This is a genomic window from Chengkuizengella marina (assembly GCF_009910845.1).
GTDB classification, from domain to species: domain Bacteria; phylum Bacillota; class Bacilli; order Paenibacillales; family KCTC-33759; genus Chengkuizengella; species Chengkuizengella marina.
The window spans coordinates 1-57,671 of sequence record NZ_SIJB01000015.1 but is presented as its reverse complement, the minus strand read 5'-3'; the positions used below and the strand labels follow the sequence as shown (position 1 = coordinate 57,671).

At 34.5% G+C, this 57,671-nt stretch carries 44 protein-coding genes and 1 riboswitch (1 of these 45 running past the window's edge); of the genes, 14 read left to right on the top strand and 30 right to left on the bottom strand.

Annotated elements, in window-relative coordinates:
- The 4 genes from ERL59_RS06220 to ERL59_RS06210 all read left to right on the top strand — a co-directional run.
- Positions 1 to 176: the 3' portion of an O-methyltransferase gene (locus tag ERL59_RS06220; RefSeq protein WP_160645325.1), read on the top strand. 496 nt of this gene lie to the left of the window's left edge; only the last 176 of its 672 coding nucleotides appear in the window; its start codon lies beyond the left edge, outside the window; the stop codon is at positions 174 to 176.
- Between the two features lie 195 nt (positions 177 to 371).
- On the top strand, positions 372 to 1,373 hold the full coding sequence (locus ERL59_RS06215; RefSeq protein ID WP_160645324.1) for a MerR family transcriptional regulator: 1,002 nt from the start codon (positions 372 to 374) through the stop codon (positions 1,371 to 1,373).
- Between the two features lie 162 nt (positions 1,374 to 1,535).
- The gene (locus ERL59_RS21590) at positions 1,536 to 1,619 is read left to right on the top strand and encodes a putative holin-like toxin (protein ID WP_407925687.1); all 84 of its coding nucleotides are present in this window, start codon (positions 1,536 to 1,538) and stop codon (positions 1,617 to 1,619) included.
- A 485-nt stretch (positions 1,620 to 2,104) separates the two neighbouring features.
- Positions 2,105 to 3,478, top strand: coding sequence for an esterase/lipase family protein (locus ERL59_RS06210; protein WP_201763489.1), 1,374 nt, complete (start codon positions 2,105 to 2,107; stop codon positions 3,476 to 3,478).
- A gap of 267 nt (positions 3,479 to 3,745) precedes the next feature.
- Here the strand turns inward: ERL59_RS06210 and ERL59_RS06205 are convergent, their stop codons facing one another.
- Both ERL59_RS06205 and ERL59_RS06200 read right to left on the bottom strand, forming a co-directional pair.
- Complete coding sequence (locus ERL59_RS06205; protein WP_160645323.1) at positions 3,746 to 4,195, bottom strand: GNAT family N-acetyltransferase; 450 nt, start codon at positions 4,193 to 4,195, stop codon at positions 3,746 to 3,748.
- A gap of 360 nt (positions 4,196 to 4,555) precedes the next feature.
- On the bottom strand, positions 4,556 to 5,818 hold the full coding sequence (locus ERL59_RS06200) for an Ig-like domain-containing protein (RefSeq protein WP_160645322.1): 1,263 nt from the start codon (positions 5,816 to 5,818) through the stop codon (positions 4,556 to 4,558).
- Positions 5,819 to 6,057: 239 nt separating this feature from the next.
- On the opposite strand from ERL59_RS06200, the gene ERL59_RS06195 reads away from it, so the two are divergent.
- Together ERL59_RS06195 and ERL59_RS06190 are read left to right on the top strand one after the other, a co-directional pair.
- Positions 6,058 to 7,713: a CoA-disulfide reductase gene (locus tag ERL59_RS06195; RefSeq protein ID WP_160645321.1), complete on the top strand. Its 1,656-nt coding sequence runs from the start codon at positions 6,058 to 6,060 to the stop codon at positions 7,711 to 7,713.
- 90 nt (positions 7,714 to 7,803) lie between these two features.
- Positions 7,804 to 8,967, top strand: coding sequence for an iron-containing alcohol dehydrogenase (locus ERL59_RS06190; RefSeq protein ID WP_160645320.1), 1,164 nt, complete (start codon positions 7,804 to 7,806; stop codon positions 8,965 to 8,967).
- A 106-nt stretch (positions 8,968 to 9,073) separates the two neighbouring features.
- Here ERL59_RS06190 and ERL59_RS06185 read toward each other — a convergent pair whose 3' ends face one another.
- From ERL59_RS06185 to ERL59_RS06130, 12 genes are all read right to left on the bottom strand, one after another.
- On the bottom strand, positions 9,074 to 13,912 hold the full coding sequence (locus ERL59_RS06185; RefSeq protein ID WP_160645319.1) for a fibronectin type III domain-containing protein: 4,839 nt from the start codon (positions 13,910 to 13,912) through the stop codon (positions 9,074 to 9,076).
- Positions 13,913 to 14,074: 162 nt separating this feature from the next.
- Positions 14,075 to 18,364 carry a glycosyl hydrolase gene (locus ERL59_RS21025; RefSeq protein WP_160645318.1) on the bottom strand — a complete coding sequence of 1,430 codons (4,290 nt, stop codon included), beginning with the start codon at positions 18,362 to 18,364 and terminating at the stop codon, positions 14,075 to 14,077.
- Positions 18,365 to 18,603: 239 nt separating this feature from the next.
- The gene (locus ERL59_RS06175; RefSeq protein ID WP_160645317.1) at positions 18,604 to 19,317 is read right to left on the bottom strand and encodes an alpha/beta hydrolase family protein; all 714 of its coding nucleotides are present in this window, start codon (positions 19,315 to 19,317) and stop codon (positions 18,604 to 18,606) included.
- Between the two features lie 55 nt (positions 19,318 to 19,372).
- Complete coding sequence (gene bioF / locus ERL59_RS06170; protein ID WP_235929809.1) at positions 19,373 to 20,578, bottom strand: 8-amino-7-oxononanoate synthase; 1,206 nt, start codon at positions 20,576 to 20,578, stop codon at positions 19,373 to 19,375.
- Positions 20,578 to 21,570 carry a biotin synthase BioB gene (bioB, locus tag ERL59_RS06165; protein WP_160645316.1) on the bottom strand — a complete coding sequence of 331 codons (993 nt, stop codon included), beginning with the start codon at positions 21,568 to 21,570 and terminating at the stop codon, positions 20,578 to 20,580. Before bioB ends, bioF begins: the two co-directional genes overlap by 1 nt.
- A 115-nt stretch (positions 21,571 to 21,685) precedes the next feature.
- Complete coding sequence (gene bioD, locus ERL59_RS06160) at positions 21,686 to 22,408, bottom strand: dethiobiotin synthase (RefSeq protein ID WP_160645315.1); 723 nt, start codon at positions 22,406 to 22,408, stop codon at positions 21,686 to 21,688.
- Between the two features lie 293 nt (positions 22,409 to 22,701).
- A complete protein-coding gene (locus tag ERL59_RS06155) occupies positions 22,702 to 27,225 on the bottom strand; it encodes a glycosyl hydrolase (RefSeq protein ID WP_160645314.1) in 4,524 nt (1,507 codons plus the stop codon).
- A 727-nt stretch (positions 27,226 to 27,952) separates the two neighbouring features.
- Positions 27,953 to 28,870 (bottom strand): oligopeptide ABC transporter permease, encoded by a 918-nt coding sequence (gene opp4C / locus ERL59_RS06150; protein ID WP_160645313.1) that lies wholly within the window; start codon positions 28,868 to 28,870, stop codon positions 27,953 to 27,955.
- Between the two features lie 14 nt (positions 28,871 to 28,884).
- Positions 28,885 to 29,835 (bottom strand): ABC transporter permease, encoded by a 951-nt coding sequence (locus ERL59_RS06145; protein ID WP_160645312.1) that lies wholly within the window; start codon positions 29,833 to 29,835, stop codon positions 28,885 to 28,887.
- Between the two features lie 126 nt (positions 29,836 to 29,961).
- Positions 29,962 to 31,641: a peptide-binding protein gene (locus ERL59_RS06140; protein WP_160645311.1), complete on the bottom strand. Its 1,680-nt coding sequence runs from the start codon at positions 31,639 to 31,641 to the stop codon at positions 29,962 to 29,964.
- Positions 31,642 to 31,752: 111 nt separating this feature from the next.
- Complete coding sequence (locus ERL59_RS06135; RefSeq protein WP_160645310.1) at positions 31,753 to 32,772, bottom strand: ABC transporter ATP-binding protein; 1,020 nt, start codon at positions 32,770 to 32,772, stop codon at positions 31,753 to 31,755.
- A complete protein-coding gene (locus tag ERL59_RS06130; protein WP_160645309.1) occupies positions 32,769 to 33,749 on the bottom strand; it encodes an ABC transporter ATP-binding protein in 981 nt (326 codons plus the stop codon). The genes ERL59_RS06135 and ERL59_RS06130 overlap by 4 nt, the downstream gene beginning before the upstream one ends.
- 363 nt (positions 33,750 to 34,112) lie before the next feature.
- Here ERL59_RS06130 and ERL59_RS06125 point away from each other — a divergent pair, with 363 nt between their 5' ends.
- The gene (locus ERL59_RS06125) at positions 34,113 to 34,664 is read left to right on the top strand and encodes a tetratricopeptide repeat protein (protein WP_160645308.1); all 552 of its coding nucleotides are present in this window, start codon (positions 34,113 to 34,115) and stop codon (positions 34,662 to 34,664) included.
- A gap of 85 nt (positions 34,665 to 34,749) precedes the next feature.
- Here the strand turns inward: ERL59_RS06125 and ERL59_RS06120 are convergent, their stop codons facing one another.
- A complete protein-coding gene (locus ERL59_RS06120; RefSeq protein WP_160645307.1) occupies positions 34,750 to 35,271 on the bottom strand; it encodes a TlpA family protein disulfide reductase in 522 nt (173 codons plus the stop codon).
- 133 nt (positions 35,272 to 35,404) lie between these two features.
- Between ERL59_RS06120 and ERL59_RS06115 the strand changes: the two genes are divergently transcribed.
- Positions 35,405 to 35,767 (top strand): DUF6176 family protein, encoded by a 363-nt coding sequence (locus ERL59_RS06115; protein ID WP_160645306.1) that lies wholly within the window; start codon positions 35,405 to 35,407, stop codon positions 35,765 to 35,767.
- Between the two features lie 105 nt (positions 35,768 to 35,872).
- Here ERL59_RS06115 and ERL59_RS06110 read toward each other — a convergent pair whose 3' ends face one another.
- The 7 genes from ERL59_RS06110 to ERL59_RS06080 form a co-directional block, all read right to left on the bottom strand.
- Complete coding sequence (locus ERL59_RS06110; protein WP_407925686.1) at positions 35,873 to 36,793, bottom strand: MBL fold metallo-hydrolase; 921 nt, start codon at positions 36,791 to 36,793, stop codon at positions 35,873 to 35,875.
- Between the two features lie 166 nt (positions 36,794 to 36,959).
- Positions 36,960 to 37,319, bottom strand: coding sequence for a hypothetical protein (locus tag ERL59_RS06105; RefSeq protein ID WP_201763488.1), 360 nt, complete (start codon positions 37,317 to 37,319; stop codon positions 36,960 to 36,962).
- 162 nt (positions 37,320 to 37,481) lie between these two features.
- The gene (locus ERL59_RS06100) at positions 37,482 to 37,655 is read right to left on the bottom strand and encodes a XapX domain-containing protein (protein WP_160645304.1); all 174 of its coding nucleotides are present in this window, start codon (positions 37,653 to 37,655) and stop codon (positions 37,482 to 37,484) included.
- Positions 37,656 to 37,675: 20 nt separating this feature from the next.
- Positions 37,676 to 38,347 carry a deoxyribose-phosphate aldolase gene (gene deoC, locus ERL59_RS06095; RefSeq protein ID WP_160645303.1) on the bottom strand — a complete coding sequence of 224 codons (672 nt, stop codon included), beginning with the start codon at positions 38,345 to 38,347 and terminating at the stop codon, positions 37,676 to 37,678.
- A 41-nt stretch (positions 38,348 to 38,388) separates the two neighbouring features.
- Positions 38,389 to 39,693, bottom strand: coding sequence for a pyrimidine-nucleoside phosphorylase (locus tag ERL59_RS06090; protein ID WP_160645302.1), 1,305 nt, complete (start codon positions 39,691 to 39,693; stop codon positions 38,389 to 38,391).
- Positions 39,694 to 39,728: 35 nt separating this feature from the next.
- Positions 39,729 to 40,943 carry a NupC/NupG family nucleoside CNT transporter gene (locus ERL59_RS06085; protein ID WP_160645301.1) on the bottom strand — a complete coding sequence of 405 codons (1,215 nt, stop codon included), beginning with the start codon at positions 40,941 to 40,943 and terminating at the stop codon, positions 39,729 to 39,731.
- A 242-nt stretch (positions 40,944 to 41,185) separates the two neighbouring features.
- Positions 41,186 to 42,127, bottom strand: coding sequence for a sugar-binding transcriptional regulator (locus tag ERL59_RS06080; RefSeq protein ID WP_160645300.1), 942 nt, complete (start codon positions 42,125 to 42,127; stop codon positions 41,186 to 41,188).
- Positions 42,128 to 42,291: 164 nt separating this feature from the next.
- On the opposite strand from ERL59_RS06080, the gene ERL59_RS06075 reads away from it, so the two are divergent.
- Complete coding sequence (locus tag ERL59_RS06075) at positions 42,292 to 43,122, top strand: hypothetical protein (protein WP_201763487.1); 831 nt, start codon at positions 42,292 to 42,294, stop codon at positions 43,120 to 43,122.
- Between the two features lie 8 nt (positions 43,123 to 43,130).
- Here the strand turns inward: ERL59_RS06075 and ERL59_RS06070 are convergent, their stop codons facing one another.
- From ERL59_RS06070 to ERL59_RS06050, 5 genes are all read right to left on the bottom strand, one after another.
- Positions 43,131 to 43,931, bottom strand: coding sequence for an energy-coupling factor transporter transmembrane component T family protein (locus ERL59_RS06070; protein WP_160645299.1), 801 nt, complete (start codon positions 43,929 to 43,931; stop codon positions 43,131 to 43,133).
- 12 nt (positions 43,932 to 43,943) lie between these two features.
- On the bottom strand, positions 43,944 to 45,413 hold the full coding sequence (locus tag ERL59_RS06065) for an ABC transporter ATP-binding protein (RefSeq protein WP_160645298.1): 1,470 nt from the start codon (positions 45,411 to 45,413) through the stop codon (positions 43,944 to 43,946).
- A gap of 14 nt (positions 45,414 to 45,427) precedes the next feature.
- Positions 45,428 to 46,012 carry an ECF transporter S component gene (locus ERL59_RS06060; RefSeq protein WP_160645297.1) on the bottom strand — a complete coding sequence of 195 codons (585 nt, stop codon included), beginning with the start codon at positions 46,010 to 46,012 and terminating at the stop codon, positions 45,428 to 45,430.
- Positions 46,013 to 46,090: 78 nt separating this feature from the next.
- Positions 46,091 to 46,765, bottom strand: a complete 675-nt coding sequence (gene tenA, locus ERL59_RS06055; protein ID WP_160645356.1) for a thiaminase II — start codon at positions 46,763 to 46,765, stop codon at positions 46,091 to 46,093.
- A gap of 273 nt (positions 46,766 to 47,038) precedes the next feature.
- Positions 47,039 to 47,147: riboswitch (TPP riboswitch) on the bottom strand.
- Between the two features lie 126 nt (positions 47,148 to 47,273).
- Positions 47,274 to 47,834 (bottom strand): hypothetical protein, encoded by a 561-nt coding sequence (locus ERL59_RS06050; RefSeq protein WP_160645296.1) that lies wholly within the window; start codon positions 47,832 to 47,834, stop codon positions 47,274 to 47,276.
- A 231-nt stretch (positions 47,835 to 48,065) separates the two neighbouring features.
- Here ERL59_RS06050 and ERL59_RS06045 point away from each other — a divergent pair, with 231 nt between their 5' ends.
- Both ERL59_RS06045 and ERL59_RS20695 read left to right on the top strand, forming a co-directional pair.
- Complete coding sequence (locus tag ERL59_RS06045; RefSeq protein WP_160645295.1) at positions 48,066 to 49,823, top strand: ABC transporter substrate-binding protein; 1,758 nt, start codon at positions 48,066 to 48,068, stop codon at positions 49,821 to 49,823.
- Between the two features lie 191 nt (positions 49,824 to 50,014).
- Positions 50,015 to 50,137 carry a class III lanthipeptide gene (locus ERL59_RS20695; RefSeq protein WP_201763486.1) on the top strand — a complete coding sequence of 41 codons (123 nt, stop codon included), beginning with the start codon at positions 50,015 to 50,017 and terminating at the stop codon, positions 50,135 to 50,137.
- A gap of 403 nt (positions 50,138 to 50,540) precedes the next feature.
- Here the strand turns inward: ERL59_RS20695 and ERL59_RS06040 are convergent, their stop codons facing one another.
- The 3 genes from ERL59_RS06040 to ERL59_RS06030 form a co-directional block, all read right to left on the bottom strand.
- Positions 50,541 to 51,386, bottom strand: coding sequence for a hypothetical protein (locus ERL59_RS06040; protein WP_160645294.1), 846 nt, complete (start codon positions 51,384 to 51,386; stop codon positions 50,541 to 50,543).
- Between the two features lie 193 nt (positions 51,387 to 51,579).
- Positions 51,580 to 53,034, bottom strand: coding sequence for an aspartate aminotransferase family protein (locus tag ERL59_RS06035; RefSeq protein ID WP_160645293.1), 1,455 nt, complete (start codon positions 53,032 to 53,034; stop codon positions 51,580 to 51,582).
- Between the two features lie 20 nt (positions 53,035 to 53,054).
- Positions 53,055 to 53,654, bottom strand: coding sequence for a TetR/AcrR family transcriptional regulator (locus ERL59_RS06030; protein ID WP_160645292.1), 600 nt, complete (start codon positions 53,652 to 53,654; stop codon positions 53,055 to 53,057).
- A 475-nt stretch (positions 53,655 to 54,129) separates the two neighbouring features.
- On the opposite strand from ERL59_RS06030, the gene ERL59_RS06025 reads away from it, so the two are divergent.
- From ERL59_RS06025 to ERL59_RS06015, 3 genes are read left to right on the top strand one after another with little or no spacing between them, the layout of a single operon-like run.
- Complete coding sequence (locus ERL59_RS06025) at positions 54,130 to 55,656, top strand: xylulokinase (protein ID WP_160645291.1); 1,527 nt, start codon at positions 54,130 to 54,132, stop codon at positions 55,654 to 55,656.
- Between the two features lie 17 nt (positions 55,657 to 55,673).
- Positions 55,674 to 56,921, top strand: a complete 1,248-nt coding sequence (locus tag ERL59_RS06020) for an MFS transporter (RefSeq protein ID WP_160645290.1) — start codon at positions 55,674 to 55,676, stop codon at positions 56,919 to 56,921.
- A 26-nt stretch (positions 56,922 to 56,947) separates the two neighbouring features.
- Complete coding sequence (locus ERL59_RS06015) at positions 56,948 to 57,601, top strand: class II aldolase/adducin family protein (RefSeq protein ID WP_201763485.1); 654 nt, start codon at positions 56,948 to 56,950, stop codon at positions 57,599 to 57,601.
- Positions 57,602 to 57,671: the final 70 nt, after the last annotated feature.

The window sequence follows — 57,671 nt, the reverse complement described above, 5'->3', positions numbered from 1 at the left end:
ATAATGTGGTACGTAGTGGAAAAATCATAGATAGTGAGAGTGAAGATTTAGGTGTGCAAGGTACTCGTCAATTATTTGATTTACTATCAAATGAGTCTCGTATAGATTCCACAGCGATTCAAACTGTAGGAACAAAAGGGTATGATGGTTTTGTTTTCGGGATAGTAAAAGAATAGAACCAATTAAAAAAAAATGTACATATTGGACTTCTTTATGGAAGCTTAGATGATTTGAACATCACTATGATGTGATGTTCATTTTTTGTTCAAAAGTAAAACCTTTAATAACTTTACCTTCTCGTTACGTTAACGTATATAATATGATAAAAAGAAAAAGTTATATAAAAAAGAAAGTTAATAAGGATGAAAGCTATGAAGATAAACGAAGTAGCTAAGAAGTTAAATATTTCCACTAGAGCAATCCGTTTCTATGAAGAAAAAGGTCTCATCTCACCTGAAAAGCAAAGCGAGAATTCCTATCGCACTTTTAATGAAAAAGATATATGGCGGTTGCAAACAATAATTTCATTGAGAGAAATTGGAATTCCAATAGAAGAGATAAAAAAAGTACTATTAAAAATAGAAAAAGAAGATAAAAAAGAAGTGGAATACTATTTAAATTTACAACGTGCAAGTATGTATTCTCGGTGGGTAGAATTAAAACTACAACTTGATACGATTGATCAAATGATAGATAAATTAAAAGTTAGAGAAACATTAAATTTAGAAGATATTTTTGAACTTGCTAATGGTTCAAAAAGATTAAATGCAATTCGTAAACAATGGAGTGACCAATGGGGGTTTGATAAATTAGCACCTTCTTTTGATCAAAAATTATTAGAGATCTTTCCTGAGTTACAATACGTTGAAGATTATGAACTTTCATTAAATGCAGCGGTTGAATGTATTTCTCCAAAAAAAGAAGAGATTGGATTAGATATAGGAGTTGGTACAGGTAACTTTGCAGTTAAATTTATCTCAAAAGGGGTTCAAATGAAAGGGATAGATCAGTCTAAGGAGATGTTAAAACAATGTCATATAAAATATCCGGAGATTGATACCAAACTTGGAAATTTTCTTGCCATCCCCTTTTCAAATCATGAATTTGATTTTGTTATATCTAGTTTTACGTACAATCACCTAATAGATGAACAGAAAGTGTTGGCTTTAGATGAAATAAACCGTGTATTAAAACCTCACGGGCGTATATGTATTGTAGATTTTATGACTAAAAATGAAGTGAGGCAACATACAGGTAAACAATATACAAATCGTTTTGAATTAATAAAACAATTAAATCACATGGGGTTCATCACCATTTTTCAGCAAATCAATGAGTATATTCATATTGTTTATGGGATAAGAAAGTTATAATTTTATGATATTACAGATTATTAAAAAATGACTATAATGATATGATAAGCTGTGTAATAAAATATTCATTTATAACTCTATCTGGAATTTCGTGGTATAATAGAAACAATACAATCGTGGCAGGGCGGTAGGCAAATCCTCCATACGAAGGGGGGTGATGCCATGACAGTTTATCAAGCTATATCTTTAATGTTAACCTTTGGGTTATTAATAATAGCTTTAAAATCTGTTAGAAACAAAAAATAGACCGCCCAATTGCCAAAGGGATAATGGTCTATTTTCTATAGAACTCTATGCTTACCGTTTAAAACGGCTATTGTATGAAACCGTATGGTGTTACCGCACCTGCGGTTTCTTTTATAGTATATGATTTGATTAACTATATTATACACTATAATTGTATTTTTTGCATATTTAATAAACATTTTATTAATTTTATTTATAAATATTTAACCACTCTATCAAATCTTTCACCATACTTGGTGTAATGACATGATTTGTATTTTCATAAATAAACAAATCAACATTCTTCTTTTTTAAATTTCAGTTAGATATAAATATTCTTGAATTAAAAAATCCGTTGGAATAAAATCTAACGGATTTTTGTTTATTGTATCTTAGTTTAACAAAAATTTTTATTGTGTAAAGTAAAATTGAAATTGGAAAAATAAATTGACTAAATTTTACATAAATGATAGATTAAAGAAAATAATAATGATAGAGGTGTATCTATGAAATTTATGAAATTTTCTAAGATGTTTTATTTAGGTTTGATTGTGATTGTTTGTTTTGTAAGCCCTTTCAATTTTTTTGTAAGCCCTTACAATGTATCTGCACAAGAAGGTCTATCATTATACAACAGTAACTCAAATAATAACTTAAATTTGATGGATCAGTTAAGCGATCAAGCACCAATATCTCAAAACTTACTTGTTGATAGTATTGAACGTGTAAATGATCATCCAATCATATTAGTCCATGGTTTAGTAGGTTGGGGACGTGATGAGTTTCTAGGCTTTAGATATTGGGGTGGCCTTGTTGATATTGAAGAGGATTTGAAAAACTATGGATATGAAACATATACTGCAGCTGTTGGACCGTTTTCTAGCAACTGGGATAGAGCTTGTGAATTGTACGCTCAAATAAAGGGAGGTACCGTTGATTACGGTGAGGCTCATTCTAAAGAGCACGGTCATGAACAGTACGGAAGGACATATTCAGGTTTTCTACCAGAATGGGGAGAAATCAATCCTGATACAGGTATACAAAACAAAGTTCATTTAGTAGGTCATAGTTTAGGTGGACAAACCATTCGTGTGTTAACACAACTTTTAGAACAAGGGAACGAGCAAGAGCGGGAGTTAACCGATCCTGATCAATTATCTCCGCTATTTAATAACGAACAAACTTCCTGGGTAAGTAGCGTATTAACAATCTCATCTCCACATGACGGATCAACAACCACAAGGTTTATCGATGGGTTTTTTCCAATGACAAAAGATATTATTGCCTTAGCTGCTAGTCTGTCAGGAAAAAAAACAGACAATAACTTTTATGATTTTAAGCTCGATCAATGGGGATTAAAGAGAGAACCCGGAGAATCTTGGGAAAATTACGCTGAACGAGTGTACAACAGTTCGATTTGGAGTGATACAAAAGATACAGCTGAATGGGATGTTAGTCCAGAGGGTGCAAGTGAATTAAATAGTTGGGTTTTAGCTCAACCTGATACCTATTATTTTTCAGTATCATCAGAGCAGACTTACCCTTCAATTTGGACAGGGTATCATAAACCTGAATTATTTATGAATCCAATATTTTATTTAACAGGTGGTTTTCTTGGAAAATATACAGAAAGTGGAGAATACGATATTGATAGGGACTGGTGGAAGAATGATGGTGTTGTTAATACAAACTCCATGGATGGTCCAACATTAGATTCCCCAGACGAAATTATAAACTATAAGGGAGTAGCTGAAATAGGTAAATGGAATTATTTAGGCGAATTTTCTTCAACAGACCATATAGATATCATCGGAATTGGTCTTTATGAAGTTCGTGATTGGTATCGTTCTATAGCAGACTTACTTGGTTCATTACAATAGTAAATAAGAAAATATTGGTTGTATTAGATAATAGCGACAAAAAATTATAGAGAAAATAGATAAATTTAGTGTAAACGTATAAAAGTACAAAAGGAAAAATCCTTTTGTACTTTCTTATTTAACAGCTTAAATATCATTTTAATTAAGAACTTTCTTTTTATCAAATAAGTAACTTAACACAACCATTGAACTTTAATTCGTGTTTAAATATCCAACTTCAATTACTTCTTCATTTTTAAAAGCATGTATGATCAATATAAATGATTCCTAAAACTCTTTCACCACAGCCATTTCCTTACCAAATCGATCACCTTTGTCAACAAAACCAAAACTGGCATAAAGTTGATGTGCCCCTAAATTTTCTGGATGGTAACCTACAATGATTTTATTTGAATTCGGTAATTTTGATATTTCGTCTATCATAAGCTGAGTAGCTTTTTTACCAATTCCTTTTCCTTGAAAGTTCTTATCAACCATAATCCGATATACCCAGTAGCCATCCAGTTCTTCTTTCACCGTATTGAACATAAGGAACCCAACTGTTTTACCTTCATATTGAATAGCGTAAGGTTTTAATGTTGGTTCAAATTTAGATTGAGCTATGGATACGGCATTTGATTCTATAAACTTTATTTGATCATCTGAAACTTTTAACGTACAACATTCATACCAATTGTCAGCATTTAATTCTACAAGTGTTACTTTTTCGTTATTCATATTTTCTCCTCGTCGTGGTGTTTCAAAAAGGCTGCGAAATCCACCTTTCAATCTAATCAAATTATTAACTAGGATTGGAAAGCCATTATTCCTCTGCAGTGATATTGACTGTTTTGAAACACATATTTAATTATTAATTTGTTTTTATAGACATTTTATCTATTGATATTTTATCACCTTTTATCAAGATAGGGTAAATTTTGAATATTTCAACTTTTTTGATGGGAAATATACATTAAATATATTTATTAATTCTTAAATTAAATAAAGCAGCCTTTCCTCGATTGAAAACAGAAAAAAGGCAGCAACAACTAATGTTATTTTTAATTTCGATTTATTGTCTTCTTAACTAGATGAGATTTATTGAAAATCATCAAAATATTCTAACCAATCTTCCAGAATCTCTTCTTCTGTTTTATCAAAAAACTGTATTGCGATTTCATCTTTTTCACTTCCACTGATAGATTGTTCAGGTTCGAAATGATCACCAATATATTCTACATATTCATATACTTCTTCATAACCATATTCCTCAGCTAAATACCAAAATAAAGCTAAAGTAACTCCGTAGTTTTCATCACTTGCTCGTTTAATATCATCGAATGAATTTAACTGAATATCCTTATCTAGTATTGCTTTATTACTTTTTAGTTTTTTGACGTATTTTACAATAGAGCTCTTTGAATCTTTAACTGAAATTAAATCTAAATCATTGAATGAATTTGTAGTATATTTATGATGGAAAAACGCACTGTACTCTGCCCCACCTTCCAGTAACCAGAATCGATAATCCTCTCCCCAGAATTTCTCATAAATCTCCTGCTTATCTTGATCATCCAAGGAAGATTGCTGATCGAAATAATGTACAATTTCATGGGTTAATACTGGACGAAAATCAAATGGAAGAGTAGAACCATTAATTAAAATTTCTGTATGTTCACCCCAAGAAGATGCCTTACCTTGAGTTTTCTCTGGAAATGGTGTATCAGAATCATCAGTGTAAAAATAAATATCTAATGAAGAATTTACATTCTCATAGGGTTGAAAATCTTTTATTTTTTCAATGGATTTTATTATATCCTCAATTTCGGTATAAGCAAAGCCTTTTCCAAACTCTTCTTCATAATCATCTGTCACATAAATTCGTATTGGATTTCCTTTCTCCATATCTAATCGATAGTAATTAAGATCTGGTATAATTTCATCTGGAGCATACTCACTTACTACATCTTTTTTCCCCATATATAAAAAATTCTCATCCGTTTTTTCAGTTGAAAAATTCATATAATAACGAGCATGATCTAAAAAGATACGAAGTGTATAATCTGTATTTGGTCGTAGATATTCAACAGGAGTAACTGTCGCTTCATTCCCTTTTAGACCAATAGTTACAGGAATAAACATATCCTCACTTTCAATAACAATACCATCAATATCTTCAACAAAAATTTGTTTATTAAATTGAATCGTAAACGTTTTGACTAGAGGAACTTCTTTCTTCTCAGGTAATTTTATCCAATCTTCATATTTTGCATAACTGATAGATTGTGGGAAAACACTAGAATAACTTAATAGAACAATTACAATGAAAAAAAATAAAAAATTGCTACGTTTAAATACCATTACAGTTTTTCTCCTCATCCCTTTTTCTATTATTATACCAAAAACAAATGGGGACGTACTTTAAATATAAAATGGAAAAATCTAGATTGTCACAAAGCTTTCAAACTAAATAAATTGAATAAATCATTACTTATATCGTAAAATTAAGATATAACAATATATAAATTTAAATGTAATATTAAGGTAATGATAAAGTTAACCTTATTTTCAGTATCAAACTATAGAGGAGGAAGTTCATAATGAGTAAAAAAGTACTTATCGTAGGTGGTGTAGCAGGTGGAGCTTCTGCAGCTGCTAGGCTAAGAAGACTGGATGAAACAGCTGAAATCATTATATTTGAAAAAGGAGAATTCATTTCCTTTGCAAATTGTGGATTACCTTATTTCATAGGTGAAACTATACAAGATCGTTCTAAGTTGTTAGTCACATCCCCAGACATGATGAAAAACAGATTTAATATTGACGTAAGAGTATGTAGTGAGGTCATTCAAGTAGATTCAGAAAATAAAAAAGTAGTAGTGAGAAGTAAACATTTAGGTGAATACGAAGAAACTTTTGATGATCTCATTTTATCTCCTGGTGCTAAACCGATTGTCCCTAATCTGCAAGGAATTGAAAGCAATAAAATATTTACACTTAGAAATATTCCAGATACCGATCAAATTAAAAGTGTTGTAGATCAAAATGATATACAAAAAGCTATAATTGTGGGTGGAGGTTACATTGGTGTTGAAATGGCTGAAAGCTTAGTTCAACGTGGACTTCAAGTCACTTTAATTGAAAGTGCGCCGCATATCCTGGCACCTTTTGACTCAGATATGGTAACTCATGCAGAGAAAGAAATGCAAGAACACGGTGTTCAATTCATATTTAATGATCGAATAGAAGCCTTTCAAGATGATCAAGCGGAAATCACAGCCATCATGCAAAGCGGTAAAAAGTTAACCGTAGATATTGTGATTATGGCAATAGGTGTTGTTCCAGACACAGCTTTCTTACAAAAAACAGACATCAATTTAGGTGAAAAAGGTCATATTATTGTTAACGATGAAATGCAAACAAACGTGAAGGGAATATGGGCTGTTGGTGATGCGGTGGAAGTTAAACATTTTGTTCATCAACAAAAAACGGCAATACCTTTAGCTGGACCAGCAAATAAACAAGGGAGAATTGTTGCCGATCAGATTTGTGGGATTCCTTCCACATATAAAGGCACTCAAGGCACTTCTGTTATTAAGATCTTTAATCTGACTGGAGCAAGCACCGGATTAAATGAAAGAAATTTAAAACAATTCAATATGCCATACCATGTTGTTCATGTTCACCCTCTATCTCATGCTGGTTATTATCCTGGTGCCAAACCTCTTTCATTAAAATTAATATTTCAAGATGATGGTAAAATACTTGGAGCCCAGGCATTTGGTAAAGAAGGAGTGGATAAAAGAATTGATGTACTTGCAACCACCATTCGTCTTGGAGGCACTATTTATGATTTAACGGAGCTTGAACTTTGTTATGCTCCACCATATTCATCTGCAAAAGACCCTGTCAATATGGCAGGTTATGTTGCTGAAAACTTACTTACTGGAAAAAGCGATATTTATGTAATAGAAGATCTAATAAATCAATTTGATCCGAACGATATGGTTCTCATTGATGTAAGAACAGAACAAGAGTTTGAAAAAGGAGCCATTGAAGGCTCAATTCATATTCCTGTTGATGAATTACGTGAAAGAAAAGAAGAACTGCCCTCTAACAAAGAACTTTGGGTATATTGCCAAGTAGGTGTGAGAGGTCATATTGCTTCTAGAATATTAGTTCAAGAAGGTTTTAAAGTAAAAAATTTAACAGGTGGATACAAATCCTACGAAATATCTGAAAAATCCAGTTCCTAAATACCATTTGATTATGTGCTCTAAATAATTATATAATTATAACCGATGTATATAAGTTATTTTATTTCGAAAAGAAAGTAGGTAAATTTTATGGAAAACTTCACATTCTATAATCCAACCCAATTAATATTTGGAAAAGGCCAGATGCAGCAATTAACTAAGGAAGTTCCTAAATACGGACAAAAAGTCTTAGTTGTTTATGGTGGAGGAAGTATTAAAAGAAATGGTATTTATGATAAAGTGATGAGTTATTTAAAAGATATAGATACTGAAATATTTGAATTGTCTGGTGTTGAACCGAACCCTCGTTTAACTACAGTGCATAAAGGAGTAGATATTTGTAAAAATGAAGGCATTGAGTTCCTGCTCGCAGTTGGTGGTGGAAGTGTTATTGACTGTACAAAAGCAATTGCTGCGGGAGCCAGATTAGATGGTGATATTTGGGAAGTGATCACACGCAAAAAAGCAGCTGTAGATGCGTTGCCTTTCGGTACTGTGTTAACACTTGCTGCAACTGGATCAGAAATGAATGCTGGTTCTGTGATTACAAACTGGGAAACAAATGAAAAGTATGGATGGGGAAGTCCAGCAGTATTCCCTAAATTTTCGATTCTAGATCCTGAAAATACGTTCACTGTACCCAGGGATCAAACCATATATGGTATTGTAGACATGATGACACATGTGCTTGAACAGTATTTCCATCACATAGAAAACACACCACTTCAAGATCGGATGTGTGAATCTGTACTGCAAACTGTAATTGAAACTGCACCTCTATTACTAAATGATTTAGAAAACTATAACCATCGTGAAACGATCCTTTACAACGGTACAATCGCTTTGAATGGCATGTTATCCATGGGATATCGTGGAGATTGGGCTACTCACAACATTGAACATGCAGTTTCTGCTGTATATGATATTCCACATGCTGGAGGACTAGCGATCTTGTTCCCGAACTGGATGAAACACAATTTAGCAGCCAATGTTGGACGCTTCAAACAACTAGCTACACGAGTATTTGATGTAGAAACTGAAGGAAAAACAGATAAAGAAGTTGCTCTGGAAGGTATTGAAAAACTAAGTGCTTTCTGGTCTAGTTTAGGCGCTCCTTCTACCCTCGCTGATTATGATATTGATGATAAAAATTTAGAAAGTATCGCAGATAAAACATTAGTTTATGGTGAATTTGGAAACTTTAATAAATTAAATAAAAAAGATGTTATGTCTATTTTAAATGCATCATTGTAAAGAGCTGAGCCAGATAAACGTTTAATATAAACATCTATGAAAATAAAAGCCTGCAATGAGGGCGTATCCCTCCATTGCAGGCTTTTTTATGAAATCTAAATTCAATTTATGGTGTGCTATTCACCATAGGAATATCCTGTTGGAATTCCCCTACTTTTTTGTACGTAAAACCATATTGTAAATTTTGAATCACTTGTCCATTTGTGACAGTAAATTCATATCTCCCTGTAGCATCGTTGTATATTAACATTGGATTTTCTTGTGGTCCATTGTTAATGACATAATGCAAAATAATATACTCGTAAGTTGCATTAGCTTCTGGTGTAAACCAAATGGTAGCTTCTGTAGTATTTAAATAAGTTACACCATGTTGTGCAGTTGGATCTGTAGGAATTACTGGTGCTGCATCTGTAGTCACTTGTAAACCATTACTTGCTGCAGATTCGTTTCCTGCTGCGTCTTTAGCCACTACAGTAAACGTATAAATTGTATTTTCTGTTAATCCTGTTACTGTATGAGCTGTGCCTGTTGTATTGCCCTCAAGTATTCCATCTTTATAAATATCATAACTTACTACTCCTACGTTATCTGTTGCTGCTGTCCAAGTTAAGTCAACTGTAGTTTCACCTTTTGCTGTAAAATTTAAATTTGTTGGTGCTGTAGGTGCTTCCGTGTCTACTTCTGGTTCTGGATTGGTCACTCCTCCAGACCCAACCTCATATTGATACCACTCAGAATCTTGGCCAAAAGTGATGAAATAAGTGTATTGGAAATCTATAATGTCACCAGTATTCAATCCTTGGATGGTATATTCCCAGACTCCGTTCTGCTCCACACTTCCAACATTTTGTTGTACGCCATTATTCACTATATAATGTAAATCTGCAAAACTAGCTACACCATCTGGCGTGAACTTTAATGTCACACTACTTCCGCTATCTACAATCTCAACAGTAAAATCTGGACCTACAATGACATTCCCACCTGATGGAGGTGCTGCATCCGTTGTAACGGATAAAGAATTGCTAGCAGTTGAACTGTTTCCGGCTGCATCTTTTGCTATCACTTCAAACGAATACGTTGTATTTGCTGTTAATCCAGAAACTTGATAAGATGTTGTCGTTGTATGATCTACAAACACTCCATCCTGATAAACATCATAACCTACCACTCCTACATTATCGGTAGATGCTGTCCATCCTAAATCAACTGTACTTTCACTTTTTGCTGTTGAAATTAAGTTTGATGGTGATGTTGGTGCTTCATTATCTACTGGTATTGATCCCGTTGTAACTGTTGTTTCATTACTTGCAACAGACTCATTACCTGCACCATCTTTCGCTATAACTGTAAAAGTATAAACTGTTTCTGGTGTTAATCCAGTAACCTGATAAGATGTTGTCGTTGTATGATCTACAAACACTCCATCCTGATAAACATCATAACCTACCACTCCTACATTATCGGTAGATGCTGTCCATCCTAACTCTACAGTTGTGCCAGTTACATTGGCTGATGTTAAGTTTGATGGCGTTGTTGGAGCTATTGTATCCTCTACAATACCACCAGGTAGTTGTCCCATAGTATAATTAAAAAACTTAGAAAGTGTAGCTACACCATTTACAATCGTATTATATCTATAAGTCAGATTTGCATTTTCAGGTACATCAATTGTCGTTTCAAAGTTGCCTACTGCATTTTCAACTAAGCTAAATCCAGCTTCACCTGCTCCATTAATTCCTACTAATAAAATGACTTCATCAAACCCTGAACTTGGTACAATGGTAAAGGTTGCAGTTGTAGGTGTTGTTTCAACTATTTCTTGTGTATAACCTGGACCTGGTTCGAAACCAGAACGCACTTGGAAAATTTCACTTCTAGCTGACTCATTGCCATCTGCATCCCGTGCTACTATTTCATATGAATAGAATGTTAATGGTTCCAAACCTAAATCATTGAAATTAGTTTCTTCTGTTGTAACCACTTTTACCCCATCCCGAAATACATCATACTCCACAGTTAAAATGTTATCTGAGGATACATTCCAATTTAAATGAATAGATCTGTGTGTCTCTTCAACACTGATGATACCTGTTGGTGTATCAGGGGCTTCAGTATCTACAATTGTTGTTGTGACTTGTAAAGGTAAGCTTTCACCCGAAATGGTATCGACATCTTTTGCTTTTACAGTGAAATTATATGTTGTTGTAGGCTCCAAACCTTCAACCTTCACTTTTGTTTCTGTAGATGAAACAGCATAACTTCCATTTACAAAGATATCGTACTCAACCACTCCACGATCATCTGAAGAAGGATCCCACTCTAATGTCACATAGTTGGATGCCACTCTATTTACTTGTAAACCAACTGGTATAGAAGGTGGATTTGTATCTGGAATATACACACCTTGATCAGAATTAAAGCTTTTTGGAGCTACAGTAATTTGTTGTCCATCTGAGAAATTTACAACCTTAGTTTCATTTGTCATATTGTAAACTACATAGGTTTTCTCTCCGATATCATTTTTAAATACAGTATAAAATGGATAATCGGCTTTTACTGTGGCATCTACTGCACCAACATTTGTTAAAGAATGAATCCAACTATACGTAAAAGCTGCTGAATTCCCCTCCTCTACTCTAAACAATCCGTTTGGTGAGGACGCGATGGCATTATTCATGAGTTGAAGTGCCTGAGTTGGATCTGCTAACGCTAAATACATCCATTGTAGGTCATCCCAATAAGCTTCAGCTTCATAATCATAAAATGGGTTACCTGCATCTTCAGCTAGACCCCATATTTCAAATAAAGGAAGCTCTGCTTGCAAGCTATTATAATTTTCTAATACATAATTAGTATCTTGACCTAAATAGAAAGAACCGCCATGGAACGGCAACCATAAAATCGCATGTCTTTGCGCAGGATTTCTCGTCCAGAAAGTAGTATTATCTACTTTACCACCCCATACAATGGTATGAGCAACCTGCTGCCACTCCTCTGGATAAATATCTTGATTTAAATCAAAGTAATATTCGTTCGAAGCATCTACTTCAGAAGTGTATAAATAAATACCTAAATCTCTAATTTCTTTTCCTTCTACTTCTTTTCCAGGCAAAGTGGATAACAATTCTCCCCACAATACAATTCCTGTCCAAGCATTAATCGCTTCTGAAACAGATTCTTGGTTATTACCTGCGCCAAACCCTGCTTTACCATCTGCCCATGAATGTCCTGCATATGGATCATAATTTCTTAAAAATGGGAACATTGGATCATCACGATCTGGTGAAGCAATATGACGAATGAGAAGATCAACCATGCCACCATACTCTGCTAAAAACTGTTCATCTGCTCTAGCGATTTCAGCCGCTGCTTTAATGAAGTAACCATAATGGAAATGATGATCTGTCAAATTTGGGGCACTCCAGAATGCCTCTCTGTACCCAATCATGGCTCCCCAGTTATTATTGTAGTAAAAGAATTCCTGATTGTCCTGATTTCCGATTTCATCAGATGCAGTTAACCAATCTGTAACCATAAACTTCGCTTTTTCCAATGCTATGGAAGCTAAATTTTCAAAATCACTCTTTTCAGCCGGATCACTTACTCGATTTGCCAAATCTTCAGCAAGACCAAATAAAGTCGTTAATCTTGCCATTTCCTTTCCTGTAAAATAAGTGTCCACATCTCCTGGATTTGAGTTTAGATCATCTGGATTCGGGAAATGTCGATTGATTTCTTCCTCTAAATAAAATTTTAATTGTGCAATATTCTCTGTACTTAAATCTCCTAAATAAGGAACGTTTGGTAGTATACCTGTATACTTATCTTCTACTGTAAAGGAATTACCAATCAATGTTTTTAATTCCCCTTGCATTGAATCATACGTATATCCAGTATAGTCAGCATCCAAACCTCTCCATTGTGTAGCATATAAAGCCATTAAAGTTTCAACAGGTGCACCAGGTTCTTTAGGTGTAATTGTAAATTGATAATCTGTAAATACCTTACTGTTTACTTCATCAAAGGACCAATTCACTGTAGTATCCGTCACAAATGAATACGCATAAGTTTTCATTTGATTAAAAGCTGTAATGGCTTCCTCATCAGTACTTACATCAGGTAACAAAGCCAAAGAGAAATAATTTTTCCCTGATGGCAATTGATTTACTAACGTTGTAGTACCTAATCCGGACCATGTGGAACCTGTAGGTCCAAACAATGCATAATAATTTCCATTAACAGAAACACCAATCATTGCATCATTGTCATTTCCTACAAATATTTCAGGTGCCCTATCAAAAGATAAAGATGGATTCCCACCTTCATAAATCGCATATACAAAAGGAGAACCGTGACCATAGCTTATACTCATTCCTGTTGAGCCATTATAGAAATCAGCAGTGACAAACCAATCACTAAATCCACCAGTTCTTGCTTCTGCAAATCCTCCAACATTTGAATGTCCTAATACGAAATCATTACTTGTATCTTTAGGTAACTCAGCAGTTAAGGCTATTTGCTTTGGATAAATAACATTGTTAAATTCACTAGGTCCAGGTGCACTAACTACTTTAGAGTTACCTGGATAATAAATTTGTAAACCTTGTGTTTTAGGATAAACCGCGAGTGGATGAGGATATTGAGGTTCGCTAAACGTTTCCCAATTCATATTAGTCCACCAATCACTAGTAGGTGTTGGTTTCCAAGTTGGTGCATCAGGACCTGTAACATTAGACGAAATTAAAGATTGTGGTTCAGGATATGCCAGAGCATTAGGATCAATGATCCATGTAGGTGGTTTATCTGTTTCTGCTGGTAAAATCGTAGTATAACTCCCTGAGCCTACTTGAACCTCTCCGTTAAACGCATATGATGATGAAAATGGTACAACCAAACTTATTACTAATGAAAATATCAAAATTAATGAAAACGCTTTCTTCATTATCTTTGCCTCCCCCTCGAAAGAATATGACTGGAATAATTAATAATTTAAATGAAATTTGAATCTAAAAAATAATTGTACATGATCGGATTTAAAGTGTTATATTCGCAGGTAGTAAAGAATGAAATTTACTACCTGCGTTTAAAATTTTAAATGATTCAATTAAGGTGTACTATTCACCATGGGAATCTCCTGTTGGAATTCCCCTACTTTTTTATACGTGAAACCATATTGTAAACTTTGAATGACTTGTCCATTTGTAACTGTGATTTCATATCTTGCTGTAGCATCGTTGTAAGTTAACGTCGGATTTTGTTGTGGTCCATTGTTAATCAAATAATGCAAAATAATATATTCGTAAGTTGCATTTTCATCTGGTACAAACCAGATCGTAACTTCTGTATCATTAAGATAAGTCACACCAAAAGGATCAGTTGGGTCTGTTGGAGTTGCTGGTGCTGCATCTGTAGTCACTTGTAACGCATTACTTGCTGCAGATTCGTTCCCTGCTGCATCTTTAGCTACCACTGTAAACGTATATGTTGTGCTTTCCGTTAATCCTATTACACTATAAGATGCCCCTACTGTGTTACCCTCAAAAACTCCATCTTTGTAAACGTCGTAACCGATCACTCCAACATTATCTGTTGCTGCTGTCCATGCTAAATCAACTGTAGTTTCACCTTTTGCTGTAAAGTTTAGGTTTGTTGGTGCTGTCGGTGCTTCCGTGTCTACTTCTGGTTCTACTGGTGGTTCTGGATCAGTAGTTCCTCCTGACCCTACCTCATATTGATACCATTCTGAATCTTGGCCAAAGGTGATGAAATAAGTGTATTGGAAATCTATAATATCACCGTTATTTAAACCTTGGATAGTATATTCCCAGACTCCATTCTGATTTACGCTACCTACATTTTGTTGTCCGCCATTGTTCACTTTATAATGTACATCTGCAAAACTTGCAGGATTATCTGGAGTGAATTTTAATGTTACACTACTTCCGCTATCTACAATCTCAACTGTAAAATCTGGACCTACAATGACATTTCCACCAGATGGAGGTGCTGTATCCGTTGTTATGGATACTGAATTGCTAGCAGCTGAGCTATTCCCGGCTGCATCCTTTGCTATCACTTCAAACGAATACGTTGTATTTGCTGTTAATCCAGTAACCTGATAAGCTGTTGTCGTTGTATGATCTACAAAGACCCCATCCTGATAAACATCATAGCCTATTACTCCTATGTTATCTGTTGCTGCTGCCCAGGCTAAATCAACTGTACTATCACTTTTTGCTGTAGAAGTTAAGTTTGATGGTGCTGTTGGTGCTTGAGTATCTGGTGTACCAGGATTAGTTACAACACCAGAACCTACTTCATATCTATACCAAGATGTATCCTCAGCTAGTTGATTTTTTAAATACGTATAATAAAACTCTACAACATTACCTGCGTTTAATGACGATATTGTATATTCCCAAATACCTCCATTGTTTATCGTATTCACATTTTGTTGTATACCACCATCTACTACATATCGTAAGTCTACTAAACTAGTACTTAATGTTGGTGTGAATCGTAAAGTCAATTCTGCCCCTTGATCCACAATCTCTACTACGAAATCTTCTTCTGTGATTGTAATAGGTTCATTGGCTGGTGATGCTTCCGTAGTCACAGTTAAGCCACTACTTACTGCCGATTCATTTCCAGCTCTATCTTTTGCAACAACCGTAAATGTATAACTGGTTTCCGCTTCTAAACCTGAAATTGCAAAGTTAGTACTGGTTGTGCTGTTCACAAAGCTTCCGTCTTGAAAAACATCATACCCTGATACTCCAACATTGTCTGTTGCTGCTGTCCAACTAAGTTCCACAGATGAATCACTTACATTAGATGCACTTAAATTTGTTGGAGATGTTGGGTTTTCTGTATCAGGTTCTACTGGCTCGCCACCTCCTGGAGGTGTTCCAGAACAATTTCCTCCTGGACTTACTGCTGTTTCTTGCGCCATCGCATTTGCTGGAACTGTTAATTCAAAGCAATCTGAGAATGTAACTACAGTGTCTGAATCTGATGCATTATAAGCCACATACGTATTAAGCCCATCTTTGTTAAATACAGAATAAAGTGGCGTATTTGCTGTAATATCAAAGTTTGGTAATCCATACACATCTAAAGATCTAATCCATTGGTACGTATGTGCTCTAGATTCACCAAATTCCACACCAACAGCTGGATCAATCTCCGTATCTTCATCCTTCCATAATGTTAAAGCTTCTGCTGGATTACTAAGTGCATAATATGAAACTAGTATATCTTGCCAAGCATCCGTATTATCTATTCCTTCCCATCCGAACTGTTGTTTCTTCTGCAAATAATTTGGGAATTCAGCATACGTATTGTTGTAGTTTTGCGCAACATAATTCGGGTCAGTTCCAAGGTAAAGAGAAGCAGGTGTAATCGGTAACATTTGAATTCCGTGTGCTTCTACTGGGTTTTCAGTCCACCATGTCGTATGGTTGTACTTTCCTCCCCATACCATAACAGCATCGTCATTTGAAAATTCAGGTTCAAATACATCCCCATAAATATCAAACCAATAGTTATTAATCGCTTCTCTCTCCGTAGTATACATATATATACCGGCATCTCTAATTTCGTCGTTTCCGGTAGCTTCACCCCATAGGATTAATGAAGCCCAAGCATTCATCGCTTCAGATGAAGACTCATGGTTGTTTCCACCATATCTCCATTCATTTGCATCAATAAATCCTGGACCATTTGCCCATGAATGACCTGCATACGGATCAAAATTTCTTAAAAATGGGTATTTGGTTGAATTTCGATCAGTGGTTGCAATATCTCCAATTAATTCATTCACCATGCCGCCCCACTGACTTTCTTGATCCCATGCATCCACAGTATTTGCTTCTTGAAGAGCAACTTGTGCAGCTGCATAAATCCAATAACCCCAATGGAAATGATGATCATTTAGTTCTGTATCTGAAAAATAACTTGCACTATAACCAATTAATGTTTTCCAATGATCATCATAATAGAAATAGTTGTCTTCAACAGGTTGACCAGCTTCATTAAACTTTGTTGGCGTAAACCACCATTCCATTGTATTTTTCATTGATTGTACGAATTCATCTGTTTTTTCAGTATCATCCAATTGTGCTGTAATCGGAGCAAGATTTGATATTCGTCCAAGGTTTTTGCCCATCCAATACGTATCATATCCGCCATTGCCTCCATCCGCACCTGGATTTATGAACGGAGGATTAAGTCCCATACCATAATCAAAATATTGAGTAACATAATCTTCAAGTTTAGCAATATCTGCTGGATCTGTTAGTTCAGGCATCCAAGGTAAAATACCATTAAATACATACTGTGTGCTGAAATCAGTTCCAGCAATCGTTTTCATTGTGCCGCGAATCGTATCATACGTAGATAAATAAGATGAGTCAGGTATTAATGGATTATTCCTCCACTGATGTGGATAAAGTGCTGTAATCGTTTCAGTGTTTGTACCTTCCATAGGTGTTGTTGTAATAATATAATTCGTAGTTAAAGTACTGCTTGCTTCATCATAGTTCCAATCTACTCTAGTATCTGTAACAAAAGCAAAAGCACGATCTTTATAGAAGTTAAATGTACTCACATCACCATCAGGTAAACCGGCAACAGTAAAGAAATTCTTTCCTGCAGGCAAATCCGCAATTACTTCGTTTCCATTATTTGCCCAAGTTGTACCAGCTGGAGCATATAAACCGTAAAAATTCGTCTGACCGTTGTTATTTACTGAAATTTGAATCGAAGAATCATCTTGATGCAAAATTGTTGTAGCTAGATTAAACTTAACCTTTGGTTCTGCGCCGTCAAAAGTAAAATAGGCATAAGGACTACCATGTGCAATCGTTGCTTTCATATTTTTACTTTCATCACTACTAGCCATTAAAATGTCTGCAGACCAATCGTCAAGCTTGTCTGCCTTTGCATCCGCAGGTGAAAAGGTAGTCGCTTGAACCTCTAAGTCAATTTGACCTGGACGGTGTTCACGTTCCAATTCATTTTCTCCGTCTAATAATGTATTGACTGTTTTTGGAGGATTACTAATTTCGAAACCTGTAGGTGTTGCTTGAAAAGATAATGGATGTGCATATAAAGCGCCTGAATATTGATGCCATAATACTGAAGTTAACCAATCATTAGTTGGTAAAGGTTTTCCATCAAAATTGCTTGTTGTAAAATCTTCTGCTGGTGGTGATTTTCTCGGACCCAATACCCAATTATATAGCTGCGTTCCTTTCTGAACTGTCGAATACCCACCTGCACCTACAGCAACATCATTTTCAGTAATGTCAGCTATTGCTAGATTGGCAGGGATTAAAGTAGTTATTAGTAGTGTAAGCGTTGTCATCAATGACAATAATTTGATCTTATGCAATGTAAACACTCCTTTTATTTATTTATTTTCAGATTGTCATATAATGAATTGAAACCGATTGCAAAATGAAGGAAAATAAATTGAAATCGATTTCAATACCTAAATACCATAATATTCCTCCTTACTGGTTGTTATTGTTGTTCCATAGTTATTTTGTACTAACATAAGTGTATACTAAAGTCATTCAGTTTGTAAATAGGAAATTTGATATAAAGTGTAGAAAATTGTCGATTATTGTCTTATTTCAAAAATTTCTTGGTCAAGCAAATAAATTTTTCCGTATCAAATAAAAATGGAGCATGCCCTTCTCCTACGATTATTTTTTCACCATTTGTTATACTAAGCGGAGATAATGGGCATACCACATCATTTTCCCCATGAATCCATAGAATAGGAATGGTATTTTTATCTTCGCAAAATTGATTCCAACTTGAGCTCAAATCTGTTGTCATTAAATAATCTAACCCTGCTTCTAATCCATTTAAGTTAAAGTCCGTCTCTGCATTTTGAGTAAATAGTCCTCTCAATTTCGGATAATCTGTGGATTGAAATACAAGTTTTTTAAATTGTTTGATTGTCTGTTCTGGTTGAGCTAACAGCTGTGTTTTCATGCGCTGAACAATTCTTTGAGGCCATCCCTTAGAACGATCTTGACTCACAAATTTTAAAGTTGAGGAGATGATGATCATAGATTTTATACGGTATTGTTCTCTTTTCTTTTGATCAAATATCGTTTCTAATGCAAGCATCCCCCCTAATGACCAACCTATTAATGTCCATTCACCCGGAGTAGCCTTCAATTTGTTTTCAATCACTTTATAAAAATCGTTAATTTCATTACATTCACTAAAATTAACTAAATGATGTTCAAAATCAGGTAAGTTCTCAATCACTTCAGACCAAATTTGCGTGGACATTGCCCAACCATAAATCCACATACACTTTTTTGACATAACATTCTCACTTTCTTAACAAAATAAGTTAGACAAATTGTATGATTTAGTTACATTATTTTTTGACCTTTAAACATTCACCAACCTCATCGATATATTCTATCACCTTTTTCAAATCCTCGTCTTGATGTGAACTCATAATCGTAAAACGAATTCTTGCTGTATCCTCTGGTACCGTAGGCGGTCTTATTGCTACCGCAGCTACTCCTTTTTCTTGTAAAAGAGTACTAAATTCCATGGTTTTTTTGTTGTCCCCAACAATAAGTGGAATAATTTGCGATTCACTTTCTCCAATATTAAAACCTCTCGATTGAAGTTGTTGTTTAAACCATGCGGATTTTTCTAATAACAATTTCTGTCTCCAATTCTCAGACTTAACACGGCACCAATTTTGCTTAATAGCAGCAATATTGATTGGTGGTAATGCTGTAGTAAATATAAAACTCCTGGCTTTGTTCATTAAGTATTGTATTAAAATGGAATCCCCTGCAATATATGCCCCGTAACAACCGTATGCTTTACTAAAAGTACCCATTAAAATATCCACTTCATCAGTTAATCCCAAAGCATGTACTAACCCCTGACCCTTCATTCCATAAATACCACCACTATGCGCTTCATCCACCATAAGCATAGCACCGTATTTATTTTTCAATTCAACTAACTGCTTTAAAGGTGCCACACTACCATCCATGCTAAAAATAGAATCCGTGACGATCAGTTTTTTCTGATTCAGATCTACTTTTTTTAACAGATATTCTAAATGTTCTACATCTCTATGTCTATAACGTTTATTCTCTGCTCTGCTTAAAATAATCCCGTCTATAATACTTGCATGATTCAAACGATCGCTAAATACTACATCCTTTCTTCCAATTATCGATGATATGACTCCAACATTTGCCATATATCCACTACTGAACACTAAACAATCTTCCGTGCCCTTGAAAGAAGCAAACTGCGTTTCAAACTCTCTATAGATAGGATCATTTCCAACAATCAATCTGGATGCTGTTGAACCAAAACGAAGAGAGGAAGAGATTGGCTCTTCTTCCTCTATTAATTCAGTTACATTGGTTTTATTGAACCTTTCACTTAAACCTAAATAGTCGTTTGAAGCTAAGTTCAACATTTTTTTACCGTCTCGTAAGATCCATCCATTTTCTAATATTGTTGTTTCATGTAATGATCTGAGCTGAGATTTTTGTTCTAATTGTTTTAATTCTTCTTGCATCCATTTCCATTTTTGATGAGAACTCATTATAAAGCACATTCCTCAATTTCAAATCCAAGATCTTCCACCATTTTGTGATCTGCTGTAGCTTCTTGCCCTTCAGTCGTTAAATAATCCCCTACAAAAATGGAGTTTGCCGCATATAAACCAAGTGCTTGTAAAGATTTCAGATTCACTTCACGTCCACCAGAAACACGAATTTCTTTTGTCGGATTAATGAAACGGAATAATGCTAATACTTTCAAACATTTTCTTGGATTTAACTCATCCATGTTTTCTAAAGGGGTTCCTTTAATTGCATTCAAAAAGTTTACAGGAATAGAATCTGCATCTAATTCACGTAACGCATAAGCTGTTTCAACGATCTCTTGATTGGATTCTCCCATTCCAACGATACAACCTGAACAAGGAGACATACCAGATTTTTTCACTTGTTCTACTGTGTCTACACGATCATCATATGTATGTGTTGAGGTAATGTTGGCATAATTGGATTTACTAGTGTTTAAGTTATGATTATAGCGATCTACACCCGCATCTTTTAGACGAGCTGCTTGCTCATCAGATAAGATCCCTAAACAAGCACAAATTTTCATAGGCATCGTATCTTTAATTTCTTTAACAGCATCAATCACTTCATCTAACTCTTTACCAGACGGACCTCTTCCACTAGCCACAATACAGTATGTACCCACCTTCATTTCCATCGCTTTTTTAGCTCCGTCTACCAATGTATCTTTTTCTAACAACGAATATTTTTCAATAGGTGCATCAGAAACAATCGATTGAGAGCAATAACCACAATCTTCGGGGCATAAGCCACTTTTTGCATTTATAATTAAATTTAATTTTACTTTTTTCCCATAGTAATGTTTTCTGACTTGAAATGCAGCATTCATAATGGATAATAACTCATCATCATCCGCTTCTAACACAGATAACCCTTCTTCTAACGTTAATAACTCACCATTAATTGCTTTTTCAGCATATTCATTCCAATTTGGTTTTGTAGTAATCATTAATAATTCCCCCTTGTATGAGTGTAAATATTTTTTGAACCCGAACAAATGAATGATATATGAGAATGTTAAGAAACACTGCTGCAAAGAATCTTAATATTGTTATGTAATGTTATTATTCAAAAATAGACTTTAAATCCAAATGCTCATGAATGGTTTTAATCCATTTTTTCCGTCTTAATTCCCAATTGATACCTTCTTCATTATTGACGTTTAACCAAGGTAATTTACCAATGACAGGTACGTCTGTGAAATTTTCTATCATTGTAATATTCTCTTCAATAGAAGGATCAGCTTCATCTTCATATCCATTTAATACAACACCTTTGACCTCAAGTCCGAGTTTTCGAGCATAAGAAATGGTAAGACAAGTGTGATTCACCGTACCTAAACCGGCTCTACCAACTATGAGTATCGGAAGACTTAATTCAGTCACTAAATTAGCTATTGTCTTATCTTGAGTAATAGGTACAATAAGCCCTCCTGCCCCTTCGACGATAAGAAAATCACTGTTCATGCGTCGTTTGTGACCTTCACTAACCAACTTCATATAATCAATCTTCTTGCCTTCTCTCTCTGCTGCGATCCATGGTGCAAGCGGTTGGTAAAACGTATAGGTAGCTATATCTTCTTCCTTTTGATCCAATCCACTTCCATGTAATAATCGATAGCTGTCTGCCTCTGGATCACCCATAGTCACTCCAGATTGCACAGGTTTCCATAATTGGACATTTTCAAATTTTCTGCTGTTCTTTATAAAAGCTGCTAGTGCTGCTGCAACTTCGGTTTTTCCTACTCCTGTATCCGTCGCAGTTATAAATATACCCTTACTTTTCATCCTATGTACACCTTGTAATTTAATATGTATTAAATTGTTAACCAAAGTTTTAAATTCTAAGTTAACAATTCAACTAGATTGATTGTACTATATTCTTTAGAAGTGAACAACCTCTACTTATTTTGATCCTAAGTACAAACATAATAATGATATGTTATAAAAACATATTATTATGTTTTTCAACTTAAAAGACAGCTAACACCTATCCACTGTGTTAACTGTCTATATTAAGATAAATTAATCTTATAGCAAATTTACATAGAATTTACATGTATATTTATAAGTGCATATTTCTAATGAATATATTCATAAGATGGAGAGTCATATGCTAAATTATCTTTTTCATACGTATACCAGAATTCAATATTTGTTCCCGCGCTTAAATTATGAAATTCATACTCCCAGATTCCTCCATTATTGACTGTTCTTACACTCAAATGATCAGCATGATTTATTTTGTAATGAATATCTACCCAATTCGATGTTGCTGAATTACGTGTAAACTTGAATATTGCTGAAGTAGCACTTGTTTTTACAATTTCAATGGTGTAATCCTCCTCAACAATGACATCTTCGCCACCTGGTGGGTTAGTTGTCACAGAAAGAATATCACTGGCTACTGATACGTTGCCAGCTTCATCTTTCGCAACGATAGTAAATGCATAAGTTGTATCTCCTGTTAGTCCTATAACGGTATATGATGTGCCTGCTGTATTATCCTCGAATACTCCGTCTTTGTAAATCTCATAACTTACTACCCCTACATTATCTGTAGACGCTGTCCATATTAAATTTATTGTTGTTTCACCTACTGCTGTTGTACTCACATTTGTTGGAACACTAGGAGGTATTGTATCCGGTTCACCACCATCAGAGCCAAATGAATATTGATACTCAGGTGAATCAATTGCAAGATTGTCTTGCTCATACGTATACTTAAATCCAATAATATCACCAGAACTTAAATTGGTAAGCTCATACATAAAGCTTCCTCCATCGTTGGTTGTTCTAATGCTCAACTGTCCTGCATTATTTATATTATAATGGAAATCTACCCAATTAGATGTCCCTGAAGTACGTGTAAGTTTAAATAAAGCTGAAGTCGCACTAGTCTCAACAATTTCAATGGTATAATCGTCTTCAACAATGACATTTCCAGTTCCTGCATCAGTTGTAGTTACTTGAATCGCATTACTTTCTGATGATACATTCCCAGCTCCATCCTTTGCCACTACGGTAAACGTATACGTTGTATTTTCTGTTAGTCCTGTTACAGAAAGTGAAGTGCCTACTGTACTATTTTCAAACGCTCCGTCCTTGTATACATCATAACCTGTGACTCCCATATTATCTGAAGACGCTGTCCAGGTTAAATTCACCATTGTTCCAGTTACTGTTGTAGTACTCAAATTTGTTGGGGGAGATGGTGCTTCCGTATCTTCTTCAGGACTTTGTCCCATAACATAACTGAAATATTGGGACAACATACCAACACCTGCTGTATCAATCGTATTGTATCTATATGTCAAGGTTCCATTTTCAGGTACCTCAATGGTTGTTTGAAAGACTCCATCTGCATCTTTAATTAAATTATATCCAACTTCGATGTTATTTTCTTGTATTAATAAAATCACTTCATTAAGACTTGCATAAGGTTCAACTATAAAAGTTGCTCTAGTTGGTGTGGTTTCAACAATTTTTTGTGTATACGCTGGACCCGATTCAAAACCAGAACGTAGATCAGTCTCTTCACTTTTCCCTGATTCATTTCCTTCTGCATCTCTTGCAACAATCTGGTAAACATAAAATGTTAATGACTCTAAACCAACGTCCTTAAAGTTTGAATCCTCTGTAGTTGCCACTTTTATTCCATCACGATAAACATCATATTCCACGGTTAAGATATTATCCGATGAATCATTCCAATCTAAATGGATAGATGAATCAGTTTCATCAATACTTGTTATACTCGTTGGGATAGAGGGTGCTTCCGTATCTATAATCGTTGTCGTTACATGTAGAGGGGCACTTTCTCCCGAGATGGTGTCCATATCCCTTGCTTTTACTGTAAAGGTATATGTTGTTGTTGGAGATAATCCTGTGATTTGTGCTTCTGCTTCCGTTGAAGAGTCCACATAACTGCCGTTTACAAATATATCGTAACCAACAACTCCTCGATCATCTGTGGAAGGCTCCCACTCCAATGTCACATAATTTGAAGCTGTTCTTTTTGCACTGAGCCCTACTGGCACAGACGGTGGATTTGTATCTGGAATGTACACTCCCTGATCAGTATTAAAACTCTTTGGTGCGACAGTGATCTGTTGTCCGTCGGAGAAGTTTACGATCTTAATTTCATTCGTCATATTGTAAACAACATAAGTTTTATCTCCATTATCCGATTTAAATACCGTATAAAATGGATAATCGGCTTTTACAGTTCCATCTACAGAACCCAGATTGATTAAAGAGTGAATCCAGCTATACGTAAAGGCTGCTGAGTTCCCTGCTTCCACTTTAAACAATCCATCCGGTGAACTCGCAATTGAGTTGTTCATTAATGCAAGCGCTTGGGTTGGATCTGCTAAGGCTAAATACATCCATTGTAAATCATCCCAAAATTCTTCAACGTCATAGTCATATAAAGGATTTCCAACTTCTTCAGCCCGCCCCCATACTTCAAATAAAGGAAGCTCATCCTGTAAGCTGTTATAATTGTTTAATACATAATCTGTATCATGACCTAAATAAAAGGATCCACCGTGAAGCGGCAGCCAGAGAATTGCGTGTCTTTGTGCAGGGTTTTTCGTCCAGAAAGTAGTATTATCTACTTTACCACCCCACACAATTGTCGTGGCAACCTGATCCCATTCCTCTGGATAAATATCTTGATTCATATCAAAATAATATTCATTGGATGCATCTACTTCAGAAGTGTATAAATAAATACCTAAATCCCTAATTTCTTCACCTTCGGCTTCTCTTCCAGGTAATGTGGATAGTAACTCACCCCACAAAACAACTCCTGTCCACGCATTAATTGCTTCAGAAACAGACTCTTGGTTATTGCCTGAACCGAATGCTGCTTTACCATCTGCCCATGAGTGTCCAGCATAAGGATCAAAATTTCTTAAAAACGGGAACAGAGGATCATCTCGATCAGGTGAAGCAACATTTCGAATGATTAGGTTCACCATGTCTCCATATTCTTCTAAAAACTGTTCATCTACTCTAGCAATTTCAGCAGCCGCTTTTATGAAATAACCATAATGAAAATGATGATCTGTAATATGCTGAGCACTCCAGAATCCTTCTCTATAACCAAGCATTGCCCCCCACGTATCGTTATAATAGAAGAACTCTTGATTATCTAGATTTCCATTTTCATCCGAAGCCGTTAACCAATCTGTAACCATAAACTTTGCTTTGTCCAAGGCAATTGCTGCTAAATCCTCAAAATCACTTTTATGTGTTGGTTCACTCACTTTACTTGCTAAATCCTCTGCAAGACTAAATAAAGTCGTTAACCTCGTCATCTCTTTCCCTGTAAAATAGGTATCTACAATCCCTGGTATGGATAAAGGATCATCAGGGTTAGGAAAGTGACGATTGATCTCTTCTTCTAAATAGAACTTCAATTGATTCATATTTTCTTCACTTAAATCTCCCAAATAAGGTAAAGATGGCAGTATACCAGTATACCTATCTTCCGTTGTAAATGAGTTGCCAATCAATGTTTTTAATGTACCTTGCATGGAACCATACGTATAACCTGTAAAATCTGCATCCAATCCTCTCCATTGTGTAGGATACAATGCCATCAATGTTTCAGTTGGTGCAGCAGCTTCTTTTGGAGTGACCGTAAATGAAAAGTTTGTATATACTTTACTTTGAACTTCATCATAAGACCAATTCACTGTTGTATCCGTAATAAAAGAATATGCAAAGGATTTCATTTGATTGAAAGCGGTGATCGCTTCATCTCTTTTCTGAACATCCGGAAGCAATACAAGAGAAAAATAGTCTTTTCCTGCGGGCAAATTATTGACTAACCTGGTTGTACCGATACCTGACCATGTAGAACCTGTTGGACCAAATAATCCATAGTAATTTCCATTCGCTATGACTCCAATCATAGCGTCATTTTCTGAACCAATAAATAATTCTGGCACTGTTTCGAAGGTTAAAGAGGGATTTCCTCCTTCATATTCTGCATATACATAGGGTGAACCGTGTCCATAACTAACACTCATTCCTAAACTACCATCATAAAAATCTGCCGTGACAAACCAGTCACTGTAACCACCAGTTCTTGCTTCTGGAAAATGAGCTACATTTGAATTCCCTAACACAAAATCATTGCTGGTACCTGTAGGCAGATCCGCCATTACGGTTGATTGTTCTGGATAAATGACAGGATTTATATCCGTAGGACCAGGTATACCTACAATCTTTGACCTGCCTGGATAATAAATTTGAATCCCCGTATCTTTGGGCTTCATCGCTAATGGATGAGGATACTGCGAGTTACTAAATGTATCCCAGTTCATGTTTGTCCACCAATCACTAGTAGGAGTGGGTTTCCATGATGGTGCATCAGGACCCGATACATTGGATGAGATATCAGGTTGTGGTTCTGGATATGCTAGTTCATGAGGTTGAAGACCCCACTCCGGTGGTCTATCCTCTTCTAGGGGTAATACGGTTGTATAACTTCCAGCACCTACTTGTACCTCCCCATTAAATCCAAATGACATCATAGGAAATATTGAGAAAACTAAACAAATGGATAAAAATAAAAGACCTGTTTTTTTCAATTCAAAATCCTCCTTTTCATGTTTTCTAATGCCATCCAAAAAAATATATTCACTTCGATATCATATCTACATCACTCCCTTCACAAAGTTCACAATAAAATCCCTTGAATTCTATATGAATAGTGTGTTTTTTATTAATGAGATTGCATACATTTAACAACGTATCAATGAAAACGTTTTCATAAATGCGATTTCAATATTATATATGAATCATTGTTTATATTGAAGTCAATACAATGAGCAAAAATACAAATTATATTATAAAACCGGAATGAGTATGTGATTAGTGAGATATATCCAAAATACGAGGAATAGTTCATTATAATTTATAGAATAGTAGAAAAATTAAATATATTTTTTTACAATGCAACATTTTAGAGTGATATATAGCATAAATAAATTATACAGAAAACGAGAAATCCTTATTTTTTAAAACCATATCTTTTCTTAATTAAAATACTTCCATATGAATAAACGAGGTTTATTAATGGGTTATCCCTCATTTTGAAGTGGCACTCATAGATATATTACTTAGGTAATTTCGGAGTGATTTGAATGATTAAATTTGCCAGTAATCAAGGTAAAAATATCGTATACGCTGAAGTAAGAGGATGGAATAGTTTAAAGTTAGAGGTGAAGAGTTTATGGTCTATCTATTCAGATAGACCATATTAGTTATAGGCAATCTCAAAAAGAGTAAAGATTTTAAAAATACCCATTGATTTTTTTACTCATTGACTTTAGGATCAAAGGCATCGCGCAAGCCATCACCAACAAAATTAAAACTTAATACTGTAATTAAAATCATTAACCCTGGGAATGTTGGATACCACCATGCTTTTAACATAATAGTGTAGTTTTGAGCATCCTGTAACATGTTCCCCCAACTAGGTATCGGCGGCTGAATTCCTAAACCTAAGTAGCTAAGTCCCGCTTCAGCTAATATGACACCCCCAACTCCTATGGTAGCCGCAACAATAATCGGACCTACCGCATTAGGTAAAATATGTGAGAAAATAATTGTACCACTTTTAGCTCCAACTGTTTTAGCTGACAGTACAAACTCTCGTGTTCTTAGAGAAAGAAACTCTGCCCTCACTAACCTAGCTGTTGTCATCCAACCAGTCGAAATAAAAATAAGAATTAATTTATCCACACCTGGTTGAAAGATCGTAACTAACGTTATTAATAGGAAAAGGGTCGGAATGGCATAGAGTGTATCTATGAATCTCATTAAAATGGAGTCAATCCATCCTCCAAAATAACCAGCAACGGATCCTACAATTGTTCCTATCGTTATTGCGCCTGCAATAGATGCAAAACCAACGAATAATGATATTCTTGCTCCGAATAAAATCCTTGTCAATAGATCTCTTCCAAATTTATCAGTCCCCAATAAATGTTCCTCACTAGGAGGTTGTAGCTTATTTAATAGGTTTTGCTCTTCAAATGTGTATGGAGTTAACCATGGAGCAAATATAGAAGCTAAAATAATCAGACACAATATAATCGCCCCAATAACTGCTAACTTATTTTTAAAAAACTTCCGCACGATTATTTTTAACATGGTATCTGGTTTATGTTTAAGATTGGGGTTTATAAGTTGTTGTTTTGTTGTTTCAGGTACTGTATTGATTTGTGACATATACTTCCCCCCCTTTAATATTCAACCCGCGGATCAGTGATTGCATATAATATATCGGCAATGATGTTTCCTAATACAACGAACACTGATGACAATACGGTTAATCCCATAATCACTGGATAATCCCTGGAAAATGCAGATTCAATAAAAAGTCTTCCAATACCAGGCCATGAAAATACAGTTTCAACGATGACAGATCCACCAATAAATGTCGGCAGCAATATACCAAAGATTGTTATTATAGGAGTCAATCCATTTCGAAGACCATGTTTGTAAATCACTGTTCGTTCCTTGAAACCTTTTGCCCTCGCTGTTCTCATATAATCCTGTTTCGTTACATCAAGCATACTTGATCGTGTATGACGTGTTAATGTAGCCATATCAGCAGACGCTAACACAAATGCAGGTAATATTAAATGGTGAATGCGATCCCACACATTAAAAGGAGCATCTAAAGTTGACACACCACCGGTAGGAAACCAGCCTAGTTTGACTGAAAAAAACATGATTAACATTAAACCTAACCAAAAGTTTGGTGTTGCTAGTCCCAAAAAAGATATGACTGAAACACTATAATCCGTCTTTGAATATGGCCTAGTAGCCGAATATATACCAAAAGGAATAGAGATTAAAAATGCAAAAATAGTAGAAACTAACATCAGCAAAAGTGTATTTGGAAGTCTGTTCATGATTAACTCAGTAACCGGGGTACCTTTTTTCAATAATGAGGACCCAAAATCTAATTGCAACATGTTACCTACCCATTTAAAATATTGAATATAAATAGGATCATTCAACCCATACTTTTCCATAAATTTTGCTCTATCAGCAGGGCTTATGTTTGGATCCATCAGTAAACTTGTTGGATCTCCTGGAGCCATTTGTACAATTGCAAAAGAGATAATCGTTATTCCTATCAACAAGGGAATAGCCATTACAAGTCTGCGAATAATATACGTTGTCATCTTGCAACCCCCTTCTTTTTTACTTCATTTTAATATTTATCCTTAAAAAGGGTAATTTATTAAAAGGTTTTTACTTCTAATAAAAAGAGAAGGGAGGGGATAACCCATCCCTTCTCTACTAACTTACTACTCCTGTTTTAACCACCATTCATGTGTACGATAAAGATCATTTCTTGCGTGGAAGATATAACCTTCTAGATTTTCTGGCATGGCCTGATGTGTATTTGGATAATATAAAAATGTATACGGTTGATCTTCTGCAATAATTTTATAAATATCACCATAAGCTTGTTTATACTTATCTCTATCGATAATTTGTTTTGCTTCCTCTATCAATACGTCTGCTTCCGGATTAGAGTACCAAACGAAGTTAAGTCCTTCTTCTCTTTGACTTGAATGGAAAATATCATATTGGTCTGGGAATGTTGATAATGCCCAACCTAAAACTAATGCATCATAATCCCAATTTGGTGCTGAAATGGCTTCAATATATGCACTCCACTCCATAATATTTGGAGTTACTTCAATGCCAATTTCTTTCAACTGTTGTTGTAATACTACAACAATATCTTCACGAATTTTATTTCCTTGATTCGTTTTAATTTCAAACGTAAATTTTTTGCCGTCTTTATCTAAAATTCCATCTCCATCAGTATCTGTCCATCCAGCTTCTTCTAATAATTGCTTGGCTTTGTTTACATCATATTCAAATACTGGAACATCACTATTATATGCCCAAGAAAGTGGACTTTCCGGTACGTTCGCTACTTCACCATCTCCATTCAAAACTCCATCAATAATGGCTTCACGATTAATCGCATGGGTTAGAGCTTGACGAACTTGTTTGTCTTGGAACAGCTCATTTTTTTGATTATAACCTAAATACGTATAAGCTAAAGAAAGTCCTGATTCAATTTTCACTCCTGCTTCAGGTGCCCATTCTTTAACCGTTTCAATATCACTTCCTGGAACTCCTGGGAAATAATCAACATCACCTGCTTGTAGCTGAGCAATTAGTGCATTAGCATCCGGAACAATTTTATAAATAATCGCATCAAGATATGGTTTACCTTGGAAATAATCGTCATTACGAACAACCTTTACATATTGACCGTCTTTCCACTCTTCAAATTTAAACGGTCCAGATCCAATTGGCGTTTTCGTATTAAAATCATCCTCACCTAAATCACCAATAGGTACATCTTTTAGGATATGTTCAGGTAAAATCTCATAGCTTAATGTAGTTGGTAAAAATGTTGCATCCTTTTGTTTTAACTTAAATTCAACAGTATATTCATCAATTTTTGTAATGGTATCTATCATTTCAAAACTTGAAGCACGCTCTCCAACATAATCTTCACTTATAGGGATACTATACGTAAATACCAAGTCATCCGCAGTTAATTGTTCTCCATCATGGAACTTTACATCGTCTCGAAGGGTAACCGTATACGTCAAACCGTCCTCCGTAGTTTGAATATCGGATGCTAAGTCATATTCAACTTCAAAACTTGTATCTGAGCTAACAGGCGCTGAATAAATTAACCCTTCTATATCAGAACTTGCAGTATCTGTTGAATATAATGGATTAAATAATGTTGGCGCACCTATTGAACCCATAATCAATGTCCCACCATATTGTGGATCACCACTTGCCTGCTCCTCATTTGTTGCTTCTTCATTTGTCTGTTCTTCATTTGTTTCAGGACTTTCATCAGTAGTTGATTCAGTTCCACAAGCAGATAAAAATAATGAAAAAACTAATGTTAGACTTAATAAAAGCCATGTTGCTTTTTTTAATTTCACGATCTTACTCCCCCTTAAATAAATGTAGTTGAATCAAAACCATTAAAAAACATCATTTTTTTCCTTTCTATCCCCCCCTTATATTCATATACAAGAATTTTTTATAGGCACTCAATTATATAAATGGCAAGCAACATAATGTTCTTTTTTAATTTCTTTAAATTTTGGAATGATTTGCTTACACTCACTTGTTGCTGCCGAGCACCTTGTATGAAATACACATCCACTAGGTGGATTTGCTGGACTTGGCAAATCACCTTCTAAAACGATACGTTCCCGTTGCGTAGTTCCTTTTTTTCTTGGAACCGGTACTGCAGAAAGTAACGCTTGTGTATATGGATGAAGTGGTTCTGTATATAAATCTTGTTTAGGAGCTAGTTCCATTAAATTACCTAAATACATTACACCAACCCTGTCACTAATATGCCTAACAACACTTAAATCGTGTGAAATAAATATATAGGTTAATCCGAACTCTTCTTGCAGGTCTTCCATCAAATTAATAATTTGAGCTTGAACAGAAACATCGAGGGCAGATACAGCTTCGTCGGCAATAATTAACTCTGGATGAAGCGCTAAAGCGCGAGCAATGCCAATTCGTTGCCGTTGTCCACCTGAAAACTCATGTGGGTATCGATTAATAAAAGAAGCATTTAAACCCACTTTTTCTAAAAGCAATCCAACATGTTCATCACGTTCTTTGCCACTATACTTTTTATGAACGTTTAAAGGTTCTTTTAAGATGGAACGAAGTGTTTTTCTAGGGTTTAACGAAGCAAATGGATCTTGAAAAATCATTTGTATATTTTTTCTAACACTTTGTCTAAGTTCAGCTTCCCGTAGATGAGAAATATCTTGCCCCTTAAAAAGGATCTGACCATCAGTAGGTTCATACAACCTGATAATTGTTCTTCCAATTGTGGATTTTCCACAACCAGACTCACCAACTAAACCGATCGTCTCACCCTTTTTAATAGAAAAACTTATGCCATCTACTGCTTTTATATAACCTGACGTTTTTTGTAATAAACCGCTTTTAATTGGAAAATGCTTTTTTAGTTCATGTACTTCAAGTATATTATTTGTGTCAGTTTTCTGAATTATTGGACTTTTTTCTGCTTGTACACTCATTTTCCTACCTCCTCTTGTTCATATAAAAAACAGCGTACAGAGCGAGAGAGTTTTTTTGATAGTGTAGGCATTTCTTGAAAGCAACGATCAAATGCCTTTGGACACCTAGGAGCAAAGCGACAACCCTCAGGTAAGTTCTCAGGGGGGGGGACGTTTCCTTCAATCGATTGTAATCTAGAAATCTCCCCTTCAATAGATGGAACGGATTCAATAAGTCCTTCTGAATAAGGATGAAGCGGATTTTCAAACAAATCTCCTACTGTTGCTTCTTCAACAACTTGACCACAGTACATCACAACGATTCTATCTGCTATCTCAGAAACAACACCTAAGTCATGTGTAATCAGTAAAACAGATGTACCAAATTTATTACTTAACTGTTTCATAATATCTAATATTTGAGCTTGGATAGTAACATCAAGAGCAGTTGTAGGCTCGTCAGCTATTAACAGCTTAGGGCTGCAACTCATTGCCATAGCAATCATTACTCTTTGTCTCATTCCACCTGATAATCTATGGGGATAATCATTAATCAATTCTGCAGCTCTGGAAAAACCAACCATCTCTAACAATTCTATTGCCTTTTGTTTTGCTTTAGACTTTGACATCTTTTGATGATAGATTAAAACCTCTATTATTTGTTGCCCAATGGTTAGAACGGGATTTAATGAAGTCATCGGTTCTTGAAATATCATTGAAATTTCATTACCACGAATTTTCAACAATTCCTTTTCTGGTAACTCTATTAAATCAGTTCCATTATAAAGTACTTGGCCGTCAACTATTTCACCACCTGGACTTGGGATAAGCCTCATAATAGAAAGAGATGTTATACTTTTACCGGAACCAGATTCACCAACTAACGCAACTGTCTCTCCTTTTTTGATGGTTAGATCAACACCATCCACAGCAGGAATTGTTTGTTTTTTTCTAAAAAAATGTGTTTTTAAATTCTTAACTTCTAATAAAGCTGACATTTTTATCTCACCTTCCCACTATAGAGTTATTTTTTCTCTTATATCACGAATTTCAGATAATTTATAAATTATTTTTTAATAAGACTTATAGAATTCAGTATACATATTTATGCATGTAAGCGCTATATTTTTTTATTGGAAATATTTGTAATAGTTGAAAACATGGCACTATTATCATATATTCTATGTAGATAGAAGAAATCCTTTGGGCGTAAAAAAAATTTATATTATTTCCTTTATGAAAGTACAATTTACGTCCCCAGCAAGCAGCTCTATAACCAATAATTTATGTAAATAAAAATGGTTCAACATAATAAAAAGCACTCATTATTAATAATAATTCATGCAGAATGGAGATACATTATGAACATCCCTTATAATATGAATTACACTATACACGCTGATAGTTTAAGAGAATATCCAGAAAATAGAGAACAAATGTTAAAAGGCATACAATATTTAAAAGATAAATTAGATCTTGAAGAAAATATAATAGACCAAGCTAAACTATTGGGAAATATAGGTGCTTTTTTAAGAATTGTTAATAATCTAAAAGAAGCCGAACATTATTTACTCAAAGCGATTAAATGTTGTAAACAAGAAAACAATCACCTTGGATTATTTATTAATCAACTAAGAATTTCACACGTGTATCACTGGAAACAAAACTATGCAAAAGCGAACCAAATGTTTTGTGAATTAGTAAAAATGGTTGAAAATGAACCAAAATATATAAACTATAAAGATTTTGTATACCAGCATTATGGGAAATGTTTGTTTGATCAAAAACGACTAGATGAAGCATTAATATATTTTTTAGAGGCACTTCGTATTAGAAAAGATAAAAAAGAAAATTTATTAATAGAGTCTAGTGAAAAAGCAATTGAAAAATGTAAGGAGAAGATGAGGAACTAACGGCAATCTTTCACACCTTCATTTCAGACTCAGCTTCTCCTAAGAGGTATTCTAATGCATTTTAAATGAGGTATATTGAAGCAGTTCACGAATTATCGATTAAGTATTTGAAAGATTGCTCTATATATTCAAAATCAGTTGCACCTATAATAGAATCAATGGTGTTTCCATTTTGATCAATAAAGTATAGCGAAGGAAAGCCAAAATCACCATAATTCTTATAATGCTCACCTGTTTTATCAAGAAGAATTGGGTACTGAATTTGATGCTCGTCTATATATTTCTTCACTTCTACTAAATCATCCTGATAGATTAGATTTATACCGTAAACATTTACTTCATCTTTATACTTTTCATAAAGTTCTACAATTTTTGGAGCGTCTTCATTACAATACGGACACCATGAAGTGAAAAATAATAAGACGGTTGGTTTCTCATTAAAATGAACAGTAAAAGGAGATTCATTTATATCTACAAGTTCAATTTGAGGACCATCAACTTGACTATTCAGTTCTGTGCTTGTCATTGTATTAGTTATTATATAAGTTAATAGAACAGCAACTAAAAAAACAATAACAATTGAAATCATTTTATTTAAATTATTCATCTTTTAAACTCCTTTAAAATATAAATGCCGCTATTTATTATTATCGGATTCTATGAAATGATTTTAAAGGTTTATAGTTTAAGTGATATATTAATAAATGAGAAATATTTATTATTTAGGGAGGTTTTTTCATATGAAAATAAGATTAAATAAATATAGAATAAAAGATGGAAAAACGAAACGTGTAGATGAGTGGATGGAGTTACTAAATCATAATATGGATGATGTACTTCTAATTTTAAAAAATGAAAATTTACATATTGAAACTATGTTTCGTGAAAAAAGCGAAGAAGGAGAGTATCTATATTGGTATGCAGTTCAAGGTGAAGGTAACATAGATGTAAACCTTACCGAGGATGAGATCAGTAAAAAAAATAAAATCATTAAAAAACATATGGAATTTTGGGAAGAGTGTATTGATCAAGAGCATCATACAACGCCTATTACTACGGATGTAGTTATGGTTCCTGAGAATATTAGAAAAAGTATGATATAGAAAGGAACCTATTCTAAATCATTCATAAATTAAATTATGTGAAGCAGTGTTGTTCATAACCAAAACTCTATTTATTTTCGTTCAGGCCATCATTTAAAGTCTTGATTAAGACCACCAGTTAGAGTTTGGATATTCATCAGTTTGAATGTATACTGCTTCTCCTATTTTTGGGGTTGAAATTTCCACCTTCCTCTTTGCCGCTTCTTTTGTCACACGTACAATCGGATCCGTCCATTCATGTAAAGACAATGTAAAAGCTGCCCAATGAATCGGAATCAGTATTTTCCCTTTTACATCTATTTGAGCCTGAACTGTTTCTTCCGGAGTCATGTGAATTGCGGACCATCGCTTATCATATTGTCCACATTCCATCATAGTCAAGTCAAATGGCCCGTACTTTTCCCCAATTTGAGCAAAATGAGACCCAAAACCGCTATCTCCACTGAAGAATAAATTCGTTGTTTCACCACTTATAACCCATGAACACCATAATGTCTTATTACGATCATTTACACTTCTTCCAGAAAAGTGAATAGATGGTGTACAAGCAAAAGTGAGGTTATCAAATTGTATTTCTTCCCACCAATCCATTTCATCAATTTTTTCTTTAGCTACTCCCCAGCGTACTAAATGACTCCCTACTCCAAGTGGAACATAAAACATTCCTACCTTATTCTTAAGTTTTTTTATTGACCCATAATCTAGGTGATCATAATGATCATGTGATAAAAGAACAGCATCAATAAAAGGGAGATCCAGAATTTCTATCGGTATTTTTTCACTGTAACGATTTCCTGCAAACATAGGGAATGGAGTAGGTGCTTTTCCTAACATAGGATCTAAAAATAACGTTTTTCCTTCAATTTCTATTAAAACAGCAGAATGACCAAACCAAATGACTTTAGCTTTTGAATTGTTAATCCATTGATTTGTTTCAATAGGTAAAAACGTTCCTGGTTTTCGGTTTGTTTTTTTTGTTAAATAGTCTTTTATTAAAGTAATGGAATCCTCTAAGCTAATTTTCATTGAAGTAGATGATGGATTTATAAATTTATTGTTATTATAGTTTTTAGATGCAGTATATTTGTTAACTTCTACTCTTGAAGGACTTTTACCAAAAGGTGGATATAATTTTAAAAAAAAGATAATGATCAGTACCACTAGTAAAATGGTTAAGTAAAAAGATAACATGCTAATTCTCCTTGTCTAGAAATCTCATTTTAACTACATAAAATGTATACAATATTTTTAGATATATAAGCTTTGTTTGTTCAAATAAATCTAAAAAAGTTATTTTTTTGTATTCTTGACGTTTCAATATATTATTATAAATTTTCATAATTTTTGCATAACCAACTACCCTTATACCTTCTTGAAAAGCAATAATCTTTCCCACCCATAAACAATTAGGATAATGCTCAGCAGAAATAAATGTGATTGTACCTAAAACCTCCTCACCTAAATCTAAGATGTTGTCATGGCTATAGTATTGATGCTCACCAGTTGTTAAATAGTGTTCATTAACTAAATGTGCAGGTCTATATCCTGACATAGTTCCCCTTGTTCTACCACCTTTTCAAGTATATACTAAAATAGCCAGTAGAAGATAAGTCAACTTATAATGAAAACCCTTTATGAGTCTATAGAAAACAAATAAGACCACCATTGGCAGTCTTATTTAAACACTATACTTATGTCACTTGGATTTTGGTTCCTACGCCGCTGAAAAAAACTTAAATATATGTGTAGCTACAACGCCACCTAAATATACTCCACCAACACCGACAACCCCTGCTAAAACAGGTGGAGCGGGCAACGGAAGTTTTATCGCTTTGAACACAATGCCAATAATCATACCTGCTAATAAACTTAAAATAATTTCTTTCATGATGATCACCCTTTTCAAAGTTAGTATGAACTGTTTGAAATTTCCCCTTGTACAATCGCTACCCCAGAGCTTGCACCTATTCTAGTTGCACCAGCATTAATCATCGCTTCAGCATCTTGCAAACTTCTAACTCCACCGGAAGCTTTGACACCGATATCTGGTCCTACTGTATTTCTCATTAATGAGATATCTTCTACTGTTGCCCCACCAGTTGAAAATCCTGTTGAAGTTTTCACAAAATCAGCACCAGCTTTTACAGATAGTTGGCAAGCACGTTGTTTTTCTTCATCCGTTAATAAACATGTTTCAATAATCACTTTTGTTAATGCTTTTTCTTTAGCTGCTTCTACTACAGCACGAATATCTCTCTCCACTAACTCATCATTTTTATCTTTTAATGCCCCTATATTTATAACCATATCAACTTCTGTAGCACCGTTTTCAATTGCATTTGTTGTTTCGAATGCTTTTGTTTCTGGTGTATTAGCTCCTAATGGAAACCCTATTACTGTACAAACATCAACACCTGTATCTTTCAATAATTGACTTACTGTTTTAACCCAAGTTGGATTTACACAAACGGATGCAAATTGGTACTCTTTTGCTTCATGACATAATTTTTCTATTTGTGATTTAGTTGTTGTTGGGTGTAAAGCAGTGTGATCAATCATCTTTGCTAATTTCTTATTCATTTTCATTCCTCTTTTTCTATTATTTTAAATTTTTTTGCCAATTACTTGACAACTTCTTTATATATTAAAGCAGGTGTTTCCACTTGTTCATCTACAATGGAATAGGCATCTTGTATTAAACGTATCACTTCGTCTACATCTTTAGAGTTAGAATGAATGGTCACTAAAGATTCATTGTTATCTACATGGTCTCCAATTTTTTTCTTTAATACTAGTCCTACTGCTAAGTCAATTGTAGATTCTTTTGTTTTTCTGCCTGCTCCAAGCAACATAGCTGCTGTACCGATTTGGCTTGCTGTAATTTTTGAAATGTATCCTGCTCTTTTTGCCAGTACTTCTACTTTATATTTTGCAGTAGGCAATTGAGTTGGATCATCAATCACTGAAGCATCCCCACCTTGTGAAGACAAAAATGTTTTAAATACTTCTAATGCCTTTCCAGATTCCATCACATCTTCTAACATTTTACGTGCTTCGTTAATATCATTAGCTTTCCCAGCCAGTGTTACCATATAACTTCCTAACGTCAGACAAAGCTCGTGTAGATCAGCAGGACCTTTTCCTACTAATGTATCTATGGCTTCCTTCACCTCAAGTGAGTTCCCAATTGCAAAACCTAACGGTTGGCTCATATCTGATATAATGGCCATTGTTTTCCTACCTACACCATTACCGATGTCAACCATAGCTTCAGCTAAATCAGAAGCATCATCAAGATTTTTCATGAAGGCTCCATCACCTGTTTTAACATCTAACACAATCGCATCTGCACCCGCAGCAATTTTTTTGCTCATAATGGAACTTGCTATTAAAGGAATCGAGTCTACTGTCGCAGTTACATCACGCAATCCATATAAATTTTTGTCAGCTGGCGTTAAATTTGCACTTTGACCAATGACAGCTATTTTATTCTCATTTACTAGTCTAACAAACTCTTCGTTATTCAATTCAACATGAAATCCTGGTACGGATTCAAGTTTATCTATCGTTCCTCCAGTATGGCCTAGACCACGTCCTGACATCTTTGCAACTGGTACCCCAACTGCAGCAACAAGAGGGGCAAGCACAAGGGTAGTCGTATCTCCAACTCCACCTGTACTGTGTTTGTCCACTTTAATTCCGTCTATTTCTGACAAGTCAATGACATCGCCTGATTTCACCATGGCATCGGTTAAATATACTCTTTCATTCTTCGTCATACCCTGAAAAAATATCGCCATACTGAATGCTGACATTTGGTAATCAGGTATTCCCTTAGAAGTATAACCTTCAATAATAAAATTGATTTCCTGTTTACTTAGCTCATGTCCATCCCGTTTCTTAGCAATCAGATCCACCATTCTCATGTTTTAACTCTCCTCCTTATGTTCTTTGAGTATATTTAAAATAACATTCCTGCAATTGAAGCACTTAATAAGGATGCAAGCATACCAGCTAAAACGGCCTTAAATCCAAGCTTAGCTATTTCCCCTCTACGATTTGGAGCTAAACCTCCAAGTCCACCAAGTAAAATGCCAATTGAAGAAATATTAGCAAATCCACAGAGCGCAAAACTAATAATAATCCCAGTTTTAGGTGATAACGTATCTATTTCAGGACCAAAGAAAGAATATGCAACAAACTCATTTAAAACAAGCTTTTGACCAATATATCCACCTGCCTGTACTGCTTCTTCCCACGGAACACCGATTGCAAATGCAATTGGAGAGAATACATATCCTAAAATGCCTTCAAGCGTTAGATTCTGAAAGTTGAATATCCCTCCTATCCAACCTAAAAAACCATTAAACAGTGCAATTAATGCAATAAATGCTAACAACATCGCTCCGATATTCAATGCCAATTGCATCCCTACACTTGCACCTCTTGCCGCTGCATCAATTACGTTAGCTGATTCAGTGTCCTTTACAATTTCTATGTCATCAGACACTGCAGACTTCTCAGTTTCAGGCATCATGATTTTAGCTATGATTAATCCAGCTGGAGCAGCTAAAAAGCTAGCAACTAGTAAATATTCTAATGGTACACCAAGTAATGTGTAACCGATTAAAACTGATCCAGATACTGAAGCTAATCCCCCTGTCATGATTGCAAATAATTCAGAACGAGTCATTTTTGCTAAATATGGCTTGACTACAAGCGGGGCTTCGGTCTGTCCAAGAAAGATATTTGCTGCAGCAGATAAAGATTCTGTCTTACTCGTACCTAATAATTTTGAAAGTGCACCACCAATAATTTTAATAATGACTTGCATAATACCAGCATAGTACAAAATAGAAACAATAGCAGAAACAAAGATGATGATTGGTAATACTTGAAATGCAAAAATGAATCCAATATCCTCTTTACCAATTAACCCTCCGAAAAGAAATTTAATACCATCATCCGCAGAGCTTATAATTGAATTGACTATATTTGTTAATGTTTCTAAAAAAACTTTACCAGGTTCAAACTTCAAAATTATAAAACCTAACATAATTTGTATTGCTAAACCTCCAAAAACTGTTCGTTTACTAATCGCCTTACGATTACTTGAAAATATGAAAGCGATGCCAAAAACAACAGCAATACCAAAAAAACCCCATAAAATATCCATCTGCAACACCTCATTTTTCTGTATAGTCTACGTTTGTCCACAAGTGGAAGTTATGAATATTCAAATTACTTCTACAAACTGAATTATAACAGAATATGAAATTTTGTAAATATAAAATTGAACACTTGTAAAATAGTCAGTTCTTAAAAACAAAAAAACCTTACAGCTCTTAAACTGTAAGGTTAAATTTCAACTAAAGGAAGTACGATTATTATCCTTAAATCACTTTAACATTTATCTCTTTAATGCTTATCAATTAGGAATTGAGCTGTAAATTGATCTGTTACAAGAACATTTGTAAATCCACCTTTGAGCGCCCCGTAAATGCCTTCCACTTTTTGAGCCCCACCAGCAACTAAAATAGAATATTCTTTCTTTTTTAATTCGTCCAACGCAATCCCTAGTGTTCTAGCGTTTAATTCTTTACTGCAAATTTCTCCATCCCTATCAAAAAACTTAGAACAAATATCCCCGACTGCTTTTGAATAAATCATTTCTAGGTCTTCATCTGTAAAATAACCCAGTTTAAATAACAAAGATTCAGACTTAATTGGTCCGATGGTATATAGTGCTATATTGGATTGTTTTCCTAATTCTAAAATCTTGTTAATATGTCGATCTGCTTCCATCGCTTGTTTTACAACGACATGATCCACAATAGCAGGTAAAGGCAAATGAATAGGAGAAGTTTCAAACGCCTTTCCGAAAAGATATAAAATCTCATTTGCATACGTATTTGTTTCTGAATGGCTGACGCTTCCCTTTAATTGGACAACCTTCACATTTTTAACTGCTTTTTGTTTTAATTCAACAGCTACATGATGCATTGTAGTGCCCCAAGTTACACCAATAATGTCATCGTCTTTAACAATTTCGTGCAAATAAGACGCTGTTTTCTCACCTAAATAAGTTTTAATAATGCCATCTTCATATTGAGGAACATGAGTCACAATTGCTTTTTTAAGATTGAACTTTTGTTCAAGTTTTTGTGACAAATTTTCAACATTTTCTGTTGGATCTTTAATTTTTATTTCAACAATACCTTCTTGTTTAGCTTGCTGTAGAAGCCTTGAAACTGTAGGCCTAGAAATACCTAGTTTCTTGGCAATATCGTTCTGATTATAGTCTAATAAATAATATAATTTTGATACTTCAATCATTTTATTAAGTTTTTCTTTTTCCATCACATCACCCAATTATAATAACAAATTTGTCTTCTTTTTATTTTAACAAAAAATGAAATAAATTTCATTTCATGTTTTTACACTAAAATGAATAAACCCATAAAAACTTAAAGATACTACAACTACCTAGCTTTTTATTATTATGAAACTTTGAGGTAATGTATATGAATATTGCAATCTGGCCGCACATCATTTCAATGCCGATCTACTTCGGGATTCTAATGTTTATCATTTCTTTTTTTCGAAGACATTACAAACTATCAGCGTATTTTTGGATTGCTATGTTGTTTACTTTTCCGTTATGGATTATTGGTGGAGTTGAGGGTTGGTTCAGATGGGCTAAAATCTTAAGCGTTTTAATACCAACCATCATAGTAGGTTTTTCTCGTATCGCTGTTTACGAAGACAAAAAAGGGAAGATATGGAATTTTCTAAAATCAGAGCAGTTTCTATGGTTCTTTTACGCTATTTTATTTCTTAATATTCTAGAAGCCACGATAAAAGATGCAACGATGGGAAACAATTTTAATGCTTTAACTGGACTACTCCTTTGTGTCACCATTCCCTTTGCTCCAAAATTTTGGAAAATTACTACATCTAAATATGGTGATTTAATTGCATATACAACCGCTTCTTGGAATTTCCTTTATACGTCATGGAATGCCTGTTTTGTTTATGCAGAAAGTCCTGTCTATTTCGCAAGTTCACTAACCATCTTATTAGCAGCAGAAATATATCCCATTATAAAAAAACGACCAGAGTTGTACATCACAGCGCGGGTATATACTTTAGCGGCACATCTAGTTCTAAGAGCATCTTTTGATGTATTCCCGCAAGTCATGGATGCATCTTCTTGGTTTAACTCAGATGTGTTATATACTTGGGGGCTGATTAATTTCATTTTAATGGTTCCATATTTATTCTGGCATATGTGGCAACTACACACTGGAAAATCAGAAAAAAGCTTTACACGCAACAGAGGTATGAGATATTAATTTTACAGTTACTCATACCTCACATCTGTAATCGGAAAATATGGGAATTGTTTACTCAAGAAATATGCAGCAGAAAGCATTACAATAAAATAAAGTAAAAATAAGAGATCAAACTTTGAAAAAGAAATTTTATAATAAAACGTACGGTTTTTTACTTGTGAAAAACGTTTCGCTTCCATTGCAACGGCTATTCGATGTGCCCGACGAATACTTTGAGACAACATTGGAATGGAATATACACGAAGTTTTTCATAAAAACCTTTAACTCCACGTTTATGTTGCACGCCACGAACCTTCATAGCATAGCGAATGGTTTGAAATTCCTCAAACATAATAGGGATCAAACGTAAACCAGCCATAAAGCTGTATGCATATCTAGGGGGAAGCTTCATTTGCTGCATTAAAGAATAAAATAGATATACAGGACGAGTAGTTAAAGCAAAGGTGATCCCAAGACCAGCAAATGTTAAAGCACGGAGTCCAAGATGAATACCTCTAAAGAAACTCTCTTCCGTAATATGAATCAATCCCCATTTAAACCATGTTGTATCCCCCTTACCAAAAAAAATCATAGATGTAGCAGAAGAGATAAATATAAATAAAAAGGGGAGTAATATAAGTAATACTCTTTTAAAGGGATGACCAGAAAATATTAAAAATAACAACAACGTAACAATAGTATAGTTCAACATGAAGTTAATATTGTGAATAAACAGCACGGAAAGAAATAACACAACCATGGTCATGAGTTTAAAGCTAGGATTTAATTTATGAAGCCAGGTTTCCTTATACTTAAAATCAAACTGCATCTTCTTCCCCCTTTATTTTTCAAAAAGCAACTTTTTTGATGGTTTTTGAAAAAATTGTTCTGGTGTACCATCAAACATGAGCGCACCATCTTCAATCTTCCATACTCTAGTTGAAAAATATTGAACAACTTCCATACTATGTGTCACCATTAAGACTGTTGTTCCCTGCTGACGCCAATGTTCAATTAACTCTAAAATTGTAAACGTGTTTTTTGCGTCTTGACCAAATGTTGGTTCATCCAACAATACAATCTTTTGCTCTTTCACAATAGCTGCTGCTACGCTTAACCTACGTTTTTGGCCCATGGATAATTGATACGGATGTTGATCTTTTTGCTCTTGTAAACGGAATTCATTCAATAATCCTCTCACTTTTTCAGCGATTATTTTCCCATCTAATTGATCTAAAAGTAAAGAATAAGCTATTTCCTCATAAACAGAATTCGTTACAAATTGAAATTCAGGGTTTTGAAAAACAAACGTCATATAATCCGTTAATTTATTTATGTTTTCAATCGATTGCCCTTCGATCATATACCTGCCTGTTGTTTTAATAAGTTGCATGAATGAATGAAGTAAAGTACTTTTCCCTGCCCCATTCTCTCCTACGATAGTAATCCATTCTCCTGGAAAAACATCGACATTTCCAATCTTTAATTTTACTGATTTTCCTCGAAAACCTCTAAATTGTGATACGGATATTAATTTATGCTCATATCCAGGTTCAATTGGTTTTTGTTTATTCTCTCTTTCAATATAATCCTCCCAAACTCCTGGATACCAAATCCCTTGGTCAATTAACTGCTGTTTATACGTAGTCATGATATCGTCTTTTAGTCCATCAGCAATGATTTCTCCTTGTTCATTAAATAAAATAATGCGCTCTATAAAATCTAACACATGATCGATTTTGTGCTCTACGATAAATACAGTCTTATCGCTAGCAACACTTTTAATGGTATCCCAAATTTGCTCCGTACCTTCTGGATCAAGCATCGCTGTAGGTTCATCTAGAAATAAAACTTCAGGTTGCAGCGCCATGACAGAAGCGATAGCTAAGCGTTGCTTCATCCCTCCAGACAACGTCTGTACTGGCGTATGAAGTTCTTCCAAATCTAGTCGTACCATGTCCACATATTTCCTTATTTCTTCTAACATTTCATTTCGAGGTACTTGTAAGTTTTCTAATACGAAGGCAATTTCCTCGTCTACAAAAGGCATACAAAATTGAGTATCTGGATCTTGAAAGACATATCCCCATGAATTAGGTGTTGTAATATGATCTGCTTTGATTGGTACTTCAATTGAATTTGGAATAAGACCTGATAATACTTGTAAAAGTGTTGATTTACCACACCCAGATGGACCTAATATTAATACTTTTTCACCTTCATAAAAAGAAGAGGAGACATCTTTAAACAATAAAGATGAACTCCCAGCAAATTTTAATCTTAAGTTTTTCACACTAGCTATTTGTGACATTTAAGACACCTCTATTATTTATCCAAAGCATCATAATCTTCTTTTGATGCCGGTCGAACTAAGTTTGTAACACCAGTTGCTTCCAAAGCTTTTACAAGATAATAGGCAAACACCCCGGCAATGGCAATGGATCCAACAACTCTTGCCACTATATATAATAATAAATTCCAAGCCACCAAATCATCAAGATATCCTTTATAATAATCAAATAATAAAGATGCAATTGCAGAGGCAATTGCAGCAAGTGATGCAATTAAGATATCATAACGTTTATAACGAACTGCTGCAAATACAAATTCTGCAAACAAACCTTGCAAAACTCCATAAATTAATACTTCTAATCCCCATTCTGAGCCTACAATAAATTCACCAGAAGCAGCAGCAATTTCAGCAATTAATGCAACTCCAGGTTTACGGATAATTAAAAAAGCAACTGTTGCAGCTATAAACCACATTCCGTAAATTAATTGATCAAAATGCAATCCGAACGGCTTTACCGCATAATAAACAGGTGTCCATAATTTATATACAATTCCAAATACGATAGCAATCACAATTGTAACTAGTATATCTGTTAATTTTAATCCTTTATTATTCATCTCTTTAACCCCCTATTTTTGTTATTCTATCCTAAAAATAACCATCATATTTTACTTTTAAACTTAGTAAGTTGATGGTCAGTTTGATAATTCTACCGGCCATGTTTCCTTTTGATATGCCATCTCCCAAAACATCAACTCATATTGACTGCTTAATATAAAATGTTCTTTCATTCGTTCTCGATCTGATTCTGTCACTTTTTCAGCGATATTATCCACTAATTGAATGACCTCTTCAACTAATTCTCGGAACCAGTCTCCACCATAGGTTGCAATCCATTCCTGATAGATAGCCTCTTCCGGTGTTGATCCTGTAAGCTTTTCACCAATTTCATAGTACAGCCAATAGCATGGCAATAAAGCAGCAATCGTGTCTCCAAAATGACCAGTATGAGCAGCACGATACATATGTGAAATATATGCGTAAGCCGTTGGTGCAGGTTTGAAGTTTTCTTTTTGTTCTTCAGTAATACCTAACTGAACAAAAAAAGCTTTATGAAGTGATAACTCTGCTTCATTCGTTCCAATTGCATGGGATGCCATACGACTAACCGTATGTAAATCTTCTGCTTGTGCAGCTGCCATGGATTGAACTCTAGCAAAGTGACTTAAATAATATGAGTCTTGTAGAACATAATATCGAAAACGATCCAATGATAATGTTCCATCAGCAATTCCTTTAACAAATGGATGATCAAAACTTGCCTGCCAAATGGCATCTGCTTCTTTTCTTATCTGTTCAGTAAATTTGATCTCATTCCCCACCTTTCTTTCAAGTATCCCAATAAGTGATTAAGTGTTTTGTAGCATAATCCAAATACTTTTTCAGGAACCCAGTAAATTCAATCCTTAAAATAGAACAAAATCTCCTATTAGAGCCTCTCGAAGATGTCGTCGTTCTTCATTATCGGTAGTTTTGTTGAAACTTAGAATTTGAACAAATTTATAAATTCTTAAGTTATAAAAAAACCACTCTTACCGTAGAGTGGGATTAAGACAAATTTGTACCTTAATAGTTACATATTGCAATTCATCCATCCACTTCCCTACGCTAGTATTAACTAGATCAGGTACAAGGGTTAGGACTTCTTAACGCCCTTCTCAGCAAATGTCTTTTGCACCCCTAGTGGTTACGATATATTAAATTCAAATACAACATTACTACAGTTTTTTTATTTTAACAAGGAAAAAGATTTCCAACTATCGGAGTCGTATTTAAAAAAACTGTAGTTAAGTTCACCTAAAGTTTCATCATTAAAATTCACCTGTATAACTTCCTATATTCATTTATCTTAATCATTAATCTTTCATATTCATGGTCGTTCATTTTTTTCAATTCCCATAAAGTTTTATAATAATCAGACGCCGAATTTAACACCCCATTTAATAAAAGCTTTTTTGGTGCAGACCCTTGATAAAATATTTTATTGGTCGGTTCTTCATAAACAAATATTTCTGCATCTTCGCCACAATTATTGATGCTAATTTCATCGTAGTCTATTCCAAGCTGACTTTTTACAGAGTGGAAATCATTTTGGAAAAACATAACAAGAGAATGCATTACAGTTTCCAAAAGCTCAAGCCCTTTTACACCTAATCCTATTAAAATTTGATTGTCATACTTTATATACATAGCAGTCTCTATGAATTCTTCAAGATCCTTTTCATAATAGTGTTCTCCTTTTTTGAGTTTTTCTAGGTCATAGTAAAAAATTTCAGGATATTGTTCTAAGTTTTTTGTAGAACAATGTATACCTAGTTCTTCAATCTTTTTACGATATATTCTAGGATCCTTAGATATGTATGTTTTTACTTCAAGCATTTTTCATTCTCCTTGTAAGAGTTTTTTCTAAAATCTAGGATTATCCCATAATTATTTTAACCTATTATCATTTAGAGGCAAATTTTAATTACTATCACTTCAATGATATAATTGTGTAAATATCAACTATAGTAAAAAGGCTAGATTTATAATTTTCTGCTCAATCATGAAATACTATCAATAATATGAAATAATCTCTCAATTATATTCTCTTCGATAGGGGTAACAAATATGAAACTAATCGAACATTACCTTATCTTAAAAACAGCTTATGCAACTCAAAAAAATGATGTTGATATTGAAACCACACTGAGTGAAATCATAGATATCCTCGGATGCAGCCAACCAAATGGAAAAGGGGTATTAAATAGATTAAAACAACAAGGATGGATACGGTGGAATCCAGGTCGTGGTCGAGGTAACAGATCCCGTATCAACTTTCAACTTTCTCTGATTGATGGCATTAAGATGTATATATCAGATCAACTAGCACAAAATCATTTCAAAGAAGGAATGGAGTTCCTCCATTCTTTATCCATTCCTACACAAATTCAAAGTGTCTTAGGGGAGTTTTTAGAAGGATGGTTTGGTTTTCAAACGGAAGAGGGAAATGAAGTTAAGCACATATTGCGCATTCCCATCCATAGAAATTTACTTTCTATGGATCCTGCGCAAGTCTCTACAGCATACGAATACCATTTTGTAGGTCAAATTTATGATACATTACTTAGAGTTCATCCCATTACAAAACAAATCTGTCCTCATCTCGCCCTCGGTTGGGAGGCTCCTAACGAAAAGTCGTGGATTTTTTACTTACGTAAAGGTGTTCACTTTCATCATGGTAGACTATTAACATCAGAGGACGTGATTTATACTATTCAACGTCTCTTCCATTCTACCGAAAGCGTTTTCTTCTGGTTTGGCCACTACTTGAATAATGTAGAATCATTGGGAGATCATACCGTTCTTTTTAATTTCAACAGACCGTTTCCTTTTTTTCCTTACATCCTATGTTCAAACAAAGCTTCCATTGTTCCTTATGATGTGGATATTAAACAACAGGTCGTGGGAACAGGACCTTTTTCAGTACAGTTTTTTTCTAAAGAAAAATTGATCATGGAAGCTTTTGATCATTATTTTAAGGAACGGGCTTGGCTGGATCGAGTAGAGATTTTTCGTTTTCCAGAGGAACTACAAAGCAAGTTTCTTTACAAAATGACAACTGAAAATGTAGATTCAATGGAGATGAGAGATAAAACAGTTACCCAACATGTGACCATTACACAATTGATACTTTTTAATACAAAGAAACCAGGTCCACAACAACACCAGGCATTTCGACGAGCTATACGCCTAGCTCTTGATAGAAACAAAATGATAGATGAGACCAATATAAAAGGAGCTAACCCTGCAGATAGTTTTTTACCTGCTAATAGCAAAAAAGCAATTATTCCATCCTATACACTGTCAGAAGCTAAGGAAGCTCTCAAAGAAAGTGGCTATTCTGGTGAAACAATAACGATGTTCATCCATCCTAATCGTTGGAGGGAGAACGCACTTTGGATTCAATCCCGCTGTAATCAAATTGGCATATCTATAGAACTACGACCTCTTGAATTTAGTAAGACACTTCAATTTCTACATCAAGCACATTTGATTATGATAGAAGTTTCGTTTAAAGATGAATCTGAAATTAATTTAATTGAACCGTTAGGAAATAACAGCATATATCGTAAAATGCTAACTTTACAAGAGAATGAGCAAATGGATTTGTTTATAGATCGTTTTATTAGTGGGAAAACAGCAAACGAACGCCTTTCAACCTGGAATGAAATGGTGGATTGGTTTAAAAAGGAACATCTCATCCTTTTTCAATTTCACATAAACGAAGAGTCTCTTTATTCAAATTACCTCCAAGGGTACAAATTCGGAGCATTAGGAATGGCTGACTTTCATAGCCTTTGGATTAAGGATAAAATAAATCTTTAGCAATATAAAGAAATATATAAATATTTACTGAAAAACAAAATATATATTAATCATTATGTTAGTATTTATTTAGGCTTACAAGATAACTCTACTCAATCAAAGCATTGGATACAATGCTCTTAAAAACATTCCTATCACGTAGCAACCTGAACGGAAAAAGTCTATATAGAAATTGAAAGGAGGTGATTCTATTGAATTATGTATTAGCTCTTCAACAATTGGATGCAAAGAAAAACAATAATAAAAATAGGATAGAAACAGTTACTACAGTAACACGAATAACAGATTTAAAGCATTCTATAAGCAAAAAGTGACAGCTAATGATTTCATAGAAAAAATTAGTAGATAACAAACATTTAGAAGCCTAAGCCCAGATGAGCTTAGGCTTATTTAAGTTTCCCCATCGAATAAGACTCAGTGATCAACACATTTAGAAACAAAGTAATAAAAACCATCAAAATACGAAAGAACCCACAACAAGCCCTCTTTATCATGAGATAAACATTGGGGTTCTGAATAGCGAAAATCTGATTCGCTTGGTTTGAAGGAAAAACTATTTTTAAGTAAGGGTTGAACAAGATTCATTGGTTTATATTTCGGGTTTCATTTCAAGATAGCCAAATCTGCTGTTCCTCCCACCGTTAATTTTATATAAAAAAAAAGAACATTCATCTCTATTTAGACGAATGCCCTTTTAAAAGGAGTTAATATATCCTACTAAACCGTTGCTTTCTGGCGTCTAAAACTATTTTCAGCTTTCCCTGTGTGTAATTGCCACATATGCCAGAATAAATATGGAACCATTAACACAAAATTAATCAGGCCCCAAGTATATAACACATCTGAGTTAAACCAAGAAGACGTATCCATAACTTGTGGAAACATATCAAAACTAGCTCTTAACAATAGATGCGCAGCTAGTGTATACACACGAGCTATAATATACAGTTCTGGACGTTTCTTTATGATCGGATAAATTTCTGCTGCAAGCAAGATACATAAAGAAGAACCGAAGTATATCGGGCTTTCAGCATAAACAAAACAAGCATTCCATGTTGTATACAAGAAGTTCCAAGGTGCTGTTGTATAAGCAACTAGATCACCATATGATTTGGAAGCAAGGATCTTTTTATTTGTGATTTCCCAGAACTTTGGTGCGAAAGGAATCGTTACACAAAGCAAGAAACCCGTAAGGGCGTTGAAATAGTTGCCCATGGTTGCATCTTTAATCGTGGCTTCTAAAATATTCAAAAATAGAATAGCATAGAAAAACCAAAGAAACTCTTTGTGTTTCAAGATGTTCCACACTTTCCCCTGTCTATCTTCATAAACGGCAATGCGGGATAAACACACGATAATGGTAGGTAAAATGACACTTAAAATTTTCACCCATCGAAACCATCCCTCAACACCACCCATTATCCAAAGGGGAAAAGTCAATAAAGAAGCGGTCCAAAAATAGGCTGAAAATTTATAATACTTTCTAAAAAAAGCAATAATAAATAATAGGATAATGAAATAGACGGGCATGGATATGACATGTGGCCAAATATCAACTTTCATAATAGACTCATCTCCTAGTGTTTATATAAAATTAAATAAAGCAGAATAAATGTTCTATATGCTTTTATTATATAAACATAAGACATTATAATCTGTGATTTTATTCACAAAGTAAGTGTCAACAATTTACGTTTTAGTGAATTGTTTGACTGAAAAATGACTCCGGATACATACCGAAGTCATTTTTTTTCGGTTATATCCCTTCTATATTTTGAAAAACACGATCAAACCCCTCTAATGCTTCATCAATCACATCGTCCGTATCTGCTAAACTAGTATATAATCTACTACCTGCTAACGTAATGATCCCTTCCGCTAAATAAGCAGCTCCCATTTCCTCCATCATATGTTTGCGTTTCTTTATTTCTCCTAAAGCACTTATAATATTAATACCTAGTTTTACAAACATTGCTGCTGCAGTTTCAAGATGACAAATTGATCCTTGATTATAAGCTACAAATGGTAAGTTATATTTATCTATAATTTCATTTAAACCTTCTGTTAATCGATCCCCCGCTCTACCTGCTACTTCACAAGCGTTAGTTTTTTCAATCTCTTTAATCGTATAATATCCTGCAAGTGCACTTAAAGGATTAGCTGCTAATGTGCCTCCGACATATGCTCTTTTTTTACCGCTTTCAAGCCCTGCTGCTAAACGAGACATCAAATCTTTTCTTCCTCCAATTCCTCCTGCTGAAGGATATCCACCTGCAATGACTTTACCAAAAATAGTTAAATCTGGTTTTACATCAAAATAACCTTGAGCTCCACCTAAACCCATTCTAAACCCAGTGACAACCTCATCAAAAATGAGTAAAGTATCAAATTCATCACATAACTTTCGAACATGCTGATTATATTCCTTGTATACAGGTCTAGTCCCACTCTCAGGACCAACAGGTTCAACAATGACACAAGCTGTGCCACCTCTAAGTTTATTTAACTTTAACTGTCTTCTTAAAGCAGATAGATCGTTGGGTTTTACTTCCTGTGTATGTCGAGTACTCGTTCTTGGAATACCATGTGCTTCAAACCTACGAGTTCCTGGTATTTTCAAACCATAGACTACTTGATCACTCCAACCGTGATAGGCACCACCAATCTTAATCACTTTCTTTTTACCTGTGACTAATCTTGAAATACGAATGGCGGCCATCACCGACTCTGTTCCACTACCTAACATACGATACATTTCAATAGAAGGCATATGATGATTGATTAATTTGGCCAGCTTGTATTCATATTCATGAAACAAACCTGTTACAGGTCCGCAATCATGAATTAACTCTATTACTTTCTCTCTCACTGGTTCATAGTTATTACCTAAAATAATAGGTCCGCCTGACTGTAGAAAATCAATGTATTGATTGCCATCTATATCCCAAAGGTAAGGCCCTTCCGCTTTATTAATAACGATAGGAAAAGGATAGTTAAAAGCCAAATTATGCTGCACACCACCAGGAATATAGTTTTTGGCTTCTGAAACCATCTCTTTTGATTTCACACATTTTGTATCAAAATAATCCATCACTTTTGCCATTGCTTCCCTTTTAACTGGTCTTGTAGGCTGTTTCATCAGGTGATCTAATCCGGCATATATTTTCTCCGTATTATGCCAGCTTGAGATTGCATATCCTTTTTTCTCCATTAAAAACACACCTCTTTCAATCAATTTATTTTATATACTTTGATCCCATGAAAAATCAACTGTAAACTTCTTTCCAATTCTGCTACGGAACCCATACTGTCTCCTTGCTCTAACCATTTAAACAAAACACCATAATAACTGCCCATCAGTAAAGTTACGATATCAGTATAGGAGTAATCTTCTGAGATTTCTTTTTGCTCTTGACCTTCTTGTACTAAATCCTCTAATAACTTTCTTATTTTTGAAAATGGAGATTCTGTTGTAGCCTCGTTAATCATCGTCGTAAAAAGGACTCTCCCAGTAAGCTCCAAATATGGAATGGAATCTTCTAATAACCGAATCATAATTTGATTTATTTTGCTAGATATATTGGAGGTTTGAAACTTTTCATCCTGTACTAATTCCAATACATCCCCTACTTCTTCCTCAGCAATACCAATTAGTAAACTTTCTTTGTTTGGAAAATGTTTGAAAAACGTACTCTTAGCAATATCCGTCATTTCAGTGATTTCTTCAATGGATGTGTGTTCATAACCTTGATCACGAAATAAATATCGAGCTGATTTAAGAATATTTGCTGTAGTTTCCATCTTTTTTCGTTCTCTACGTGATATTTGCATGTTTTCACCCTTCTTTTACTAAAATCTCATACAGTCAATTTAAAAATATTCCTTGGATTTTTAATATTAGTTTTAGAATTAATTGGTTTTGTGAACAAATTGTGAAAAAAATCTGTGAAAAAGACCATTTTTCTCTATACAAATGATTAGATCGTGTATTATACTGTAAGATATAACCATTATACACCAGTATTTTTTTATAATCCATTATTTTTTTATATTAAAATATAAAATTATACTTAAGTATCCTTTTATAAAATTAAGATTTACACTTTCCTGTAAATATAATACTTTCTATACGTATTACCAAAAAATCTACTATAAATTCATCATTGATCAACCTACTTCATATCCTGGCTTTAACAACATCACTTCAATATATCCTAGAAAGTTAATAATGATATACACAATCATTTTTAAAAAAAAGATTTAAAGGGATCGGATCTATGCAATATCGTTTATATGGAGGTGCAATATGGGGGAATTTATCATTGCTCATGATGTAGGTACAAGTTCTAACAAAACTGTTTTAGTAGATACGAGGGGGAACATATTAGCTACAGCTTCAGCTCCCTATCCGTTACTCACCCCTCATCCTAACTGGGTTGAGCAAAATCCAGAAGACTATTGGAGCGCAATCACAAAAACAACTAAACAGGTTTTAGAAAAGTCACAGATCTCACCTAAAGATGTCCTTGGAATTATCTATACTACTCAAGCAATGGGAATCATCCCTATTGGCCTTCAAGGAAATGTGTTGCGACCTAATATTTCATGGGTAGACGGTCGAGCTGAAAAACAAGCTCAGAAAATTATGAATAAATTTTTTGGAGAGCGAATGTTTAAAAGCATCGTTGGCACTTCAATCATGGGGAAAGATGTCATACCTAAGCTCCTTTGGATAAAGGAGATGGAGCCTGAAATTTATAATCAAACCAAATTTTTCTTAGATGTAAACGGTTACTTGAAGTTTAAGTCCACTGGAATTCCAATTATGGAATGGTCTGGGGCTTCCTCTTATGGTTTTAATTTAAAGAAAAAGGATTGGTTAAAAGGATTCTTTCAAATTTGCGGTATTGATCCTAAGAAATTACCTCCACTTGTACGTTCAATTGATCAAGTAGGCGGATTAACGAATGAAGCAGCTAAAGAAATGAATTTACTTGAAGGCATTCCTGTTTTTGGTGGATGCGATGATGTACAAAGTGCTGCAGTGGGTGCTGATGCTATCGGAGAAGGTGAAGCTCATATTTATTTAGGGACTTCAGCTTGGGTTTGTGTGTCAACGAATAAAAATTTAAAATTCAAAAATGGTGCAGCCGTAATACAAAGTGCAGATCCAAACATGAACCAAGTTGTAGGAATTACAGAAGCAGCTGGATCTTGCATTCAGTGGATTGCCGACCAGTTCTATAAACATGAACAGGCAGATGAGTCTATTGATAATGTGTATGCATTAATGGATGCAAAAGTTAAGGATATCCCTCCTGGTTCTGACTATCTCATTTGTACTCCTTGGATGTTAGGGGAACGATGTCCAGTAAGTACAACCACTACCAGAGCTACTTTATTTAATATCAGTCTTGAACATACCAGGGAGCATATGATGCGTGCGGTTTATGAAGGGGTTTCCTACAACATCAGTTGGATTTTGGAAAATTTTAAAAAGGACTATGGATTTGAAGTTTCTACGCTCAAGTTAATTGGAGGTGGATCATTGGATGAACAATGGATGCAAATTCTAGCAGATGTCACCCAAAAGCCAGTAATTACCGTTGCTAACCCTCAAATGGCTGGAGCAATTGGTGGAGCGATCTGCGCAGCAATTGGTTTGGGGATTTATAAGGATTTTAGCTGTACAAAAGACTTGATCCAAATCGATAAACATTATAAACCAAATTTTAAAAATGCGAAGATCTATAACGAGCTGCTCTCATCTTATAAATCCATCTATTACTCTTTAAATAAATCATACGCGCAAATCAATGCATCCCGTTTTTAATATATAGGAGGTATTATATGAATAAATCACCTTTTCCTAAATATCGTTGGATTGTTCTTCTATCTATGTTACCCATTCTTGCAACAACAAATTTATTTTGGTTAACATTTGCACCTATTACTGGAATAGCAGAAGAATTTTATGATGTTTCGAGCCTTAGCATTGCTTTTCTTTCAATGAGTTTTATGTTGGTATACATTTTGATGGTATTACCTGCATCATGGTTGATAGATACGTATGGGTTTAAAGTTGCTGTAGGTTTTGGTGCAATGATTACGGCTGGATTTGGATTAATGAGAGGCATATGGGGGGATGATTTTACAATCGTAATCATCGCCCAAATGGGTGTAGCCATCGGTCAGCCTTTTTTAATGAACTCTATAACTAAAGTTGCGGCTAGATGGTTTCCAGTGGATGAACGAGCAACAGCTTCAGGCATCGCCATGATGGCTGGATCTGTAGGCATGATCCTTGCACTAGTGTTAACCCCTATTTTCGTAGAACAATATGGATTTTCAAAAATGTTGAATATTTATGGGATGATAGCTCTTTTATCAGCTCTTCTATTTCTCATTTTTGCAAAAGAACATCCAAAAAATCGATTGGTTGGAACTGAAAGTACTGAACAATCCTTTTCATTCTCAGGGTTAAAACAAATGATAACTAAAAAGAATTTCATTTATCTTATGGCTAGTATATTTATCGTATTAGGTATTTTTAATGCTTTGATGACTTGGATTGAAAGTATTTTAAGTCCTAGAGGTATTACCGCTTCTGAAGCAGGTTTAGTCGGAGGATTGCTCGTTATCTTTGGTTTGTTCGGCTCTGTCATTTTACCTTATATTTCTGATCGTATTCATAAAAGAAGACTATTAATTATTATTCCACTCTCTGCTTCGGTTCCTGGCTTTATTGGCATCACTTTTCTATCTCAATACAGTTTAATTTTAATTTCTGCTGCTATCATAGGATTTTTCGTTATGGGGGCAGGACCCATCGCTTTTCAATATGGAGCAGAAATTGCCTCTCCAGTACCCGAAGGAACGTCATTTGGAATTCTCATGTTAATGGGGCAAATTTCAGGAGTAATATTCACTTATGCAATGGACTTTTTAAAAATGAAAGCAACAGGTTCTTTTACTCCATCCTTAATTTTACTTATTCTATTGATGTTCATTGCGATATGGTTAGCAACAAAATTAAAAGAATCAGCAATGATTCAAAATAGTTCAAATCCAATATCTAATAAAACTATAAATATTTAAAAATTAAGATAAGGGGGATTACAAGAATGGATATTCAAGAAGCAAAAAGTGTCGTTTGTGATGCAGGTAAAAAATTACTAGCCATCGGCTTAGTTGAAGGCACTTGGGGAAACATTAGTGTTAAAATAGATGAGAATAGAATGGTTATCACACCAAGTGGGAAAAAATACGAAAATCAAACACCTGATGATATGGTCGTGGTTAATATTCATGATTTAAGTTATGAAGGCCCACTTAAACCTTCATCTGAACGGGGTTTGCATGCAGAAATCTATAAACAAAGAAAAAATATCAATGCAGTTATTCATAACCATTCCACACATGCATGTACTGTAGCCGCTGCTCGTAAGGATATACCTCCCATTATGGATGACATGGTACAAATTGTAGGTCCAAGTATTCGAGTTGCAGACTATGCCATCTCCGGCACGAAAAAGTTAACAAAAAACGTAATAAAAGCTTTAAAAGGAAGAAATGGGGCTTTGCTTGCTAATCATGGAGCAGTATGTATTGGAAGGGATCTTGATGAAGCCTTTGTCACATGTCAGGTATTAGAAAAAGCGTGTAAAATTTTTGTAGATGTACAAAGTATTGGTGGAGGAGTTTCTATCAATAAAGTTGAGGCCTTTGCGATGCATCAATACTTTTTGAAAAAGTATTCTAAACAAGCGATGGAATAATATATAAGATACCAATAAGTAAAAAGAGTACAAATTTATGAATCTAATCTTAAAATGGTACCTGTAGTTA

Coding starts and splice junctions, on each gene's coding strand:
- ERL59_RS06115 (WP_160645306.1), top strand. CDS start 35,405: ATGAAAATAAGATTAAATAAATATAGAATAAAAGATGGAAAAACGAAA.
- ERL59_RS06200 (WP_160645322.1), bottom strand. CDS start 5,818: ATGGTATTTAAACGTAGCAATTTTTTATTTTTTTTCATTGTAATTGTT.
- ERL59_RS06100 (WP_160645304.1), bottom strand. CDS start 37,655: ATGAAAGAAATTATTTTAAGTTTATTAGCAGGTATGATTATTGGCATT.
- ERL59_RS06185 (WP_160645319.1), bottom strand. CDS start 13,912: ATGAAGAAAGCGTTTTCATTAATTTTGATATTTTCATTAGTAATAAGT.
- ERL59_RS06145 (WP_160645312.1), bottom strand. CDS start 29,835: ATGACAACGTATATTATTCGCAGACTTGTAATGGCTATTCCCTTGTTG.
- ERL59_RS06190 (WP_160645320.1), top strand. CDS start 7,804: ATGGAAAACTTCACATTCTATAATCCAACCCAATTAATATTTGGAAAA.
- ERL59_RS06130 (WP_160645309.1), bottom strand. CDS start 33,749: ATGTCAGCTTTATTAGAAGTTAAGAATTTAAAAACACATTTTTTTAGA.
- ERL59_RS06015 (WP_201763485.1), top strand. CDS start 56,948: ATGGATATTCAAGAAGCAAAAAGTGTCGTTTGTGATGCAGGTAAAAAA.
- bioD (WP_160645315.1), bottom strand. CDS start 22,408: ATGAAAAGTAAGGGTATATTTATAACTGCGACGGATACAGGAGTAGGA.
- ERL59_RS06025 (WP_160645291.1), top strand. CDS start 54,130: ATGGGGGAATTTATCATTGCTCATGATGTAGGTACAAGTTCTAACAAA.
- ERL59_RS06205 (WP_160645323.1), bottom strand. CDS start 4,195: ATGAATAACGAAAAAGTAACACTTGTAGAATTAAATGCTGACAATTGG.
- ERL59_RS06035 (WP_160645293.1), bottom strand. CDS start 53,034: ATGGAGAAAAAAGGATATGCAATCTCAAGCTGGCATAATACGGAGAAA.
- ERL59_RS06050 (WP_160645296.1), bottom strand. CDS start 47,834: ATGCTTGAAGTAAAAACATACATATCTAAGGATCCTAGAATATATCGT.
- ERL59_RS06060 (WP_160645297.1), bottom strand. CDS start 46,012: ATGAATAATAAAGGATTAAAATTAACAGATATACTAGTTACAATTGTG.
- bioF (WP_235929809.1), bottom strand. CDS start 20,578: ATGAGTTCTCATCAAAAATGGAAATGGATGCAAGAAGAATTAAAACAA.
- ERL59_RS06195 (WP_160645321.1), top strand. CDS start 6,058: ATGAGTAAAAAAGTACTTATCGTAGGTGGTGTAGCAGGTGGAGCTTCT.
- ERL59_RS06120 (WP_160645307.1), bottom strand. CDS start 35,271: ATGAATAATTTAAATAAAATGATTTCAATTGTTATTGTTTTTTTAGTT.
- ERL59_RS06030 (WP_160645292.1), bottom strand. CDS start 53,654: ATGCAAATATCACGTAGAGAACGAAAAAAGATGGAAACTACAGCAAAT.
- ERL59_RS06105 (WP_201763488.1), bottom strand. CDS start 37,319: ATGTCAGGATATAGACCTGCACATTTAGTTAATGAACACTATTTAACA.
- ERL59_RS06080 (WP_160645300.1), bottom strand. CDS start 42,127: ATGGAAAAAGAAAAACTTAATAAAATGATTGAAGTATCAAAATTATAT.
- ERL59_RS21590 (WP_407925687.1), top strand. CDS start 1,536: ATGACAGTTTATCAAGCTATATCTTTAATGTTAACCTTTGGGTTATTA.
- ERL59_RS06065 (WP_160645298.1), bottom strand. CDS start 45,413: ATGTCACAAATAGCTAGTGTGAAAAACTTAAGATTAAAATTTGCTGGG.
- ERL59_RS06040 (WP_160645294.1), bottom strand. CDS start 51,386: ATGAAAGTTGATATTTGGCCACATGTCATATCCATGCCCGTCTATTTC.
- ERL59_RS06210 (WP_201763489.1), top strand. CDS start 2,105: ATGAAATTTATGAAATTTTCTAAGATGTTTTATTTAGGTTTGATTGTG.
- ERL59_RS06110 (WP_407925686.1), bottom strand. CDS start 36,793: ATGAAAATTAGCTTAGAGGATTCCATTACTTTAATAAAAGACTATTTA.
- deoC (WP_160645303.1), bottom strand. CDS start 38,347: ATGAATAAGAAATTAGCAAAGATGATTGATCACACTGCTTTACACCCA.
- ERL59_RS06070 (WP_160645299.1), bottom strand. CDS start 43,931: ATGCAGTTTGATTTTAAGTATAAGGAAACCTGGCTTCATAAATTAAAT.
- ERL59_RS06090 (WP_160645302.1), bottom strand. CDS start 39,693: ATGAGAATGGTGGATCTGATTGCTAAGAAACGGGATGGACATGAGCTA.
- ERL59_RS06085 (WP_160645301.1), bottom strand. CDS start 40,943: ATGGATATTTTATGGGGTTTTTTTGGTATTGCTGTTGTTTTTGGCATC.
- ERL59_RS06135 (WP_160645310.1), bottom strand. CDS start 32,772: ATGAGTGTACAAGCAGAAAAAAGTCCAATAATTCAGAAAACTGACACA.
- ERL59_RS06020 (WP_160645290.1), top strand. CDS start 55,674: ATGAATAAATCACCTTTTCCTAAATATCGTTGGATTGTTCTTCTATCT.
- ERL59_RS06125 (WP_160645308.1), top strand. CDS start 34,113: ATGAACATCCCTTATAATATGAATTACACTATACACGCTGATAGTTTA.
- ERL59_RS06175 (WP_160645317.1), bottom strand. CDS start 19,317: ATGTCAAAAAAGTGTATGTGGATTTATGGTTGGGCAATGTCCACGCAA.
- bioB (WP_160645316.1), bottom strand. CDS start 21,570: ATGATTACTACAAAACCAAATTGGAATGAATATGCTGAAAAAGCAATT.
- opp4C (WP_160645313.1), bottom strand. CDS start 28,870: ATGTCACAAATCAATACAGTACCTGAAACAACAAAACAACAACTTATA.
- ERL59_RS06075 (WP_201763487.1), top strand. CDS start 42,292: ATGAATATTGCAATCTGGCCGCACATCATTTCAATGCCGATCTACTTC.
- ERL59_RS06045 (WP_160645295.1), top strand. CDS start 48,066: ATGAAACTAATCGAACATTACCTTATCTTAAAAACAGCTTATGCAACT.
- ERL59_RS06215 (WP_160645324.1), top strand. CDS start 372: ATGAAGATAAACGAAGTAGCTAAGAAGTTAAATATTTCCACTAGAGCA.